The organism is Vibrio sp. E14 (genome assembly GCF_020515785.1).
GTDB lineage: Bacteria > Pseudomonadota > Gammaproteobacteria > Enterobacterales > Vibrionaceae > Vibrio > Vibrio diabolicus.
On sequence record NZ_JAHPJI010000006.1, the window covers coordinates 230,685 to 288,355 of the forward strand.

General features: G+C 44.0%; 50 protein-coding genes and 2 tRNA genes (2 of these 52 cut by a window edge). 32 read left to right on the forward strand and 20 right to left on the reverse strand.

Going from position 1 to position 57,671, the window contains the following annotated elements:
- Nucleotides 1-1,231 carry the 5' portion of an L-cystine transporter gene (locus LIX84_RS17340; protein ID WP_226421831.1) on the reverse strand. The gene continues 143 nt to the left of window position 1, outside the view, so only the first 1,231 of its 1,374 coding nucleotides appear in the window; the start codon lies at nt 1,229-1,231; its stop codon lies off the left edge, out of view.
- A 200-nt stretch (nt 1,232-1,431) separates the two neighbouring features.
- Entirely contained in the window at nt 1,432-2,121 is a 690-nt protein-coding gene (locus LIX84_RS17345) for an NAD(P)H-binding protein (protein ID WP_226421832.1), read from the reverse strand.
- Nucleotides 2,122-2,369: 248 nt separating this feature from the next.
- On the opposite strand from LIX84_RS17345, the gene cobT reads away from it, so the two are divergent.
- The 8 genes from cobT to btuD all read left to right on the forward strand — a co-directional run bounded on the left by cobT (nt 2,370) and on the right by btuD (nt 10,434).
- Complete coding sequence (gene cobT, locus LIX84_RS17350; protein ID WP_226421833.1) at nt 2,370-3,413, forward strand: nicotinate-nucleotide--dimethylbenzimidazole phosphoribosyltransferase; 1,044 nt, start codon at nt 2,370-2,372, stop codon at nt 3,411-3,413.
- Entirely contained in the window at nt 3,413-4,219 is an 807-nt protein-coding gene (locus LIX84_RS17355; RefSeq protein ID WP_226421834.1) for an adenosylcobinamide-GDP ribazoletransferase, read from the forward strand. The genes cobT and LIX84_RS17355 overlap by 1 nt, the downstream gene beginning before the upstream one ends.
- Entirely contained in the window at nt 4,216-4,749 is a 534-nt protein-coding gene (gene cobU, locus LIX84_RS17360) for a bifunctional adenosylcobinamide kinase/adenosylcobinamide-phosphate guanylyltransferase (RefSeq protein WP_005397778.1), read from the forward strand. Before LIX84_RS17355 ends, cobU begins: the two co-directional genes overlap by 4 nt.
- 10 nt (nt 4,750-4,759) lie before the next feature.
- Nucleotides 4,760-5,374 (forward strand): alpha-ribazole phosphatase, encoded by a 615-nt coding sequence (gene cobC / locus LIX84_RS17365; protein WP_226421835.1) that lies wholly within the window; start codon nt 4,760-4,762, stop codon nt 5,372-5,374.
- A gap of 128 nt (nt 5,375-5,502) precedes the next feature.
- The gene (locus tag LIX84_RS17370) at nt 5,503-7,299 is read left to right on the forward strand and encodes a M3 family oligoendopeptidase (RefSeq protein WP_226421836.1); all 1,797 of its coding nucleotides are present in this window, start codon (nt 5,503-5,505) and stop codon (nt 7,297-7,299) included.
- A 274-nt stretch (nt 7,300-7,573) separates the two neighbouring features.
- The gene (locus LIX84_RS17375; protein WP_226421837.1) at nt 7,574-8,602 is read left to right on the forward strand and encodes a succinylglutamate desuccinylase; all 1,029 of its coding nucleotides are present in this window, start codon (nt 7,574-7,576) and stop codon (nt 8,600-8,602) included.
- An 82-nt stretch (nt 8,603-8,684) separates the two neighbouring features.
- A complete protein-coding gene (gene btuC / locus LIX84_RS17380; RefSeq protein ID WP_031780659.1) occupies nt 8,685-9,680 on the forward strand; it encodes a vitamin B12 ABC transporter permease BtuC in 996 nt (331 codons plus the stop codon).
- Nucleotides 9,667-10,434 (forward strand): vitamin B12 ABC transporter ATP-binding protein BtuD, encoded by a 768-nt coding sequence (gene btuD, locus LIX84_RS17385; RefSeq protein WP_084742362.1) that lies wholly within the window; start codon nt 9,667-9,669, stop codon nt 10,432-10,434. Before btuC ends, btuD begins: the two co-directional genes overlap by 14 nt.
- Nucleotides 10,435-10,501: 67 nt before the next feature.
- Here the strand turns inward: btuD and LIX84_RS17390 are convergent, their stop codons facing one another.
- From LIX84_RS17390 to LIX84_RS17400, 3 genes are all read right to left on the reverse strand, one after another.
- Nucleotides 10,502-11,077 carry a nucleoside triphosphate pyrophosphohydrolase family protein gene (locus LIX84_RS17390; protein WP_005397767.1) on the reverse strand — a complete coding sequence of 192 codons (576 nt, stop codon included), beginning with the start codon at nt 11,075-11,077 and terminating at the stop codon, nt 10,502-10,504.
- A 110-nt stretch (nt 11,078-11,187) separates the two neighbouring features.
- Complete coding sequence (locus LIX84_RS17395; RefSeq protein ID WP_226421838.1) at nt 11,188-11,760, reverse strand: DUF1415 domain-containing protein; 573 nt, start codon at nt 11,758-11,760, stop codon at nt 11,188-11,190.
- Between the two features lie 89 nt (nt 11,761-11,849).
- Nucleotides 11,850-13,073, reverse strand: coding sequence for an MFS transporter (locus LIX84_RS17400; protein ID WP_226421839.1), 1,224 nt, complete (start codon nt 13,071-13,073; stop codon nt 11,850-11,852).
- A gap of 106 nt (nt 13,074-13,179) precedes the next feature.
- Here LIX84_RS17400 and LIX84_RS17405 point away from each other — a divergent pair, with 106 nt between their 5' ends.
- Nucleotides 13,180-14,049: a LysR family transcriptional regulator gene (locus tag LIX84_RS17405; protein WP_109168432.1), complete on the forward strand. Its 870-nt coding sequence runs from the start codon at nt 13,180-13,182 to the stop codon at nt 14,047-14,049.
- 27 nt (nt 14,050-14,076) lie between these two features.
- On the opposite strand, the gene LIX84_RS17410 is transcribed toward LIX84_RS17405, so the two are convergent.
- A complete protein-coding gene (locus LIX84_RS17410; RefSeq protein WP_005377871.1) occupies nt 14,077-14,307 on the reverse strand; it encodes a glutaredoxin family protein in 231 nt (76 codons plus the stop codon).
- A gap of 138 nt (nt 14,308-14,445) precedes the next feature.
- On the opposite strand from LIX84_RS17410, the gene LIX84_RS17415 reads away from it, so the two are divergent.
- Nucleotides 14,446-14,961, forward strand: a complete 516-nt coding sequence (locus tag LIX84_RS17415) for a YgjP-like metallopeptidase domain-containing protein (protein WP_226421840.1) — start codon at nt 14,446-14,448, stop codon at nt 14,959-14,961.
- The gene (gene rlmF, locus LIX84_RS17420) at nt 14,948-16,075 is read left to right on the forward strand and encodes a 23S rRNA (adenine(1618)-N(6))-methyltransferase RlmF (protein ID WP_226421841.1); all 1,128 of its coding nucleotides are present in this window, start codon (nt 14,948-14,950) and stop codon (nt 16,073-16,075) included. Before LIX84_RS17415 ends, rlmF begins: the two co-directional genes overlap by 14 nt.
- A gap of 71 nt (nt 16,076-16,146) precedes the next feature.
- On the opposite strand, the gene LIX84_RS17425 is transcribed toward rlmF, so the two are convergent.
- The 6 genes from LIX84_RS17425 to LIX84_RS17450 form a co-directional block, all read right to left on the reverse strand.
- Nucleotides 16,147-16,467 carry a hypothetical protein gene (locus tag LIX84_RS17425; RefSeq protein WP_085343195.1) on the reverse strand — a complete coding sequence of 107 codons (321 nt, stop codon included), beginning with the start codon at nt 16,465-16,467 and terminating at the stop codon, nt 16,147-16,149.
- 70 nt (nt 16,468-16,537) lie between these two features.
- Nucleotides 16,538-18,130 carry a S41 family peptidase gene (locus LIX84_RS17430; RefSeq protein ID WP_226421842.1) on the reverse strand — a complete coding sequence of 531 codons (1,593 nt, stop codon included), beginning with the start codon at nt 18,128-18,130 and terminating at the stop codon, nt 16,538-16,540.
- 364 nt (nt 18,131-18,494) lie between these two features.
- Nucleotides 18,495-19,259, reverse strand: coding sequence for a transcriptional regulator (locus LIX84_RS17435; RefSeq protein ID WP_226421843.1), 765 nt, complete (start codon nt 19,257-19,259; stop codon nt 18,495-18,497).
- Nucleotides 19,260-19,289: 30 nt separating this feature from the next.
- The gene (locus LIX84_RS17440; RefSeq protein ID WP_005393513.1) at nt 19,290-19,964 is read right to left on the reverse strand and encodes a GntR family transcriptional regulator; all 675 of its coding nucleotides are present in this window, start codon (nt 19,962-19,964) and stop codon (nt 19,290-19,292) included.
- 152 nt (nt 19,965-20,116) lie between these two features.
- A complete protein-coding gene (locus LIX84_RS17445) occupies nt 20,117-21,649 on the reverse strand; it encodes an aldehyde dehydrogenase (NADP(+)) (RefSeq protein ID WP_226421876.1) in 1,533 nt (510 codons plus the stop codon).
- A gap of 21 nt (nt 21,650-21,670) precedes the next feature.
- Nucleotides 21,671-22,672, reverse strand: a complete 1,002-nt coding sequence (locus LIX84_RS17450) for a 4-hydroxyproline epimerase (RefSeq protein WP_226421844.1) — start codon at nt 22,670-22,672, stop codon at nt 21,671-21,673.
- A gap of 109 nt (nt 22,673-22,781) precedes the next feature.
- On the opposite strand from LIX84_RS17450, the gene LIX84_RS17455 reads away from it, so the two are divergent.
- The 7 genes from LIX84_RS17455 (at nt 22,782) to LIX84_RS17485 (ending at nt 30,591) form a co-directional block, all read left to right on the forward strand.
- The gene (locus LIX84_RS17455; RefSeq protein WP_226421845.1) at nt 22,782-24,038 is read left to right on the forward strand and encodes an NAD(P)/FAD-dependent oxidoreductase; all 1,257 of its coding nucleotides are present in this window, start codon (nt 22,782-22,784) and stop codon (nt 24,036-24,038) included.
- A 123-nt stretch (nt 24,039-24,161) separates the two neighbouring features.
- Nucleotides 24,162-25,235: a polyamine ABC transporter substrate-binding protein gene (locus LIX84_RS17460; protein ID WP_017633955.1), complete on the forward strand. Its 1,074-nt coding sequence runs from the start codon at nt 24,162-24,164 to the stop codon at nt 25,233-25,235.
- Nucleotides 25,236-25,322: 87 nt separating this feature from the next.
- Nucleotides 25,323-26,297 (forward strand): ornithine cyclodeaminase family protein, encoded by a 975-nt coding sequence (locus tag LIX84_RS17465; RefSeq protein WP_226421877.1) that lies wholly within the window; start codon nt 25,323-25,325, stop codon nt 26,295-26,297.
- A gap of 56 nt (nt 26,298-26,353) precedes the next feature.
- Nucleotides 26,354-27,268, forward strand: coding sequence for a dihydrodipicolinate synthase family protein (locus LIX84_RS17470; RefSeq protein WP_005377851.1), 915 nt, complete (start codon nt 26,354-26,356; stop codon nt 27,266-27,268).
- Nucleotides 27,269-27,341: 73 nt separating this feature from the next.
- On the forward strand, nt 27,342-28,463 hold the full coding sequence (locus LIX84_RS17475; RefSeq protein ID WP_226421846.1) for an ABC transporter ATP-binding protein: 1,122 nt from the start codon (nt 27,342-27,344) through the stop codon (nt 28,461-28,463).
- Nucleotides 28,460-29,740 carry an ABC transporter permease gene (locus LIX84_RS17480; RefSeq protein WP_226421847.1) on the forward strand — a complete coding sequence of 427 codons (1,281 nt, stop codon included), beginning with the start codon at nt 28,460-28,462 and terminating at the stop codon, nt 29,738-29,740. Before LIX84_RS17475 ends, LIX84_RS17480 begins: the two co-directional genes overlap by 4 nt.
- A 2-nt stretch (nt 29,741-29,742) precedes the next feature.
- Nucleotides 29,743-30,591 (forward strand): ABC transporter permease, encoded by an 849-nt coding sequence (locus LIX84_RS17485; protein ID WP_226421848.1) that lies wholly within the window; start codon nt 29,743-29,745, stop codon nt 30,589-30,591.
- Nucleotides 30,592-30,711: 120 nt separating this feature from the next.
- Here the strand turns inward: LIX84_RS17485 and LIX84_RS17490 are convergent, their stop codons facing one another.
- The gene (locus LIX84_RS17490) at nt 30,712-31,146 is read right to left on the reverse strand and encodes a hypothetical protein (RefSeq protein ID WP_226421849.1); all 435 of its coding nucleotides are present in this window, start codon (nt 31,144-31,146) and stop codon (nt 30,712-30,714) included.
- Nucleotides 31,147-31,590: 444 nt separating this feature from the next.
- On the opposite strand from LIX84_RS17490, the gene LIX84_RS17495 reads away from it, so the two are divergent.
- On the forward strand, nt 31,591-32,124 hold the full coding sequence (locus LIX84_RS17495; RefSeq protein WP_170891372.1) for a DNA repair protein: 534 nt from the start codon (nt 31,591-31,593) through the stop codon (nt 32,122-32,124).
- A 350-nt stretch (nt 32,125-32,474) separates the two neighbouring features.
- Nucleotides 32,475-34,919 carry a collagenase gene (locus tag LIX84_RS17500; protein ID WP_226421850.1) on the forward strand — a complete coding sequence of 815 codons (2,445 nt, stop codon included), beginning with the start codon at nt 32,475-32,477 and terminating at the stop codon, nt 34,917-34,919.
- 146 nt (nt 34,920-35,065) lie between these two features.
- Here the strand turns inward: LIX84_RS17500 and LIX84_RS17505 are convergent, their stop codons facing one another.
- From LIX84_RS17505 to LIX84_RS17535, 7 genes are all read right to left on the reverse strand, one after another.
- Complete coding sequence (locus tag LIX84_RS17505) at nt 35,066-36,862, reverse strand: aminopeptidase P family protein (RefSeq protein WP_226421851.1); 1,797 nt, start codon at nt 36,860-36,862, stop codon at nt 35,066-35,068.
- Nucleotides 36,862-37,854 carry an ABC transporter ATP-binding protein gene (locus LIX84_RS17510; protein ID WP_104974192.1) on the reverse strand — a complete coding sequence of 331 codons (993 nt, stop codon included), beginning with the start codon at nt 37,852-37,854 and terminating at the stop codon, nt 36,862-36,864. Before LIX84_RS17510 ends, LIX84_RS17505 begins: the two co-directional genes overlap by 1 nt.
- Nucleotides 37,855-37,863: 9 nt before the next feature.
- The gene (locus tag LIX84_RS17515) at nt 37,864-38,847 is read right to left on the reverse strand and encodes an ABC transporter ATP-binding protein (RefSeq protein WP_226421852.1); all 984 of its coding nucleotides are present in this window, start codon (nt 38,845-38,847) and stop codon (nt 37,864-37,866) included.
- A 10-nt stretch (nt 38,848-38,857) separates the two neighbouring features.
- Complete coding sequence (locus LIX84_RS17520; protein WP_226421853.1) at nt 38,858-39,790, reverse strand: ABC transporter permease subunit; 933 nt, start codon at nt 39,788-39,790, stop codon at nt 38,858-38,860.
- Nucleotides 39,791-39,799: 9 nt separating this feature from the next.
- The gene (oppB, locus tag LIX84_RS17525; RefSeq protein ID WP_005377838.1) at nt 39,800-40,720 is read right to left on the reverse strand and encodes an oligopeptide ABC transporter permease OppB; all 921 of its coding nucleotides are present in this window, start codon (nt 40,718-40,720) and stop codon (nt 39,800-39,802) included.
- 144 nt (nt 40,721-40,864) lie between these two features.
- Nucleotides 40,865-42,475 (reverse strand): peptide ABC transporter substrate-binding protein, encoded by a 1,611-nt coding sequence (locus tag LIX84_RS17530; RefSeq protein ID WP_226421854.1) that lies wholly within the window; start codon nt 42,473-42,475, stop codon nt 40,865-40,867.
- 258 nt (nt 42,476-42,733) lie between these two features.
- Complete coding sequence (locus tag LIX84_RS17535) at nt 42,734-43,840, reverse strand: M20/M25/M40 family metallo-hydrolase (RefSeq protein WP_226421855.1); 1,107 nt, start codon at nt 43,838-43,840, stop codon at nt 42,734-42,736.
- Nucleotides 43,841-44,378: 538 nt separating this feature from the next.
- Here LIX84_RS17535 and hppD point away from each other — a divergent pair.
- The 12 genes from hppD to dptH all read left to right on the forward strand — a co-directional run.
- A complete protein-coding gene (gene hppD / locus LIX84_RS17540) occupies nt 44,379-45,452 on the forward strand; it encodes a 4-hydroxyphenylpyruvate dioxygenase (protein ID WP_005377835.1) in 1,074 nt (357 codons plus the stop codon).
- Nucleotides 45,445-46,575, forward strand: coding sequence for a homogentisate 1,2-dioxygenase (locus LIX84_RS17545; RefSeq protein WP_226421856.1), 1,131 nt, complete (start codon nt 45,445-45,447; stop codon nt 46,573-46,575). Before hppD ends, LIX84_RS17545 begins: the two co-directional genes overlap by 8 nt.
- Nucleotides 46,576-46,584: 9 nt before the next feature.
- Entirely contained in the window at nt 46,585-47,622 is a 1,038-nt protein-coding gene (locus LIX84_RS17550) for a fumarylacetoacetate hydrolase family protein (protein WP_226421857.1), read from the forward strand.
- A 21-nt stretch (nt 47,623-47,643) separates the two neighbouring features.
- Entirely contained in the window at nt 47,644-48,312 is a 669-nt protein-coding gene (gene maiA, locus LIX84_RS17555) for a maleylacetoacetate isomerase (protein WP_226421858.1), read from the forward strand.
- Nucleotides 48,313-48,507: 195 nt separating this feature from the next.
- A complete protein-coding gene (locus LIX84_RS17560) occupies nt 48,508-49,167 on the forward strand; it encodes a DUF2726 domain-containing protein (protein WP_046874874.1) in 660 nt (219 codons plus the stop codon).
- Nucleotides 49,168-49,287: 120 nt separating this feature from the next.
- Nucleotides 49,288-49,626, forward strand: a complete 339-nt coding sequence (locus LIX84_RS17565; RefSeq protein WP_005377830.1) for a hypothetical protein — start codon at nt 49,288-49,290, stop codon at nt 49,624-49,626.
- A gap of 179 nt (nt 49,627-49,805) precedes the next feature.
- A tRNA-Val gene (locus LIX84_RS17570) sits at nt 49,806-49,882 on the forward strand.
- Between the two features lie 32 nt (nt 49,883-49,914).
- Nucleotides 49,915-49,991, forward strand: a tRNA-Val gene (locus tag LIX84_RS17575).
- A 348-nt stretch (nt 49,992-50,339) separates the two neighbouring features.
- On the forward strand, nt 50,340-50,948 hold the full coding sequence (locus tag LIX84_RS17580; protein ID WP_226421859.1) for a peptidase M15: 609 nt from the start codon (nt 50,340-50,342) through the stop codon (nt 50,946-50,948).
- A 435-nt stretch (nt 50,949-51,383) separates the two neighbouring features.
- Nucleotides 51,384-53,003, forward strand: a complete 1,620-nt coding sequence (gene dptF, locus LIX84_RS17585) for a DNA phosphorothioation-dependent restriction protein DptF (RefSeq protein ID WP_226421860.1) — start codon at nt 51,384-51,386, stop codon at nt 53,001-53,003.
- On the forward strand, nt 53,003-54,319 hold the full coding sequence (dptG, locus tag LIX84_RS17590; protein ID WP_226421861.1) for a DNA phosphorothioation-dependent restriction protein DptG: 1,317 nt from the start codon (nt 53,003-53,005) through the stop codon (nt 54,317-54,319). The genes dptF and dptG overlap by 1 nt, the downstream gene beginning before the upstream one ends.
- On the forward strand, nt 54,300-57,671 hold the 5' portion of the coding sequence (gene dptH, locus LIX84_RS17595) for a DNA phosphorothioation-dependent restriction protein DptH (protein ID WP_226421862.1). 1,767 nt of this gene lie beyond the right edge of the window; the window shows 3,372 of its 5,139 coding nt (coding positions 1-3,372); its start codon is at nt 54,300-54,302; its stop codon lies off the right edge, out of view. Before dptG ends, dptH begins: the two co-directional genes overlap by 20 nt.

The window sequence follows — 57,671 nt, forward strand, 5'->3', positions numbered from 1 at the left end:
CCGCGATGGTTACAGGTAAGCCCATTGCGGGAAGAACAATCAATGCTGCAAACGTCGCGCCGCCGCCAACACCTGCAATACCAAATGAGCTGATGGTGATAATCGCAATCAATGACAGGATAAAGTGAAGATCCAGAGGGTTGATACCCATTGTCGGAGCTACCATCACTGCAAGCATTGCAGGATAGATACCCGCACAGCCGTTTTGGCCGATAGTGGCACCAAACGATGCTGATAGGTTTGCAATCGCTGGTGGAACGTTAAGTTTCGTGATTTGCGCTTCTACGTTTAGTGGGATCGTTGCTGCTGAGCTACGAGATGTAAACGCGAAGGTCAGTACAGGCCAGATTTTCTTAAAGTATTCCGCAGGGCTAACGCCGACAAAAGAGACTAATACGCCGTGAACAACAAACATCAGAGCGATAGCAACATAAGACGCCACAATAAAGCCCAGTAGGTTTAGGATGTCGCCTGCGCTTGATGTCGCTACCACTTTTGCCATCAGTGCTGCGATGCCGTATGGCGTTAACGCCATGATCATCTTCACTAATCGCATAACGATTGATTGAGCTGCTTCTACGAAAGTACGAATCGGTGATTCTAACTCTGCTTTTTCCATCATCACTTTGCGAGCGGCGATACCGGTTAATACACCGAAGATAACGACAGCGATAATTGAGGTCGAGCGAGCACCTGTTAGATCAGCAAATGGGTTGGTTGGAATGAAGCTAACTAGCATTTGAGGAATAGTCAGGTCACTTACTGTACCAGCACGGCTTTCTAAAACGGCGATACGAGCGGTTTCACGAGCACCTTCAGTTAACCCTTCTGCTGACAGGCCAAATGTTGTTGTCACCAAGATACCGATAAGTGCAGCAATTGCAGTCGTTACTAGAAGAATAGAGATGGTCAGGCCAGAAATTTTACCTAATGATCCACCTTTCTCTAATTTAACAACTGCAGAGATCATCGACACTAACACCAGTGGCATGATGACCATTTTCAGTAGACCAACGTAGCCACTGCCTACAATGCCTACCCATTCAAGTGTTTGAGCAATAGCACTGTTGCCTTCACCGTGAATGAGTTGCAAAGCAAGACCAAAAAGAGAACCAGTAACAAGACCGATTAAAACGAGACGAGAGAGTGTGTGTTTCTTTTGTTGTTGGTTAAATAGAAAGAACAATATGCCAACAAAGACGGCTAGAGAGGCTATCACTGCAAAATTCATAATCTGACCTTATCAACCTGCCGAAATGGCGGTTGTTTTTTATACGGGGTTTTATACGGATTTGTTTATGGGGCGTAAGATAACGCTCGCGATATAACTTTAAAAATGACAAACGGGTATTAGCTAGATCTAAAATGAATATAAAAACGAGATCTAAGTCGCGTGAGAGTGTGAATTAGCACGTTAAATGTACAAAATGGTTATTCGTAGTGATGCAGTAAGTCACGCATTTCTTGCCTTTGTAAGTAAACCACCGAGTCTTCTTGATAACTGAAAAGTTGATAAATCATCGCTTTGGCGACATCTTCCGCTCGAATAGGTAAAAAGTTGGACAGTTTACCAAGCATGAATGGGCGAATTACCTTAAACAGAGTTTGCACTAACTTCTCGTCCGTTCTTGGGCTTTGACGTTGACCAACAAGCGGGCCTGGGCGAACAAACACTATTTCCTCAAAACCTATAGCTTCGATTCTTTGTTCCATTTGTCCTTTACAGGCTAGGTAATGGGATGGCGATTTACTATTTGCACCAAGGCTAGAAACAACCGCAAGGCGTTTGACTCCGATCGTTTTCATCTGTTGGGCGACTTTACACACCAGATCAACATCTACTCTACGTAAATTATCCTTACTGCCTGCTTGCTTAAGGGTTGTGCCTAAACAGATAAAGCCGATGGTCGGTGTTGGTTGGTTATCATCCCATTGGTGGATAGAAAGGTCGGCATCAATGAGAGGAACAAGCTTATTGTCCGCATCTAGGACGCCATCGAGTGGGCGGCGAGAAAGATAATATAAGGTACCAACACCTGATTGATTTATGAGGTTTGTAATGACTTTTGAACCGACTAAGCCAGTCGCCCCAGCGATGATGGCGCAGGTGTTGTTATCCATGTCCTTTCTCCTATATGGGAATATAGCCTAAGCTATTGTAGCGGATTTCAAGGAGTTACTTATAATCGAATGCTCGAAAGGTGAGACGCTCTGCGAACTCAGTAGACTATCCTGAGATAAACTTGATTAGCGCTGCCCCAATTGGATGCAAGTGTATACAATAGTGGGCGCGAAAAAACTGTCGCTGAACAAGACCTCTTGAACAACAGAACACCTCTCACCCAGACAACATCAAAGGAACGTAAAAAATGGATGACTCTTTTGCAGTGGAGATACAAGCGCGCATAGATAACAAAACCAAACCCGTCGGTTCTTTAGGCTTATTGGAAAAGGTGGCACTACAGCTAGCTCTTATTCAAAGTCAGGATAAACCTCAGCCAGTTGATTCCATCGCTATCTGTAAACCGAGCATGCTGGTATTTGCTGGAGATCACGGCGTTGCAGAGGAGGGCGTAAGCATTGCGCCAAGCGAAGTCACTCAGCAAATGGTGGCTAACTTTCTCGCCGGCGGCGCAGCCATCAACTGCTTTTGCGACATCAATGGCATCCAACTCAAAGTAATAGATTGCGGCATGTTGGCACCTATTGATGTGCTGGTTCCAGAATTTAAGTTTCATCCAAACTTGGTTGAACAACGGTTGGGTAACGGTACGGCTAATTTCTCTAAACAATCAGCTATGTCCCCAGAACAAGTGGCGCTAGGTTTAGAGTATGGTGCGAAGATTGCTGAGCAAACCATTTTGTCTGGCTCAAATCTATTGATGTTCGGTGAGATGGGCATTGGTAACACCAGTTCGGCTTCCGCACTGTTATCGGCGCTGAGCTCATTAGATATTGATTATTGTGTTGGCGTTGGCACTGGAATCAATCAACAGCAGTTGAGCCGCAAATATAAATTGGTAGCACAGGGGGTAAACCGATGTCGAGGTCTTGATACTAAAGCGATTCTCGCACAGGTTGGAGGCTTTGAAATCGTACAAATGGTAGGTGCTTTTTTAGAAGCCAAGCGGCTTAAAACTCCAGTTTTAGTGGATGGGTTTATCGTATCGGTTGCTGCGTATATTGCAACGTTGCTAGACGAAGAAGCACGCGAATACATGTTGTTTGCCCATCGCTCTGAAGAAAATGGACATAAATTTGTATTGGAACATCTAAAAGCAGAACCTCTACTCGATCTTGGTTTACGATTAGGGGAGGGAACCGGAGCCGCTCTTGCCTTACCCTTGTTAAAAGCTGCTGCCCAGTTTTACAACAAGATGGCGAGCTTTGAGAGTGCAGGAGTTACAGTATAGTGTCAGTCCCTGATAATTCTGAGAACGTCACGCCGTCATCGTTAAGATACCAGTGGGAGTTGTTTCTATTAGCTATCAGTTTTTTTAGTCGCTTACCCGTACCCCAAGCGTTGCCATACAGTGAAGAACGCATGAATCAGGCCGGACGTTATTTCGCGTTAGTTGGTCTCGTACTTGGAGCGCTTTGTGCTCTGGTATTTTCGCTCACCTCAATTCTTTTCCCAGAATCGGTTGCCATAGTATTAACAATGGTGTTTAGCTTATTGTTAACAGGGGCATTTCACGAAGACGGCTTGACTGATATGGCGGATGGCATTGGCGGTGGCATGACTGTCGAGCGACGCCTCTCTATTATGAAGGACAGCCTCATTGGCACTTATGGTGCAGCCACTCTCATTATGGCGTTATTGGCTAAGTATGTTTTTTGGAGTGAACTGGCTAACTTGCCGCAGTTTTGGTTGGTCATTGTCGTCGCTTATACCGCAAGCCGAGCACTAGCCGCTACGCTTATTTATGACATGCCTTATGTCAGTGACAGTAATACGTCGAAAAGTAAACCGCTGGCAAATAGCCAGTCTTCTTTAGAAGTCTCCATTTTGTTGTTTACTGGTGGCATAACATTGCTTGTGCTTGGTATCACGCAGGCGATCTTTATATCGCTTGTTCTCGTGGTATTTCGTTTGATGTTCAAACGTTGGTTAACCAAGCGAATTGGCGGCTTTACGGGGGATTGTCTTGGCGCAGCGCAGCAGCTATCGGAACTGCTTGTTTATCTCACTATGATTGGGTTTTATCACATCTCATGAAGCAATTGATACTCGGTGGCGCGCGCTCTGGGAAGTCGCATTTGGCGGAAAAAACAGCCAAGCAATTATCGACCACTTCTCAACACTCATTACATTATGTTGCAACCGCGCTGCCATTTGACCAAGAAATGCGAGAGCGAATAGCGCATCATCAAAAGCAACGCGGGGGCGAGTGGCAAGAGCATGAATGCCCCCTTCATTTATCTGAGTTACTGACAAATTTCGCTAACACCGATGTTGTACTGGTCGATTGTTTAACCTTGTGGCTCAATAATTGGATATTTGAGTTAGGTGATGAATGTTCCAATGAGAAGCTAGAAGCAGAAATTGAAAAGCTTATACAGGTGGTACGTGGTTCAGATGCGACGTTAATATTCGTCTCTAACGAGGTTGGAATGGGCATTGTGCCTTTGGGGGCGGTTAGTCGTTACTTTGTGGATAATGCAGGACGGATGAATCAAAAACTAGCCAGTGTTTGTCATCGCGTTACCTTTGTTGCTGCTGGCTTGCCGTTGGTTCTTAAAGAGTAGGATGGAAGAAATGAAAACACTCAACATCTATCTTGTGCGTCATGGAAAAGTAGACGCTCCACCAGGACTTCATGGCCAAACGGATGTAAAAGTTACGCCTGCTGGCCAAGAAAGCATTGCTCGGGCTTGGATCGAGAGTGGACGAAGTGTGGGTGGAGTGATTTGTTCTCCGCTTTCACGTTGTCAAGAACTGGCAAACATCATTGCTGAACAGCAATTATTACCAGTAATGACGGATGAATCTTTACAAGAAATCGCATTTGGTGATTTTGATGGTGTGCCTTTTGATATGCTCACTGAACAGTGGAAAAAGCTAGATGCTTTTTGGCAATCGCCAGCACAACACACGTTGCCGAATGCTGAGAGCTTAAGCACATTTTCTGAGCGCATATGTCGCGTGTGGTCTCAAATCATCAACGATATCAATGACAATCTACTTATCGTCACGCATGGTGGCGTCATTCGTATGATTCTTGCTCATGTATTGGAGTTAGATTGGCGTAACCCCAAGTGGTACTCGACGTTGTCGATAGGGAATGCGTCTGTCACGCATATAACAATGACCATAGATGAGCAAATTTACGCCTCGGTCCGTTCGATTGGCGTACCTCTTTTAACTCGTTAATTTATAAATATTAAAATGCCCAGAGCGATATTGCTTAAGGGCATAGTCACGGAAGATGTCAGTGGAAGCCCATCTGCTAGGTGCAGGAAGCGAAAATTGACTCAGTTACATAAAAAGGAAATATAGAAATGACAACGCCGAGTTGGGATTTGTCCATCGTTTATAACGACCTTTCTGACCCACGAATTCAAGACGATATTGCTCTTGTGGAACAATGTATTGATCTTTTGAATAAACAATCAGCAGATTGCGGCAACGTAGAGATCATGCAAAATGCGATTTTGACCAATGAAGCCGCGAGTCGTTTAGCGGGCACAGTTGCAAATTTTGCGAGTTGTTATGCTTCTGTTGATGCAACAAACTCCGAAGCGAAATCGTTACTTGGTAAAATGACCCGCATCTTTTCGGAGCTTTCCCAAGCGTTCAGTCCCTTTGATTTGACGCTAACGCATGCCGACGAAGAGTTTATCTTGCGCGTGTTAGACCATGAGAATCCAGATATCAGTGGGCAAGCTTTTTCTATCTTGAATTCTAGAAAGTTGGCGGATACTCGTCTTAGCAACGCAGAAGAACAGTTACTGGCTGCGATGAGTGTGGATGGTAAATCGGCTTGGGGTAACCTATACGATAACCTGACTGGCTCATTGAAAGTGAAGCTTGAGTATGCAGATGGTAAGAGTGAAGAGCTTGGGTTTTCTCAAGCGGCAAGCATCCTTTATGGGGCTGAATTTGAGCGTCAAGAAGCCGCGTGGCGAGGCGTACAAGATGCAATGCAAACGCACCAAGAATCATTCGCTGCGATTTTAAATGCGTTAGCAGGATGGCGCTTAACTGAAAACAAAAAGCGTTCTACGAAGCGTGAAGTTCACTTCCTAGAGCCGAGTTTGCATGGTAGCCGAATCCAAGCTGAAACTTTAAATGCGATGATGACAGTAGCCAAAGATAGTCGAGCTATTGGTCAGAAAGCGGGTTTATTGATGGCGAAAGTACATGGTCTGGATGAGATGAAACCTTGGAATCATCTGGCGGCTATGCCTGCTTTGAGCGGTGAAGCGAAGGTCTACGACTTTGATGAAGCGATTGATGTTATTTGTGAAGCATTTGAAACAGTAAACCCTGAGATGTCGGAGTTTGTCCGTTTGATGGTACAAAACGGATGGATTGATGCTGCGCCAAATGCCAGCAAGCGCCTTGGTGCATACTGCACCAAACTGCCAGCAACGCGAACACCACTTGTGTTTATGACTTGGAGTGGCAGTCGCTCAGACCTGATGACTCTCGCGCATGAACTTGGCCATGCGTTCCATAACTGGGTTATTCGTGATTTGCCACTTTGCCAAACTTACTACCCAATGACGTTAGCAGAAACCGCCTCTATTTTTGCAGAAAACATCGTTCGTGATCATTTGATTTCGAAAGCGGAGAGCGTCGATGAAAAGCTAGAGATGTTGTGGGAAGAGTTGTCATCTGCGCTAGCCTTAATGATCAACATTCCGGTTCGCTACGAATTTGAGAAATCGTTTTATGAACGCCGCCAGGATGGAGAGTTAACCGCAGATGAATTCTGTAAGTTGATGTCTGAAACTTGGAAAGAATGGTATGGCGACGTAATGAGCGGGCCGGATCCGTACTTCTGGGCAAGCAAGCTGCACTTTTCTATCGATAGTGTGAGTTTTTATAACTACCCATACCTGTTTGGTTTCTTATTCAGCAAGGGTATTTATGCACAGCGAGAAACCAAAGGCGAAGCGTTTTATACCGATTACATCAATTTGCTGCGCGACACCGGCTGCATGATGGCGGAAGATGTTGTCGAAAAGCATCTGTCGATGGATTTAACCCAACCAACGTTTTGGTTGCAGAGCGTTGAGCTAGTGCGTGAAAAAGTCGATGAGTTTGAGCGTTTGTTCGCACAGCGCGGCTAAGTTTTTCGCAGTGTTGATGCATAATCTGCTTTATAGCTACAAAAATTTGATCAAATCATAATGATCTTAATCAGGGCTGTGGTAAAGTTCACAGCCCTAACACTTTGTAATTGTTTAAAAATTAAACGCCTCAATGCTTGATTTGAGTGCCTGGCGCGAAAAGGTATCGGATTTTCGAGGGAAATAGTGATTTCTACTCATAAGTGAGATCGCAGCAACAAAAATCCTTTGTACAATTTATTAACATACCCGCCGTGCTATTAAGGAGTAACGCATGACGAAGTCTCTCTTTCGCCAATCGTTTTTAACTGACACGTTAGATGTTCATATCGATGTTGCACCAGCGGAGCAGGTGCTTTCTAACGGTGTAAAACTTAAACTCTATCAGCGTGGTGTACTAGAAGTGATCCCTGAGAACTATACTCAGGATACGAAGAACGTCATCATCTCTTGTGGGGTTCACGGAGATGAAACGGCACCGATGGAGCTGGTGGATTCCATTATTCAAGACATAGAATCTGGGTTCCAGACGGTCGATACCCGTTGTCTATTCATTATCGCTCATCCAGAATCCACTCTGGCGCACACGCGATTCCTTGAAGAAAACCTCAACCGTCTTTTTGACGAAAAAGAACACAAGCAGACAAAAGAGCTTGTCATCGCTGATACACTAAAGTTGCTCGTTCGCGATTTCTATCAGGATACCGACCCGACAACACGCTGGCATCTTGATTTACACTGCGCGATTAGAGGTTCGAAGCACTATACGTTTGCAGTAAGTCCTAAGACTCGCCATCCTGTGCGAAGCAAGGCATTAATCGATTTCTTGGACAGTGCACACATTGAAGCTGTGCTCTTATCAAACTCACCATCGAGTACGTTTAGCTGGTACAGTGCCGAGAACTTTGGTGCGCAAGCTCTCACAATGGAGCTTGGTCGTGTGGCTCGTATTGGTGAAAATGACCTCGATAAATTGACTGCGTTTGATTTGTCTTTACGTAATTTGATTGCGGAAACGAAGCCAGAACACCTACCAAAACCATGCATTAAATATCACGTAAGTCGCACAATCGTTCGCCTGAACGAAGACTTTGACTTTATGTTCGACGACAATGTTGAAAACTTCACTTCATTTGTTCACGGCGAAGTGTTTGGTCATGATGGCGACAAACCATTAATGGCGAAGAACGAAAACGAAGCGATTGTCTTCCCGAACCGTCATGTCGCAATAGGTCAACGTGCAGCTCTGATGGTTTGTGAAGTGAAAACCCGTTTTGAAGAGGGCGAGTTGGTTTACGATTAATCCAACATTGCTTTGAGAAGTTAATTGCAATTTACCGAGGCTTAACTGTAAGGTTAAGCCTCGTTTGTTTTTATCGGCCGCTATGGATTTTCAACAACTTATCCTGAACAAGGAACGACGCTGGCAACGTAACCTGATGGTTATGTCGATCGTGCTCGCTGTACTCTCTGCCATCCACTTGATGGTCGGAGAAATTTTCCTTTCTCCTTTTCAATCTTTATCTGCATTTGAACATAAGCTACTGGTGGACTTGCGTTTACCGAGGTTGGTGTCTGCGGCAATTATTGGTGCTGCGTTAGCGGTATCTGGCGCGACGTTACAAGTGTTGCTTGGGAACGTTTTGGCTGAACCCGGCGTGCTTGGTATATCTGGTGGTGCAAGCTTAGCAATGGTCTTAATCATGTTCGCGTCACCTGTTCTTCCCACCCCGATTGTTTTTATGTTGGCAGCGATTGCAGGCTCGATGGTATTCACGTTTGTTTTGGTGGCGATAGCAAGGGCAATGCATCTGACGACGGCTCGATTGCTTTTGGTTGGTGTCGCATTGGGTATTTTATCGAGCGCGATTGTGACGTGGGCATTTTACTTCAGTGATGATCTTAGCCTACGCCAACTGATGTATTGGTTAATGGGCAGCATTGGTGGCGCAAGTTGGTATCAACATACCGTTACCTTGGTGATGTTACCAGTGCTTATCTGGTTATGTTGTAAAGGCAAGTCGCTTGATAAATTGATGCTTGGTGAGATTCATGCGACCCAATTGGGAGTCGATGTACATCAAATGCGTTGGAAACTGATCCTCGCCATTTCTGTTTTGGTGGGGAGTTCAGTCGCTTTGGGTGGCATCATCAGCTTTGTTGGCTTAGTGGTACCGCACTTGTTGCGTTTGGCTTTTGGTACAGAAAACCGTTATTTATTGCCACTTTCTGCAATATCTGGCGCTGCGTTACTTGTATTTGCGGATATCGGCGCAAGGCTGTTATTGGACGCCGCAGAGCTACCTTTAGGTGTCATGACAACATCGATTGGCGCACCTATTTTCATCTGGATGCTGGTGAAGAGTCATGATGCACGTTAAACATATGTCGGTTGGTAGTCGATTATTGCCTCTTTCTTTTGAATGCAAAGCAGGCGAAATCGTACATGTCGTTGGGCCTAATGGTTCAGGTAAGAGTACTTTATTGGCTGCGATTTCTGGTACGTTAAGCTACCGAGAGGGTATGAGTGGTGAAGTGTACGTTGGCGACAAAAACTTGCTTACTTTACCGTTGTCAGAGCAAGCTCATGTTCGAGGTTATTTGTGTCAGCAATCACGCCCAGCGTTTAATGTTGATGTGTTTCAGTATCTCGCTTTATCTCTGCCAAGTGGTGCTGAGATTGCGGATATCAAAGTGCGTGATGCCGTCAATATGGTGGTGGAGCTGGTACAGCTGCAAGATAAGCTTCATCGCAGTATTCAAACATTATCCGGCGGTGAGTGGCAACGTGTCCGATTAGCAGGTGTATGTTTGCAGGTGTGGCGTACCATTAATCCTTTTTCGCAGTTTTTAATTTTGGATGAGCCAGCAGCACCGTTAGATATTGCGCAAGAGGGTCTGCTCTATCAATTGATTAACGCTATGGCGGCGCAGGGAATTGGAGTATTGGTTGCTAATCACGATCTCAACCGCACATTAAAGCACGCAGATAAAGTATTGCTGCTTAACAACGGTGTGCTGCACTCATCAGGAAATGCCGATACTGTGCTAACGGAAGAAGCCCTCGGGGAAGTATTCAATACTCAAGTCAAAAAGGTCATCGTAGATGAGCAACCTTATTTAATCTTTGATTAGTATTTAAGAGACAATAAAACGACCTACTTGAGGTCGTTTTTTTAATCGAGATAGCCAAACTCAACGCTTACTGAGTTAGCGGTTTTAGATCTGCTGGGCGGTAGTAAACTGATTTGAGTACTTTGCCTTTACGAATGGTTTTACCTTCCGATACGAAATCTTCGGCGCATTTTGCGATGATGTATTCACCTTTCTGCACCGCCATCAACTTGATGCCTTGTTCCGCGTAGAATGCTTCTGTTTCTGAGTACTCTTGCTCGTTACGGCATACTTTGCTCATGTTGCTTGAGTGTACTTCATCCCAGCAAGGAATAAATTCGATACCACGGTTTACTGCAACGTTTAATAGAAGATCAATTAAGTAGCTGATCGCTAGGTTATCTTCTACTTTGCTGTGGCCAAGATGAACAAGACGGCCCATTAATACATACACGCTGTCTACGATGGCGTCCGCTTGCTCGGTTTTACAATCTGCTTCTGCTAGCTCTGTTAGCTCTTCGATCGCCAAAGAGGTGTGTAGTGTATCTGCTTGTGCATCAAGGCTTGCAGCGTCTGCGACTGGTAAGTCGAACGTACTACGGAACTCGGTGATATCACGGTATAAGTGATCAAAAATCTCTTGGGTTAGCTTTGACAGTTGCATTCTAATTTCCATTAAATCGATTGAAGCGGCAATGATACCAAACCGCACTTTGAACCCCAAGGGCATTGAATCCAACTGGTGATAAATCTGCCTTTGGGTAATGGTGGAGCTTAATGAAATAGGTAAGGAAACAGCTTTTTACGTTCTTCCTCTGAAAGGGCGGAAACACGAGCGATGTTCGTATCGGGAATGGATTCAGGATCAGGATAGTGTTTTAGTACCTTTTCCATACTCTCTTCGCGAATCAAATGGAAGATTGGGTAAGGAGAACGATTGGTCAGGTTTTCGTCGTCTTCAGGCCTTGCGCCGCCAAAACAGTAATCAGGATGGAAAGTCGCCACTTGGAAAATGCCTTCCCAGTTTTGTTGCTTAATTAATCCTTCAACCCAATCGATACAAAAGTTGTAGTCCCAGAAATCTTGTAGCATGTTGGGAACCACAACCAACGTGGTCTCAAGTTGTTCGGGTTCTGTGTTACTCATCTCAATCAGCTGCAATAAAATATCTTCAAGAAACGCTTCTTCTTGAGTCGCTTCACTAACAAAGATTTTGATTTGTTTATTACGTTGCGGTTTGGCAGCAAACGGACAAAGGTTGAGTCCGATTACCACATCGTTGAGCCATTGATCGACCTGTTGAGTGATCGCTTCGATATCTGTGTTTTGTGTTGAACGCGTTGACATACGACTTTCTGGTTTTTATTAAAGTAGCTCAAGCATAGCAGAGTTGGTTATCCAAGTAACCAGAGAGGTATTACGCAAATGAGCGTACCTTAGCTACTCTTTAAACTCGCAGCGTCAGGTGTTTGGTCAGTATGCTTTCTTTCGGCAATGTGTTTCAAATACGCAATCGCAGCAAACATCGCTAGGTAGACTGCGCTTCCTCCCATAAGAACACTCGACCAACCACCATGTTGCCAACAATAAAGAAGTAAGAATCCTCCCAAACTGCCGCCTACATAGTAGTGTACTAAGTAGAGCGCTGTCGCGGTGGCTTTGGCGCGAGTGGCATTCTGACCGACCCAACCGTAGGCGAGGGTATGAGTAAAGAAGGCACCAAAACTTATCAGCAACAACCCAACTAGCATTGCAGTCAAGCTTTCAACCGCAGCAATCCACATCCCCGTCATGCTCACTATCGCGCCTAAGAACATACCGAGGATTGATGAATAACGTTTACTCCAGTGGCCTGCACAACGAGAGGAGAAAGTCCCTCCCAAGTAACAAATAAAGATCAATGAGGCCAACCCGACGGGCACATTGTGAGGTTCACTCACCAGACGGAAACCCATGACGGAGTAAAGGTTGACGAACAAAGCAAAGTTGAGTCCTCCTATCAGCATCGCGAACCACACGCGTTGGTTTTTAAAATGACCAATAAGCGCACGATTTTGATGGCGCAAACTGCTTGATGACGGGGTGAAGTTGCGCTGTGTTGGCAATAAATAGTGAACGCCAATGACACCAATAAGAGTGAACACCATCATAACTTCAATGGCGACATCAACACTGAAATTGTCCGCCAATAAGCCGCCGCTAATACGCCCTGCAATACCACCTAATGAGTTAGCCGCAATGTACGTTCCAATTGCCATCGAGAAAGCGTGCTTGTCGAGTTCTTCTGCCATGTAAGCCACGGCGACCGCAGCAAAAGCGGCGAGCGCGACACCGATCAATGCTCGACATACCACCAAAAACAGGAATGAGTCACCAAACAGCATCAAAGCGGAAAGGGTAGGAATCGAAAACAGACCGGCCATCATGACTGGCTTTCTTCCCACTGACTCTGACAACACAGCCATTGGAACGAGGCTAGAAGAGAGAGCAAGTGTTGAGGCCGCAAATAACCAGTTCACTTGCGTTTCTGAGATCGTGAAAATTTGGGCAAAAGTGGGCAGCATTGGCTGTAGTAGGTATAAATTTGAAAAAACCAAGAAGGAACCAAGCGCTAGCGAGAGCGTAATGCGTTTGTATTCCGGTGTGCCAAAACTGACCATGAATCCTGCCTAATGTGAGCAAATGGAGAGACTGTGATCAATCTATCAGTTCATTGTAAATTAAAAAAATATATTAAAAATATGGACACCATATATTTTTGATCTGATGGAATCGAAACAACTTAAACATTTTCTGGCGGTCGCTGAACATGGAAACATTACCCATGCGGCTAAAGCCCTGCATATTGCCCAGCCCGCATTAAGCATTTCTATCAAAAAGTTTGAGCAGTCTTTGGGCGTTACCCTATTTCGCCGTGATGATAAAAAAATCAGCTTAACGAAAGAGGGCGAAACGCTACTTGTACATGCCAAGCGGGTGATTCAACAGTTGCACGACGCGCAGCTCGCGATTGATGAGTTGAAAGGTTTAGCGAAAGGCGAAGTACGACTCGGAACGCCATCAATGATGGGCAGTTATTTCTTTCCACGAATTGTGATGGCGTTTAAAAGCCAGTTCCCGGAGTTAAAATTGACCTTGGTTGAAGCTGGGACTCAATCGATTCGTCGTATGCTGCTCAATGGTCAACTCGATATCGGTGTGATCAGTTGTGATAACGTGCCTGATGACCTAGAAACTGACCATTTGTTTACTAGCCAAATGGTCGCCGTTGTTTCACCTGAGCATGAGTTAGCCCAGCGACACGCTCTTACTTTTGATGAGTTCTTTGAACACGATTTGGTTATGTTTCAGCATGGCTATTTTCACCGTGAATTTTTGGATCAGGTGAGTGAGGAGCATGGGTTTACCATGAAGTCATCATTCGAGACCAACTTACTGCCTTTGATTTTGAGTATTGTGAAACAAGAGTTTGCGATTACCGCGTTACTGGAATTGGTGACTCAACATGAGTCGGGCGTTGTTGGCCTACCGTTTGAACCACCCGTTACGCTAGATCTGGCACTTGCTTGGCGCAAGCAGGGGTATTTATCAATAGCAGATCGAACGTTTATCGACTTTATCAAGCGCTACGTTTAAACGCAGCGCAGATTCATTGTTCGAGCACTAGTCGCCTTTGTACATCTTCTCGAAGTTCTTTGGGTTCCAGCCAATCATTACCCGATCACCAATTTTTAAAACTGGCACTGAACGAGCACCAAGCGCATCAAGTTCTTTGCGACCGCGTTGCATCTTAGCATTGCACAAACGATAGTTAATATTTTTCGAATCCAGATAACGTTGAGCATCTTTGCAGTGAGGGCATTTGTCTTTGACATAAAGAACGACACGTTTCATTGAATTTCTCTCCATTATCATTGGGAGGCGAAGTTTAACGGCCTTTCGTCATAAATGAAAGGCGAAAGCTAAGGTGAAACTGTCCTTTATCTCAGGTATATTGAGCGCCTTTATTTTGTCATAACAGACGTTAATTCTATGCATCCGTCACTTCGATACATTCAAGGCTACCCACAAAACATCGTAGAGCAGGTGAGCTCATTGATAGCGAGTGGCAAGTTTGTTCCTTGGTTCGAAAAGCGTTATCCCGATAGGCACCAAATCAAAAGCGAAAGGGCGCTCTATGAGTACGCCATGGCAATCAAAAACCGCTACATGAAGAAAGCCGCGCCAATCAGTAAAGTTGTCTACGATAAGAAAATTCACGCGGTAAACAATGCGCTTGGTTTGCACAGTGTTATCAGTAGAAACCATGGCGGTAAGCTGAAGTCGAAAAACGAGATTCGCATTGCCAATGTATTTAAGGATGCGCCCGAGCCACTATTAAGAATGCTGGTGGTACATGAGTTGGCGCATACTCGTGAGAAAAGCCACGACAAGGCGTTCTATCAGCTATGTTGCTACATGGAGCCTGAGTATCACCAACTCGAATTTGATGCTCGTTTGTTTATGATTTACCTCGATTTAAAAGCGAATTTGAATGAAGAACAATAATCACAACGCGAAGCAAGCAAAGCCAAAGACTTCAAAGGCGGCTCAGAATAAAGACGCGAATAAAGCCAAGCCGAAGCGTGTTAAAGACAAAGTTGCGCGCAAATCCCCGCAGCCTGCAGGAAAGAGCGAAGTCGAGTTCATAAAAATAGCGAAGAATGGTTTGCATGAGCGTAATGTTCATCGAGGTCGTTACGATTTTAAAAAACTCGTGGAAAGTGAACCACAGTTAAAGCCATTCGTTATCAAAAATCCGAAAGGGGAAGACTCCATAAACTTCTCTGATCCTAACGCTGTTAAAATGCTCAATAAAGCATTGCTTGCTGCGTATTATGGTATCGAGTTCTGGGACATTCCCGACACCTACCTTTGCCCACCGATTCCGGGCCGCGCTGATTACATTCACCGAGTGGCAGAACTACTTGATGGTGAAGCAAAAGGTCAGTACGCGCACCAAAAAGTGAAAGCGTTGGACATTGGCGTGGGAGCAAACTGTATTTATCCGATTGTTGGTGTAACAAAATACGGTTGGCACTATACGGGCAGCGATGTCGATCCAAAATCCATCCAATCGGCTCAAACGATCGTAGAGCACAATCGTGTTTTGACGGGAAAAATTGCACTAATACAGCAACACAATGATGCCAATATTTATCGAGGTATCATTCAACCGAATGATCGTTATGATGTGACGACATGTAATCCGCCATTCCATCGTTCGGCGGAAGATGCCGCTATGGGCAGCCAGCGTAAAATCGATAATCTAAAAGCAAACCAGCGTAAGAAAGGGTTAAAACCTCAAACCGCAAAAGTAAAGACAAGTAAGCCTGCGTTGAATTTTGGCGGTCAAAACGCTGAATTGTGGTGTGAAGGTGGAGAAGCGGCGTTTATCCGAAAAATGGCGAATGAAAGCCAAGCTTTTGCCGCGCAGGTCTTGTGGTTTACAACACTTATATCCAAAAAAGACAACGTTCGCCCGATGCGCAAGCAGCTTGAAAAATTGGGTGTGAAAGCCATTCGTGTGGTTGAAATGAGCCAAGGACAGAAATTGAGCCGTTTTGTAGCTTGGTCATACATGGATAAACAACAGCGTAAAGCATGGATTGAATTAAAGTAACGTTGACCGTTTCACACTGAACAATAAAGTAGGAAGCCCGCTGATATCAGCGGGCTTCTATTTTGGGAGATCTAAAACTTAATGATGGGCTCACAATCTAGTGAACTGAGAGAGACAAAAGTATCTGTTTTGGCATAGTACAAGCCACAGGTTTCACCTCTTATCTGCAACGTATATTGGTCTGGAAGATCCGTATAGCTGCCATCCAACAGTTGATTGTTGTTCCCTTTTACTCGTCCTTTTTCAATCAACAAATGCGGTGAGGATTCAAATACGTTATTTGCGATTCTAGGTGCTGGTGTCCCTTGGATTTCTGCGATCGCGTTTTGAATCTCTATGACTGTTTCCGGAGAGTTCTCTTTACTCAATGCTTCAACGGGTTCTTGTGACATAGCTTGGCATCCTATCAAAGAAATCGAAGTGCCTAAGAAAAGCGCAACCCGAATCAGCATTCGTAAAAAGTTAGTTGATCTCAACATGAATTGCCTCTGTTCGTAGCGGAGAGCGAAGATCGCTTAACTCCGGAGATGAAATGTTACGCGGCATGGCATTGAAACTTGAAGAGGAGACTGGCGGACAGGTTCCAGTTTCCATGTAGTTTAGTGCCGCAGAAAGCATATCTTCAGACGGATCGCCTAATGGTTTTGTTAGGTCGTCATTGACCCAGCAACCTTCCACTCTATTGTTTAAGCCTAGCTCGGTATTGATTTGGCTCTTTGGAGTAGGAATAAAACCATCAGAGAAGTCGCCAAATTTTTTCTCGTTCGCTGACTTGAACTGAATAGTGTAGTACATAGTGCCGCAGTTTTGTTCTGGTGAGAACCCATACGGTTTACCTGTGGTTGTTGAGCCTATTTGGATAACCTCCACATCAATGCCGCGCAAAGCGTTGATTAGCAGTTCACTTGAGGAAGCCGTGCCTCCTGAAGTCAGCACATATACGCGCTTTTTGTTCAGTGTCGGAAGCACTTGATCCGAATATTTCTGTGCTGCCCAGTCTATTGCTAGATTCGTAAAGCGATAGATGTTATCTCCATCTTTAATGGTACGCATCACTTTGTCATTATGAATCAACTCACTGAAGACTCGGTTCTGACCAGCACCGCTTAGCATGTAGCCTACTTGCGAGGACTGAAGGACTAAGCCACCGCCGTTGTAACGCAAATCAACGACGATCTCGTCAACATTCTCTGCCGAGAGCGTACTGAACGCCTCAATAAGTGGGGCTTGAGCGCTTGGTTCAAATGAGTTGTATTGTAGATAGCCGATTTGCATACCATTGTGTGCGATCACTTTGGCATTTTTAACTGGAGAAGTCATGACATCAGAGGCGGTAAGCGTCACGGTTTTCTCTAGGCCGTCAACACTCTCAAATGTGAAGGTGTAATCTTGATTGATGTCAGGGTTAAATAGAGTTTTATTAATAAAATCAATGTCGGACTGACTACCGGTGTTAACAACATCAATATTATTGATTTTTAGAAGCTTATCACCACGAGCAATGCCGCTTCTATCAGCTGGAGAGGCTTCTTCAGTATAGGAGATACGAACGTCTCTAGGTTGTACGCCACGTAGGAATGCCCAGTTAAAACCAAACCCAGCGACTAAACCAGATTGCGATGATTTCATATCATCTTCATAAGGGACGGTAAAATGGAAGCGATCTTTCGGTTTACCCGTCGCGGTAGTAGCAGAGGTGACCAGCGTATTGAAGTAATCAGTAACAGTTTTGTAGTTTGCTGGATTGTTATCAGGAACCTCGTCATACCATAGATACGTTTCGTTAGTAAAAGCTCTTAAAAAGAGTTTTTCGTGTAATACAGAGCCCAATTTATCTGGGTAGGCGGCATAATTGTTATATGGGTCTCGACCCACTCGTGGGGTTTCACATTGGTTGACAAACGAGCTTGATGGTTGGCTAAAATCACCGGCTTTCCATGTTGGTCCAGTTGCGCTGCTAGTTGACGGAGTAGATGAGCCATCACCGCCGCCACCGCCACAACCTTGTAATAATGCGAGAGTGACTGCCGTTGCTAAAGAATACTTAAATTTCACTTTTCTATGTCCTTATAAATAATAGAATTGTAATTATCTGTTTTACTTTTGTTTTTATTAGCTAGGTGAATGTATTAATTTAATTCGTTCGTCTGCAAATTTATAGTTAAATAGTGTGAGGTAAATAACGTAAAAATGGTTATCTTTTATTCTTAAAAATCCATTAGTTATTCCTTAAGTTCCTTAGCAGTTTCAACGTAATAATAAGGAAAAAAACAAAGATGAAATGGAGGGTTCTCTTAGTCGACTAATTGTTGTTTGCTAAATAGAAAGTAAATTTTTGGCTGGGAAATTCTATTTATTAGAGATTTAGCAGGAATAAATGATGCATTCTAGGTTTGGAGTGAATTTTTAATCTGATGTTTTAATTTATTTTAGTCAATTGGGCGACGTGCTTTAACAGCCTTCCATCAATATCAGGCAAGTAATCTGCGAAAAATATCTGAGCGCCAGGAGTGCAGCGCATTAATATATTTGTTAGTTCACCTTCGTTGTTGGAAGTGTTAACTGCGTTGAGTTTCGCTAATTTATTACAAAGCTCGTCCTCTATTTGCACTTTTTGCTCTTCGGTGAGCCTAATACGACCCACACACACACCTGGGTTGATGCTATGAGAAAGCGACTCTTGTTGAAATCGCTCTTTGAATAAGGTGTCCAATGCGGTACCTTCTTCCATAATAAATCGACGACCAGAACGGTAAAATAAGCCGTCTCCGAAGTTCTCCACATACCCTAGAATTTCCGCGATACGCAAATAGAATCGTAAGCTTGTATCAGAAAGTCCGTAAGTTTGGGCTATCTCTTGGGGTTTAATATCGCGAGAAGTCAGCATATAAATAAAATCAAGTAAATAGGGATGCTCAACGAAAAGGGCGCTCTCTTCATCTGTTAGCATTTGCTCGTTTTGGTGCTGAAGCTCGTTGGCTAAGGTTGCGAGTTCGATGAGATCGGTGTTCAGGTAGTTCAGATAAATAAGTACTTTATCCAAACCTAAAGCTGGATTATGTAGGTGGCGTTTTATACTAGATAAAGGGATGCCACTTTTCTCTGACAAGGAATTATAGCAAAGCCCTTCTTCTTTAATCTTTTTTCGTAGCGCTGCGAGTAAAAACTTTGGTCCAACATTCATCCTTGAATATCACCTTATTCGTTATTCCGTTTACTGGCTGATATTTTGCCTTTCAAGCAGCAGGTTTCGAATCGCAGTGCCTGCTTCTAGAATGTGTTTTTTCAGCAGGTACTTGGCGCCTTCTATATCGCGATTTTGGCACATTTCAAACAAGCTTAAGTGCTCTTCTTCTGCCTTTTTAATGCCTGTTGTAAACAATAGCTGCATGCGTATGTATCGGTCACACTTTGTGTTCAGGCTGTAAATGACGTCCATAGTTTCAGGCATGTTGGCTGGCGCATATAGGGCTTTATGGAATTCGTAGTTGTAGTTGCTCCATTCTTCTACTTCGTCGCCACTGTTCACTACAGACTCGAAACGTTCGCGAACTTCGCGCGCGCGTTCAAGGTCAGCGTCTGTCATATTTTGAATCGCACGCTCTAAAATGTGGCATTCCACGACAGCGCGCAGTTCAAATAGCTCATTGATTTTCTCTGGAGATAGCTCAGTGACCGTCGCACCTTTGTGAGGTTCAAAGCTAACGAGTCCTTGTGCTTCCAATTGAACTAACGCTTCACGCACAGGAATGCGGCTAACATTAAACTCTTTTGCTAACGCATCTTGACGTAAAGGTTGACCAGTTTTTAACTCGCCCTTCAAGATCTGAGTTCGAATTGCTTCCTCAACGAGCTGAGTGCGCGTTTTAAAAACAGGTTTCTGTGACATTGAAGTCTCCCGTTAAATTAATATTGTATCCAATCCATTTTACTTTAGTAGTTTATTGTTTTTCTGGCACAAACCAACTAGGAAAGAAGGTTTTGAGAAGTAGAGTGAAATAAAAGGCATCAGTTGATGCCTTTTTGAGCCATTTGGTGGGCTTATTGGGACACTCTGCCGTCTATGGCGCGTTGAATACCCAGTGGGTTTGACGCTTTTAATGAATCTGGTAATAAAGATTCTGGCAAAGCTTGATAAGCTACGGGGCGCAACCAACGATGAATAGCCTCCGCTCCAACAGATGTTGAGGCAGAATTGGTTGAAGCAGGATATGGTCCACCATGAACCATAGCGTAACCAACCTCGACGCCAGTTGGCCAACCGTTGAATACAAGGCGTCCGGCGATTTCTTCCAAACTTGGAAGCAGTTGTTTCGCTTGTTCTTCGTCTTCAGCGGTAGCGTGAAGGGTCGCGGTGAGCGAGCCAGTCAGTGAATCACTCAGTTTCAACATGTCATCGAAATCTTCACAGGTTACGATTAACGATTGAGGACCAAATATTTCTTCCTCCCATTGCGGGTTTTTACGCCAGTTTTTACTGTCCGTCACGAACAGTGCTGGTGAGACATTGGTCGCTTCTGCTTGTTCAGAACGAGTGGTGTTAATGCCTGTCTCGGAAGCTCGTTTATCCACTTCGGATTCATACGTTTCTCGGATTCCTTGCGTTAGCAAAGTGGCCGTTGATTGTTGTCGAATTAACCCTTGAGCAGTTTCGATAAAGGCTTGCGTTTCTGGGCTATTCAAGACAAATACAACGCCTGGTTTTGTACAAAATTGTCCACAGCCCAAAGTCATAGAAGCCACAAATTCTTCAGCCAATGATGCGTTTGCCCGTATGGCTGAAGGGAGAATAAATGTTGGGTTAATCGCCCCTAGTTCGCCATAGAAGGGGATTGGCTCTGGTCTTTGCTGAGCTAGATTAAACAGCGCACGGCCACCACCGACTGAGCCTGTAAACCCGACCCCTTTAATTTTTGGATGGGTAACGAGTGCTTGGCCAAGTGCGCGTTTGTTACCTTGCAATAGCGTGAAGATGGCTTGCGGTAAGCACTCTTTCTCAAGTGCAGCCTCAACACACTCTGCAACAAGTTGACTAGTGCCTGGGTGGGCTGTATGGCCTTTTACAATCACAGGACAGCCAGCAGCCAGTGCCGAAGCCGTATCGCCACCTGCAGTAGAAAATGCGAGCGGAAAATTAGACGCACCAAACACGGCGACAGGGCCAATTGCGATTTGCTGACGGCGAATATCTGGTTTTGGCAGTGGTTGACGGTTTGGGTTTGGCGTATCGAAAATTGCTTGATGGTGATTACCCGATCTCACAACCTCGGCAAATAGTCGTAATTGGCTCGCGGTACGTCCTATTTCACCGCTTAAACGTGCTTCGGGAAGGGCAGTTTCTAAATGAGCACGAGCAACGATTTCTTTACTCTTCACTTCCAATTCAGAGGCGATAGAGCAAAGTAAGCTCGCTCGCTTTGCATTGCTTAGTTGGCGAAACTCACGCGCAACGTTTTGGGCGGCTGAGGCGGCTTGATTAACTTCTTGCTCTCCATGTACCGGAAACGCTATAGGTAGAGGCTCACCAATAAAGGCGTTGACTGCGTAAAAAGTGGTTGGTTCTTGTGAGTTCATCATTCTTCCTTACTATCCTTATTACTTCACTTCAAATCCGTACGCGTATGGATCTTCATCGTCTACCCATATCGTATTGTGACCGTATACTTGTGCCCATCCTTCAATACTTGGCAAAATAGCGGCTTTGCCATTCACTTCGGTAATGCTTTCTATACGTCCTTGAAATAGGCTGCCGATGATACTTTCGTGAACAAAGTCTTCCCCTTGATTGAGTTTGCCTCTTGCATGCCATTGCGCCATACGTGCACTTGTTCCCGTACCACATGGCGAACGATCCAACGCTTTGTCGCCGTAAAACACAGCATTTCGAGCGGTGGCGTTTTCTTGAGTGGGCTCTCCGGTCCATAGCACATGAGAAACACTGCATACTGTTGGATCTTCTGGATGTACGCACTCAACCGCTCGAGATACCGCTTCGCGAACTTTTGGAGAAAGCATCAAAATTTCATCTGGAGAGTAGTGTTCAAGTCCGGCGTAGTTTTCTTGAGGATCGACGATTACGTAATAGTTTCCGCCATAAGCAACATCGACAGTGAGCTCACCTAAGCCCTCTATGTCCACGGTTACGTCTTGGTGGGCAAGGTAAGCTGGTACGTTAAATATCTTTACCGACGTGACCTTGTCACCTTTTGTTTGGTAGTGCACTTCGATTTGTCCTGCTGGGACATCAAGTATCAAACGACCTTCTTTTTTGGGAGTGATAAGGCGATTCTCGATAGCGGTAGTGACGGTTCCGATGGTGCCGTGGCCACACATTGGTAAGCAGCCACTGGTTTCAATAAACAGAATTGAAGCGTCTGCGTTATCGCTGCAAGGAGGCAAGACAACTGACCCCGACATCATTGAGTGTCCGCGAGGCTCAAACATGAGTGCCTGACGAATCCAATCATAATGCTCAAGAAAGTATTGGCGCTTTTCGCTCATGGTATTGCCTTCGAGTGGAGGCACACCGCCTGCTACCAGCCTAACTGGGTTGCCGCAGGTGTGGGCATCAATACAGAAAAAAGTTCCTTGTCTCATTTTTCGCTCCTTGCTGAAAAAATGGTTGAATTAAACAATAGTGATGTTAACGTAATGTAAAATATATTGTATACAATCTACGTTTTCAAGTGTGACTCGGAGCATATTTATGTTGGTCAAGGATGAAACCAAAAAGGAAAAGATCGCCGTGATAGGTGCGGGGATTATTGGCTTATCAATTGGATTGAAGTTGCAGCAGCAAGGTTATCAAGTCACGATTTTTGATCCCAATGGCGTGGGGAATGGATGCTCTAAAGGAAATGCAGGTCATATCGCGACTGAGCAAATCTTCCCTCTTGCAACGCCAGCGCTGCTTCCACAATTACCTAAAATGCTGCTAGATTCCAAAAGTCCGGTTTCGATCCGTTGGCAAGATATTCCAAACACAATCGGGTGGATGATTCGTTTTCTATTACAAACAAAGCCATCAGCCGCGGAGCGGGCAAAAAACGCGATTAAGAGTCTTAACGAGCGGTCAGTGGCAAGTTGGCGTGACGTGCTTGATTCAATCGGAAAAGCACATCTAATAAAAATGAATGGTTCATTGCTCACTTTTGAAAACGAGAAACTGTTTCAGAATTATCAAAGCACGCTTAACTCACTGGTTAAAAACGGTGTGACGTATCAAGTTTGGACACAAGAGGAGATTCGAGAGCGGATACCTGATCTCAGCCATAAGGTTCGTGTCGGAGTCTTTTTTCCCGAAACAGGTCATACGCTAGACCCTTATCAGCTCTGTGCTGAGCTAAGTGAAGCCTTTGAAGTTCTTGGCGGTAAGGTTTTACAAAAAGGTGTATCTGCGTTGGCGAAAAATGGCGATGTGCTGGTTGAGTCTCAAACTCATTCATTTGACCGAATCATTGTTGCCGCTGGTGTACATTCTAAGCCTTTGATACGGCAACTAACCGGAGTCAAAGTGCCTATTCAAGCCGAGCGTGGTTATCACCTAATGGTGGATGACAAGCGTGATGTATTGCCATTTCCTATTAGCTCTGCCGATAGAAAATTCATCATGACTCCGATGTCTGGTGGGTTACGCTTGGCAGGCACTGTTGAGTATGCCGATGTAGAGTCACCACCCAATATGAAACGTTCAGAAATGCTTTTTCAGTTAGGTGATGAGATGTTTGAATCGGGGTTACATCCACTCAAGCAAGGAGAAAAGTGGATGGGGAATCGGCCTTCAACAGTCGACTCGTTACCGGTTATTGATAGCATTTGGGATGGAAATGTATTACTGGCATTTGGCCACCAACACCTTGGATTAACTCAAGCGGCGATTACGGCAGATCTCCTTTTAGAGCTTATCGAAGGAAAGCCGACATCGATTGATCTTTCACCTTTTTCACTACAACGATTTGCCTGAAAAATTTAATATTAAATATTGTATAAAATATATTAAATGCTAATGTTAACTTAATTTTAACAAAACTGGTGTCCAACAGCCGTACTCGGATGCCTCCAGAAAAACAACCAAAAGGAGTAAAACATGTCACGAATGACCAAAGCACCATTGGCGCTGTTGATTTCAGGAATGCTGTTGGGGACCTCTGCTTATGCTGAAGACAAATTGACGGTCGTATCTTGGGGTGGTGCATTCACCAAGAGCCAAGTGGAGGCATATCACAAGCCTTTCATTAAAAAAACAGGTGTAGAGATCGTATCCGAGGATTTCAGCGGCGGATTAGCCGAAATTAAAGCGCAGGTGGAAGCGAACAACGTGCGCTGGGATTTGGTTTCTCTCGACAAGCCGGACATTGTTCGTGGTTGTGCAGAAGGGCTATTAGAACCAGTGAGCCCAAGTATTTTGCCTCCGGGCGCAGATGGAACACCAGCACAAGAGGATTTCATTGATGGTGCGATTCACGAGTGCGCAATCAATACCATCGTTGTGTCCACAGTATTAGCGGTGAACGAAGACGCGTTTAAAGGTAAGGCTTTGCCTAGCAAGTTGACCGATCTCTTTGACCTAAAAACTTTTCCAGGTCGACGTGCATTGCAAAAACAACCTCAGGGCAATCTTGAGTGGGCACTATTGGCTGATGGTGTAAAGCCAGAAGAGGTCTACAGCCTGCTCGAAACCGAAGCGGGGCGCGAGCGTGCTTTTGCTAAGTTGGATACGATCAAATCAGAAGTACTGTGGTGGACAACCGGTGCCCAACCACCTCAAATGCTTGCAGACAAAGAAGTGGTGATCGCCTCGGCGTTTAACGGCCGAATTCACAATGCCCGTAAAGATGAAGGTCAACCATTTCGGATTATATGGGACCGTCAAATGGGTTACATGAATGGATGGGCAATACCTAAAGGTAGTGAGAACACAAAGCTTGCATTGGACTTCATCGCTTTTTCTTCAGGAACAAAACCATTAGCTGATCAAGCTAAGTACGTTGCCTATGGGCCTACGCGTAAATCGTCTTCGGCGGAGGTGAACCCAGACATTTTAGCGAACCTTCCTACCGCACCTCAAAACTTCCAAACCGCCTTCCTGATTAACGATGAATGGTGGTCAGACTACGCGGATGAACTAAATGAAGAGTTCAATACCTGGCTGCTTAACTAGGCGTTAATTTATGTGTGGGGCCGAGTTTTCATCCATAAGCGAGGTTCCATACTTTTCCTCAACTGTATTTATGTTTTCGGAGAAATGATGAAAGTCATCGAAGCACAGCAAGTCGCGCAATGTTTAACAATGGAGTCTCTTATTGAAACGATGCGTGAAATGTACTCGCGGCCAGCAACAATACCTCAACGCCGAGTCATGCCCTTAGAAGAGGGAGAATACGAGGCGTTTGCGCTACTTCCAGCTTGGAACCAGGAGTTGATTGCGGTGAAAGCCTTTACGTATTTCCCGCATAACCCTGAGCACGGCAAAGATACGCTTGCATCTAAGCTGCTTGTTTTTAGACGAAACGATGGTGAGCCGATCGCACTCGTAGACGGTAAAGTTTTAACGTTTTGGCGCACCGCCGCAGCTTCTGCGTTGGCAGCGGACTATTTAGCGCGCCCCAATGCTGATCGTCTGTTGATCTGCGGAACGGGCAATCTTGCGCCTTATTTTGCGTGGGCATACGCTGCGGTTCGCCCACTTAAGCAGGTTTACATTTGGGGGCGCAACTCAGACAAAGCCGAGGCGACGGTAGATGCCATTGTGTCATCTTCAGAGTATCAGTCGCTTCCTGATGAGCGTCGGTTTCGCGTTTCAGTCGTAGAAAATGTGGACCACGTTATCAAACACGTTGATATCATCAGCTGTATTACCGCATCAGCTGAGCCTTTGTTTAATGGCGCGGACGTGCAGCCGGGCACCCATATTGATTTGGTCGGTAATCATGACTTGGATAAGCGTGAATGCGACTCCGAAGCAGTGCAACGAGCACAGGTGTATGTTGATAGCCGCATTAACGTATTAGCCGAAGCGGGCGATCTTCTCATTCCAATTCAAGAGGGCGTGTTCACGTCAGACGATATCAAAGGGGAATTACCGCAGCTTTGCGCCCAACAAATCTCAGGACGTCAAAACGATGAGGTCATTACTTTATACAAATCAGTTGGCAGTGCTTTGGCTGATTTGGCCGCTGTAAAGGCGGTGTTGTTAGAAAATGGCATAGATAGCCAGGTCTGAGCATTTTCGCTCGTTCATTTAAATTGCATACAATATACATATAAGGAAAGTAGTTCATGAAAATTGATTGGAAAGGTGTTTATCCGGCGGTCAGTACGCAATTTCGTCAAGATCAGTCAATCGACTTAGACGCAACGCAAACTGTTATAGATAACCAAATTAAAGATGGTGTGAATGGCATTATCTGCTTGGGTACTGTCGGTGAGAACTGCGCGTTGTACCCGGAGGAGAAACGCCAGGTCTTGCAAGCGGCAAAAGAAGTCGTAAATGGCCGTGTGCCTTTGATTGCTGGTACAGCAGAGTCTATTACCACAGCAGCTGTTGATTACATGCAGGATGCGTACAAAATTGGTATCGATGGTTGTATGGTGATGCCTGCCATGGTTTACCGCACGTCTGAGAGCGAAACGTTCGAATATTACCGCACGCTAGCAGAAGCAACGCCAGAAATGCCAATCATGATTTACAACAACCCGGTTGCTTATGGTGTCGATGTAAACCTCGATATCATGGCGAAACTGGCTGAGTTTGAAAGTATTGTAGCTATCAAAGAGTCGACCACTGATACTCGTCGTATCACCGAGCTTTACAATAAATTTGATGACCGCTTTACCGTGTTCAGTGGTGTTGATGACATCGCTCTTGAATCACTGATGCTAGGTGCGACCGGCTGGATTTCTGGTTTAACCAACGCATTCCCAGAAGAGTCCGTCGCGATTTATAAACTGGCAAGCCAAGGTCGTTATGCTGAAGCGTTAGAAATCTACCGTTGGTTCTTACCGCTACTGCGTTTAGACACCATTCCTACGCTGGTTCAGTGCATAAAATTGGCCGAGCAAGTCTGCGGACGTGGATCTGAACAAGTTCGTGCGCCACGCCAACTTTTACAAGGTGAAGAGCGTCAACAAGTCATTCAAATGGTTGAACATGCGTTAGAAACCCGCTTAGACCTATCCAAATACAATCTGTAATTGTGCGGTTTAGTAGAGCGTTAACTGACGCTCTACTCATTCGTAATATTCAAAAAATGAGAAGAGGGAAGTCATGAGCACGGAAAACAAGGACTATGTCAGCTTTCAACACGTTAAGAAAACCTACGATGGCACGAATTTGGTGGTAAAAGACTTCAACTTAGATATTGCTCCTGGAGAGTTTGTTACTATGTTGGGGCCGTCAGGATCGGGCAAGACCACTTGCTTGATGATGCTAGCAGGCTTTGAAACTGCGACCGGTGGAGACATTTATATCGATGGCGTTCCTGTCAATCATCTCGCGCCGCACAAGCGCGATATTGGTATGGTGTTTCAAAACTATGCGTTGTTTCCACATATGACCATTGCTGAGAATCTTGCGTTTCCTTTAAAGGTGCGAAAACTCGACAGTGACACGATTCAAAGCAAAGTTCAGAGTGTATTAGAGATGGTCGAGCTTGAGCATGTTGCGACTCGATACCCAAAGCAGTTATCAGGTGGTCAACAACAGCGTGTCGCGTTAGCGCGAGCATTAGTGTTTGAGCCTAAACTCGTTTTGATGGATGAACCACTAGGCGCGTTAGATAAGCAGCTGCGTGAGAAAATGCAGATGGAAATTAAACATTTGCATGAAAAGCTTGGCATCACCATTTTGTATGTGACGCACGATCAAGACGAAGCTCTCACTATGTCCGACCGTATTGCGGTTTTTAATCACGGCGAAGTGCAACAACTCGCGACACCAACCGAGCTTTATGAATCTCCGAGTAATACGTTTGTTGCGCAGTTTATCGGAGAAAACAACCAACTCTCAGGTTTAGTCAAAGAGTGGAACGGAAAGTATTGCCAAGTGCTCGTTGGGAAAGAGCTATTTACTGCGAAACCTGTCAGAGTCTCTGAGCAAGGGCAGAGAACAACACTTTCCATTCGACCAGAAAAGATTGTTATTCAACCAGAAAAAGCGTCTTGTGAGAACCAAGTATCGGGCGTCCTACGAGAATTGATTTATCACGGTGATCATTATCGTTTGGTCGTCGAAGTAGAGAGCGTTGGTCACTTCATCGTTAAAGTACCTAACGATAATCGTAAACACTTGCAGTTAACGCCTGGCTCAATTTGTCGTATTGGTTGGCAAAGTGACGATTGCCATGCTCTTGATGGGACACAAACTCAAAGTAGCGAGGTAGCAGCATGAGTCGAGAGCTAACCGCATTAGATTCTGTATTGGAAGTCGAACGTCAAGTTCATCAGCAAGAAACCAATCTGAAAGCGCAGCTGCAAAAGGCGGAGCGCCGAATAAAGCTTCGCTCCATTATGCTCACAACGCCATTGGTGTGTTTTATTCTGCTTACGTTTGCTTTTCCTATCCTCGATATGCTTTATCGAAGCGTGGATAACCGAGAAATATCCCTGTCACTACCACAAACTATTCAAGCCTTAGAAAGTTGGGATTATCAAGGTCAGCCTCATCAAGAAGTCATTGAGGCATTCTCTGTTGAAGTACTTGCGCTTTATCAAAGCAAAGAGCTACCGAAAATAGCCAGCCGAATGAATATTGAAGTGTCTGGTATGCGCAGCTTATTGATGAAAACAGGTAGAAAGTTGTCTCGTTTGGCGTCGCTGCCGAGCTCGGTGACACAGCTGGTTAAGCTGGATAAGCGATGGGCTAATCCTAAATATTGGGCGGCGTTTAAGAATCTTAGTGGCGCATTAACATTCAGTCATTATCTTGCTGCTCTAGACTGGCAAGTGAATGAGTTTGGAGACATTGAGCCCCAACCAGAAAAACGCCAAATATACGTCGACCTTTTCTTTAAAACTTTTTGGATGTCTATTTCAATCACCTTAATTTGTTTGGTGATGGCCTACCCCGTTGCTTACCTGCTTGCCAATTTACCTGATAAGCGCGCGAACTTACTTTTAATCATTGTGCTGCTGCCATTTTGGACGTCATTATTAGTCAGAACCACGTCTTGGATTGTTCTGCTGCAAAACCAAGGGGTCATTAATGATCTCCTTATTTGGTCGGGTTTTACTTCCGAGCGAATTCAGATGATTCACAATACCTTCGGAACGGTGGTGTCTATGGTTCACATTCTGTTGCCGTTTATGATCCTGCCTCTGTATAGCGTAATGAAAGGAATTAGCCCAACTTATTTCCGTGCTGCTCGTTCTCTAGGCGCGACGCCTTTCATTGCGTTCATCAAAGTTTATATGCCGCTTACGTTACCGGGGATAGGTGCGGGGGCCTTGCTCACTTTCATTCTTTCTATTGGTTTCTACATTACGCCCGCTTTGGTTGGTGGAAGAAGCGGACAGGTGATATCCAATATGATTGCCTATCATATGCAGACATCACTGAACTGGGGGATGGCTGGCGCATTGGGTGGACTGCTTTTGTTCGTTGTACTGGTTCTGTTTTATATGTTCAACCGTGTGGTTGGCATTAATAACCTTAAGGTAGGGGGATAACCATGGCATTACCAAACTATGCATCAAAAGTAGAGCGAGTCGCTTACGCAGGTTACTTAGTTTTTTGTGGGTTGGTGCTGTTCTTTTTAATCGCTCCAATTCTGACCATCATCCCGTTATCGTTTAATGCAACTCCTTACTTTACTTTTACCGAGGGGATGCTAAACCTTGATTCGACAGCGTATTCTACTCGCTGGTATCAAGAAATGTTTACTAGTGAACAGTGGCTGTTGGCGCTGAAAAACAGCACGTTCATTGCTTTTATGGCGACACTCGTTGCAACAGGGCTAGGAACTCTGGCGGCGTTAGGTTTAGCCAGTAGTAATTTGCCTTTTCGCAATACGATTATGGCGCTGTTGATCTCACCCATGATCGTACCAGTCATTATCTCTGCTGCTGCGATGTACTTTTTCTACACACGCCTTGGCTTGTCACAAACTTATTTAGGCGTCATTTTGGCACACGCTGCGTTAGGTACGCCTTTTGTCGTCATTACCGTTACTGCGACGTTAAGCGGCTTTGACCATAGCTTGGTAAAAGCGGCGGCTAGCTTAGGCGCAAACCCTGTTTATACTTTCAGACACATTACCTTTCCGCTGATTCGTCCAGGGATGGTATCTGGCGGCTTGTTTGCTTTTGGCACCTCGTTCGACGAGGTTGTAGTGGCGTTATTCCTGACTGGGGCAGAACAAAAAACCGTTCCGAGGCAGATGTGGTCAGGAATTCGAGAGCAAATTAGTCCGACCATATTGGCGGTCGCTACGTTGTTGATTTTTATGTCGGTGTGTTTGCTCGTGACATTAGAAGTTTTGCGTAGACGTAATATACGCATTCGGGGCATTCAAGAATAACCAGACTTTTTCTTTGTTGGTCACTATGCACTTTTGTTTAGGGGCACCTCAATTTTTGACCAAAGGCGCCTTATTGTAGGCGCTTTTCTTTTGTGTTTGTCGTCAGCGATGACTGACATATCACTCTTGTAGCTCAATGCCAGCTTGCTCGAAACGTGCCAAAGGCGACTTGTTCGATTGCTGATACCAACTAGCTGGCATGTTTGATTTAAGTTGCGCTTTTTCTTCCTTGCTAATCACAACATAGTGCAAAAACGTACTAAGTGTGGTTACCATCACGTCAAACGTCATTTCCCCATCTTTGCTGATGGTTTTCAATAACCCAACGACGGTTTTCTCAGGGACTAACGGTTCAACCACCGCCTTTTTTCGCTCTTTTATTGATGTTGAAGCGGGCAGGTTTGCACGTGCCGTCTCCCAGCAAACTTTGTTGGTTTTACTGACAAGGTTGTGCTTGTAGCAGTAGTAACTGAATAAAAAGCGTGGCAGGCTTTGCCAGCGTTCGGCTTGGACTTCTAACCAAAGGTGTTGTAGCTCAATATCAGCGTCGGTCATAAATATTATTGAAGATTATTAAAGTAGTGGCATTCTAACGTTTCATCAGTAACCCCGTCTATGATCAGCATAGTCCGATGTAGTATGTTGAAATTTTGGTTCTCAATGAAATAGTGGCTTTTCATTACTGTAAATAGTGAGTGTTTTGTCCAATCTCTGACATTGATATTTGACTTTGGTAGTAGAGTGTGGGCGTTTTGTTTTTATAGTGTCAATTTTATACCGTTACATACTTGGGATTGCCTTTTCTAAAATAAATACTTTTATCAAAGTAACTGTGTGATTTTCATTCAAATAGTTGGTGGTTCTAAGTGATGAAAATTCTGTTTATTACGTTACAATCGAGATTAGGTAGTAATGTGTAGCGTGCTGACGAAAACCTCGCGTCTTCTATCTTGCTTTTTGTGTGCTACTTTTTAGTAAGTATCTTTTGGGTGGATTTTTATGTTTGGAGTTAAAAGAAATGCTGCTATATCTGGCTTGTATCAAGCAAGTGAGTTAAAAGCAAAGCTGTTCTCCAAGGAGTTGGAAATCTTAAGACTTAGGGCTGAGTCTGAGTTTAATAAAGTGCTCGATGAGTTACTAAGAATTAAAGATAACAATACCAGACTACGTGAAAGTGGACTTATTGATAAGCTCGAGCAAGAAAAGTCTAAGTGGAACAGCGGTCAGCTTAAAGATATCGAACAGCGCATAAGTAACGTTGAGCTCTTTATCAAGGATTGTGCTTTATATATCAGCAACATTGAGTCCCAATTCGCTGAGGATAGCGATTTAGGATATGGTGAATTGAGCAGTCGTTCCCTTGAAGACGAGTTGGAAACACTATCTTTTAGTAAGATCCTTAACGCATCTGCACATGAGTACTTTTATAACTCTAAAGAGTATGAAATGTACCTTGAAAACACACCAAATACCGAATTTTTGCACGCGTTAAAAGAGCAAATTACCGCACTCTTCGACCACAAAGCAGCCTAGAACCTACAAAGTATTAACCCATTGTCCGATTCCTTCTTTAGGGGCTTTGATTAGCGAATTTTTACCGACCCGCTTTGGAGTATACCTAGCCATTTAACGTGCTGGGTATACCCGTTTAACTACACGTTTCTTCTCTAGCTCATCTCTATTTTTTAACAAATACGAATTTTTAAAGCTCACTCCGTGTTCCCTCTGGTACCAAAAACTGATACCGCCATATTTAGTTGTTAACAAAATGTTTCTTCTTGTCTTGCGAGTAGATTATATGGAGATGCTCTTGCAGTAATAAGGGCAGTGGCGATGCAAAAGATGTAATGCATCTAAGGAAAACTCAATATAGAAGAAATTAGATGGAACTGAAGATTTTGAGTGTCGCGATTGCGACAACATTAACCAGCACTGGCGTATTTGCGTTAAGCGAGCCAGTTTCTCAAGTTACAGAGCAACATGCACATTCGGCTCATACACACGGTGTTGAATCCAATCGAGTTGAATACCAACCAACCGCAACTCTCCCTATTCAGCCCTCCAAGGTAACTCGAGTACAGTCACTTGAAAGCCTTGATGAGTCGAGCACAGCTTGTGATTTGGAGGCATTGGTTACCGAAAGCAGTAACCAATTGATCAGCGAAATTTTAAGTCAGGGCGCGACGTGTGTGAACCAGTTATTCTCTGCTGAAAGTCGGATTCAAGAGTCGGTATTTAGCTCCGATCATATGTACAACATCGCTAAGCACACTACGACATTGGCGAAGGGGTATACGGGTGGCGGGAGCGATGAACTAGAAACGTTGTTCTTATACTTACGCGCGGGTTATTACGCCGAGTTTTACAATGACAACATCTCATTTATTGAATGGGTCACCCCTGCGGTGAAAGAGTCCGTGGATGCGTTTGTTAACAACGCAAACTTCTACGAGAACAGCGATCGTCATGGCAAAGTGCTTAGTGAAGTTATCATCACTATGGATAGTGCGGGCTTGCAGCACGCGTACTTACCGCAAGTGACCCAGTGGCTTACACGTTGGAATGATCAATACGCCCAGCACTGGTATATGCGCAATGCAGTTAACGGTGTTTTCACTATTTTGTTTGGTGGGCAGTGGAACGAGCAATTTGTGCAAGTAATTGGTAACCAAACAGACCTTGCCAAAGCTTTAGGCGATTTTGCTCTAAGGGCGTCATCAATCGGTGCTGAAGATGAGTTTATGGCCGCGAATGCAGGGCGAGAGCTCGGGCGTCTGACCAAGTATACGGGTAACGCGAGTTCTGTGGTGAAGAGTCAGCTGAGTCGAATCTTTGAACAGTATGAAATGTATGGTCGGGGTGACGCGGTTTGGCTTGCGGCGGCGGACACCGCCTCATATTACGCAGATTGTAGTGAGTTCGGAATTTGTAATTTCGAAACTGAGCTAAAAGGCTTGGTGCTATCGCAAACTTATACTTGTAGCCCGACAATCCGAATTTTGTCTCAGAATATGACGCAAGAGCAACACGCGGCCGCATGTTCTAAAATGGGCTACGAAGAGGGTTACTTTCATCAGTCATTAGAAACTGGTGAACAGCCAGTAAAAGATGACTACAACACTCAGCTCCAAGTCAATATCTTCGATTCAAGCACTGATTATGGTAAGTACGCAGGGCCAATTTTCGATATTAGTACTGACAATGGCGGTATGTACTTGGAGGGCGACCCTTCCCAGTCGGGGAATATTCCCAACTTTATTGCTTATGAAGCCTCTTATGCGAACGCGGATCACTTTGTCTGGAACTTAGAGCACGAATACGTGCATTACTTAGATGGTCGATTTGATCTCTATGGAGGGTTTAGTCATCCAACTGAAAAAATAGTGTGGTGGAGTGAAGGCATTGCAGAGTATGTCGCTCAAGAAAATGACAACCAAGCAGCACTTGAGACGATTCTAGACGGTTCGACATATACCTTAAGTGAGATTTTCGAGACTACTTATGATGGGTTTGATGTCGATCGAATTTATCGTTGGGGGTACTTAGCTGTACGTTTTATGTTTGAAAATCATAAAGATGACGTAAACCAAATGCTGGTGGAAACACGCCAAGGGAATTGGAGCAATTACAAGGCCACGATCACCCAATGGGCGAATTTGTATCAAAGTGAGTTTGAGCAGTGGCAGCAAGCCCTTGTCTCAAATGGTGCACCTAATGCAGTCATAACCGCAAACAGTAAGGGGAAAGTCGGTGAAAGCATTACATTTAGCAGTGAAAACAGTACAGACCCAAACGGGAAGATCGTCAGCGTCTTATGGGACTTCGGTGATGGCTCGACAAGTACACAAACCAAGCCGACGCACCAATATGGGAGTGAAGGGGAGTATTCGGTCAGTCTAAGTGTTACAGACAGTGAAGGCTTGACGGCAACCGCCACTCATAGTGTTGTTATCTCAACGTTGGGCGGTAATGACACATTGCCACAAGACTGCGCGGTGCAAAGTAAAGTAAGCGGTGGACGCCTAACAGCAGGAGAGCCTGTTTGCTTGGCAAATCAACAAACCATTTGGCTGAGCGTGCCAGCGGTGAATGAGAGCTCAAATCTGGCGATAACGACGGGAAACGGTACGGGCAACCTAAAGCTTGAATACAGTAACTCTGGTTGGCCGGATGGTACTAATCTTCACGGGTGGTCAGATAATATTGGTAATGGAGAGTGTATTACGTTGTCAAATCAGAGTAACTACTGGGGCTACGTTAAAGTATCTGGTGACTTTGAGAATGCCGCCATCGTCGTTGATTTTGATGCTCAGAAGTGTCGTCAGTAGGGCATTTAAACTAAGTGGAGCGCCTCGCTAACATCGCGGGGCGTTTTTGTTTTTACGCCGTTATCTCTATAAAAAAAACCAGCCCGAAGGCTGGCAAACAAGGAGTTTGAGATGAAAATGAAAACGTTATAAAACTTGCTGATATCCTATTTCTCAATAAGTTGGGTTGTGCTTTGCAGCCAGTTTTTATCTTGCGCATCAAGAAAAGGGCTAAGCGCCTGATAGACACGTGAATGGTAATGATTAAGCCAGTCTAGCTCTGCTTGATCTAGCATTGATAAATCAAGGGCGTTGGTCGCAATGGGAGCAAGAGTGATGGTCTCAAAACCGTAGAACGTGCCGAACTCATTTTGTTCTACTTCTACAACTTTAAGAATGTTCTCTATTCTTACCCCGTACTCACCTTCGCGATAAACGCCTGGTTCATTAGTAATGACCATACCTGGTTTTAGCTCAACCTCGTGGTGGCTTTGCGAGAAATTTTGTGGGCCTTCGTGAACATTCAAGCAAATGCCTACGCCGTGTCCAGTGCCGCACTTGTAATCAATACCATGTTGCCATAAGACGCCACGCGCCATGATATCAAGATTGGCACCCGTAGAGCCTTTCATGAATCGAGTCTGAGTCAGTCGGATGACCGCTTTGAGCACCAAGGTATAATCTTTGCGCTGCTTAACGGTCGGTGACCCGAAGTGGAAAGTACGGGTGATGTCTGTTGTCCCGCCAAGGTATTGACCACCAGAATCGACGAGAAAGAAGTTGCTTTCATTGACTACTGCATTGCTTTCTTCATCGGCGGCATAATGCATTTTTGCCCCGTGAGCTGCGAAGCCTGCAATAGTGCGGAAACTGTCACTTACATAATGTCGGGTTTGACGGCGATAGTGATTCAGTTGTGCCTCAGCAGACAATTCTGTAACGAGTCCGCTTGGAACTTGCTCTTCTAGCCAGTTCATAAACCTTACTATTGCCACACCATCATCCGTTAATGTCTGCTCTAGGCTAGTTAGTTCGGTCGCATTTTTTATGGCCTTCATTGCCGTTACAGGGCAAGCCATTGGTTTTAGATTCACATTCTGTTCAATCGAACTTACCAATAAGCTGTCTGTGTGGGTCGGGCTAAAAGCGATCGATAATCCCTCACATTGCTGATTCAAATACTGACTTACGTAGTTGTAATGGCGAATGTGTACACTCTGCTCGGTCAACGACTTTTCAACGTCTTGAGGCAGTTTGGCTTTATCAATAAACAGTGTCGCAAGTGATTGCTCTACGATTAGATAAGCTTCAGAAACTGGGCAATAATTCGTATCACCACCTCGAATATTCATTGTCCACATAACAGCATCTAGCGTTGACACTAATAAGCTATCTACTTGGTTCTCGGTTAACCAAGAACGGATTCTCGCTAACTTATTTTCTGTGTCAACGCCAGCAAAAGCGGTGGGATGCTCGAATACGGGTGCACTTGGGCGAGGTGGTCTTTCAAGCCAAATCGGTGCGAGTAAATCCAGGTCGAGAATGATCTTAATGTTTTTCGCTTCAAAGGCTTGTTTGAGGCCTTGATAATAAGCGTAACTGATGGCGCGCCCGTCAACCGCGATAATACTGTTTTCAGGGAGCGTGGTAGCTAGCCATTTGGCAATTGTCGGCGTTTCTGGTTGTTTGGCTTTAAACAGTTCAAGTCCTGTGCCGTGTAACTGTTCTTCAGCTTGAATATAGTAACGACCATCAGTCCACAGGCCACCACCTTGTTGGGTAATGACGACATCGCCTGCTGAGCCGGTAAAACCTGAAATCCAGCTTCGCGCTAACCAATGATCCGCTGAGTATTCACTGTTATGTGGGTCATTGTTGGTTACGATATATGCAGACACGTTGTGAAAGGACATTGCCTCACGCAATAACGTAAGGCGTTGGTTTACTGAGTTAGTATTGTTCATTAAATGGTTCCTAAAGTCATATTTGAGCAATAGATATGATGCTGCTCCGAGCCTGTTTTTATTGGGTTCTGTTGCCCGCATACTTCTGTGGCTTCTGGGCATCGAGTACGAAAAACGCAACCGCTCGGTGGGTTAAGTGGAGAAGGAAGATCGCCGGGCAATAGTTGTATTTCACGGTCACGTGCTAATTGCGGATTAGCTATCGGGACAGCAGATAACAGTGCTTTGGTGTAGGGGTGTTGAGCATCATCAAATACTTGATCGTAACGTCCTACTTCCATAGGTTTACCAAGATACATCACCATAACGCGGTCGCTGATATGGCGCACCACGCTTAAGTCGTGCGCAATCATCACCAGTGTTAACCCCATTTCTTGTTTAAGATCGTCTAGAAGATTGATGACCTGAGCTTGTATGGAGACATCTAGCGCACTAACAGGTTCATCACACACGACCAAATCTGGATTAAGAATTAACGCTCTGGCAATGCCCACACGCTGGCATTGACCTCCGGAAAATTCATGTGGATAGCGGTTTCGCTGGCTCGCCAAGAGACCCACTTTATCCATCATAGCGATGACACGCTTTTCTACCTCTGCCCGTTTAAGTTGTGGCTCGTGGGTGAGCAGTGGTTCGGCGATGCATTCTGAGATGGTTAATCTCGGATTCAAACAAGCGGATGGGTCTTGAAACACCATCTGAAATTCTCTACGTCGAGAGGAAAGTTCTTTCTTACTAAACCCGCGCATGTCTTGACCTTTCCAAGTCAACTCGCCATGTGTAGGTTCAATTAAGCGAAGTAAGGCGCGTGCAAGCGTTGATTTTCCGCAGCCTGATTCCCCCACAATGCCAAGTGTTTCACCTCGATAAACATCTAAGTCGATACCATTGACCGCTTTCACGATTTTACGTCGACTTGGAATAAGGTGACGCGACACAGGAAAGTGGACGTTTAAATCACGAGCAGACATGAGGACTTCTTTTTTATTCATAACGCCTCCTTAAGCTTTTATTTGAATAGGAGTGATAACACTGGGTGCGTTAACGTGACAGGCAATGGACTGGCTCGTGTTTAATGGAGAAAACCGTGGGGTTTCGTATTGGCAACGCGTCTCTCGATGCTCGCACCGCTCTCTAAACGGACACCCTTTATGGTTAATCAACGCACTTGGTGGGTTACCTGGGATGGTTGGTAAACGTGGCATATCTTCAGTGATAGAAGGAATAGCCTTTAGCAGGCCTTGAGTATAGGGGTGCTCAGGTTGAGCGAACAATGTCTCGGTATCTGATTGCTCCATTTTTTGACCACCATACATGACCAATACGCGATCACACATCTCGGCGACGACGCCCATGTCGTGAGTGATCAGTAAAATAGCCGTATTGAACTCACGTTGTAAGTCTCGTAATAGCGTCAAAATTTGAGCCTGAACGGTCACATCCAGCGCGGTAGTTGGTTCGTCTGCAATTAACAACTCGGGCTTACACAACAATGCCATCGCTATCATGATTCGCTGACGCATTCCGCCAGATAATTCGTGAGGGTATTGGTTCATCCGAGTTTCGGGAGAGGGAATACGCACCGCATCCAACATGTGAATCGATTCAATTTTTGCTTGTTTTCGGCTCATTCCTTTATGAATCATGAGAACTTCACAAAGCTGTTTGCCAATTTTCATAAATGGATTGAGTGACGTCATCGGATCTTGAAAGATCATTCCGATTTTCTCTGCACGGATGCGGTTGAGCTGCTTTTTCGACATCGCGAGTAAATCATCATCGTGGAACATCGCGCTGCCAGACACAGCGCCGTTATCCGCGGTTAACCCCATTAACGCGAAGACAGACTGGCTTTTTCCCGAACCTGACTCTCCAACAATTCCAAGAGTTTCGCCTGCTTTAATCGAGTAGGAGAGATTACTGACCGCTTGCACTTGCCCATCTGGCGTATCGAAGCGCACGTTCATGTTTTCAATAGATAGCATGGGTTTGTCCTTATCGGTCTTTCGGGTCAAGAGCATCACGCAAGCCATCGCCGATGAAGTTAAAACAAAAGAGGGTGGCAACTAAAAACAGAGAGGGAAAAAGCAGCATCCACAATGCAACGTCAATCGTTTTTGCTCCTTCAGAAATTAGGATTCCCCAGCTCGTATCTGGTGGTTGAACACCAAGCCCTAAGAAGCTTAAAAACGACTCGAACATAATGAATCCTGGTACCATTAAGGAGGAATAAACCATCACGATACCAAGCACATTAGGCAGAACATGGCGTCGGACAATTGTCAATTTAGAAACCCCAATAGAGTGTGCGGCTTCGATGAACTCTCGCTTTTTTAGACCGAAGGTGACACCACGTACAACACGGGCAATGCCCAGCCAAGATACCATTCCGATCACGATAAAAATCAGGTAGATGTTGTTGCCAAAAAGGGTAACAAACAGGATAACCATAAACATAAATGGCACCGAATCGAGCACCTCAATAATGCGCATCATTACGCTATCGACAACGCCGCCAAGATAGCCGGAAATACTTCCCCAAATCGTACCAATAACAACGGCGACTAAGGCTCCAACAAAACCCACCAAAATAGAGAGCCTGCCGCCTTGCATCGTGCGAGCAAAGACATCTTGCCCGAGGTCATCAGTACCAAAGTAATGGCCACTGTTCAGTGAAGGTTTCCCTAACTCGTATGGATCGATGAGCACTTCCCAGTCAATTTCATCATGGCCAAAAGCGGCAAGAGAGGGGCCGAAAGTGATGCATAAGGTAATGAACGCCAAAACATACACTGATGTCATCGCGGCTCTGTTTTTACGAAATCGAGTCCATGCATCCTGCCAAAGACTGCGACCTTCGACGGCTTCAATATTGTCGACGACTTGATCTTGAAGAGCTTGTTTATCCAGTTTTTTTATCGTTAACATGCCGGACTCCTAAACGCGTATACGAGGGTCGATAATCGTATATAGCAAGTCGACCACAAGGTTAAAGAAGATAGTGAGTGAAGCGACAATCAGAGTAATGCCCATTACTAGGCCGTAGTCGCGGTTGAGAGCCCCAGACACAAAGTGTTGTCCCATGCCACCTGTACCAAAGAAAATGTCGATAATCACCGAGCCTGTCACGACAGACACAAACGCAGGGCCGAGCATCGCAACGACGGGAATCAGGGATGGTCGCAAAGCGTGATGGAATAAAATGTAGGTTGTGGACAAACCTTTGGCTTTTGCCGTTCGAATGTATGGTTGGTTGAGCGTTTCAATCATTGCGCCACGCATGACGCGTGCAATACTCGCAATGGAGCCAATCGCCAGGCTGAGCACGGGAAGAACAAGAAAAGCCAGCTTTCCTCCTTCCCAACCACCAGCAGGGAACCAGCCGAGCTGAATAGCGAAGATCATGACTAAAACCGGAGCAAGCACGAAAGCCGGAACCACAACTCCAGTCATCGAGAGTGTCATCAGGCCGTAATCTAGGCGGCTATTTCGGTTCAATGCCGCAATGGTGCCAAGCAACATGCCAAGTGGAACGGAAATACAAAAGGAGAGTACGCCTAATACTGCTGAAACTGGCCATGATTGTGCGACGAGCTGTGTAACACTGAAGTCTTGATAAACGAAGCTCGGACCGAGATCTCCTTGTATGAAATTACCAATGTAAATCCAAAACTGAGTAAGGAAGGGCTGGTCCAAATGGAATTTTGCTTCGATATTCGCACGTACCACTTCTGGCATAGGCCGTTCCATATCAAATGGCCCCCCTGGTGCAATGTGCATCAGCCAAAATGATACGAGTGCGATGAATAGAAGCGTGGGGATAGCGATAGCTAATCGCTTAACAATGTACCAAATCATGATCCATCATCCTTTGGTCATCCGAAATCACTTCGAACGGTTATGAATAAAAAATGGTCTGAGCTCAGGTTGCCTTCTCCACCGAGAGATATGAGGAACGGCAAGTAAACATTGAACTTGCCGACTCAGACCGAAAACATGCTTTTAGTGGGCTTTTACATAGACATTCTTGCGGTAGTACGACGACTCAGGGTTTGTCAGTTCGTAGCCGCCCACGTAAGGCTTGATGAGGTATTGATCGTTACCCGGACGATAAATAGGAATAATGGCCATGTCTTCAATCAGCATGCTTTCTGCTTGTAGATACAGTTCTGATGGGTTGCTCATGGTCTTTGAGCGAGCCATTAACTCGTCGTATTGCAGGTTGTTATAACGAGAATCGTTGTACTCGCCACTAGAAACAAAGATATCTAACCACGTAGAGGCTTCATTGTAGTCGGCCGTCCAGCCGCCGCGAGTAATGTCGGTCGGCTCTTTAAGTGCGTAGAACACTTTAGGTTCTATCTGTTTTATCGTGACTTGCGCACCCAATCGGCTTTTCCACATGCCTGCCATGGTTGTTGCCATTTTTACGTCCATCGAGAAAGTTGGTACGGTAAACGTTAACTTAAGCGGATTGCTTTTATCGTATCCAGCTTCTGACAGTAATTGCTGCGCTTTTTCGATACGTTTATGGCGGTTCCAAGTTGCGAACTCAGGAGTGTGAGATTTAAAACCATCTGTTTGAGGGGGCACAAGGGTATACATTGGAACCCCACCGTTTCTCAAGATAGCACTCGTTAACAGTTGACGGTCAATGGCATATGAGAGGGCTTTACGGACCCGCACGTCTTTTGTTGGTCCTTGTTGAGTGTTGAGGTAATAGAATGTGGAGCCAAGAGATGCACTGGTGCTTGCCACTTCTTGTGGGCGTTGTTGAATTAACTTTTTCTTCTGAGCGGCAGGAATGGAAACCGCTTGGTCTATCTCACCAGCTAGGTAGCGGTTTAGCACTACGTTTGCATCACCAATTGGTAGCCAGGTGACTTTTTCCAGCACTACATTGCTTGCGTCCCAGTAATGTGGGTTTTTAACCATCACCATTTTTTCGTTAACTTTCCATTCAGAGACAGTAAACGCCCCATTTGTAACGATATGTTCTGGCTGGGTCCAACGGTTGCCATGTTTTTCAACGGTCGCTTTGTGAACGGGGGCAAGCACTGGATGACTTAATAGTTTCGTAAAGAAGGGAATAGGCTCTTCGAGTGTTACCTGGAATGTTTTTTCATCCAGCGCTTTCACGCCCAAGGACTCGGGTTCGGCTTCGCCCTTCATAATCGCTTGTGAGTTTTCGATATTTGGAATGGCCGCAAACCAAGCGTATGGTGAAGCAGTGCTTGGATTCAGTAAGCGTTGCCAGCTGTAGACAAAATCTTGCGCAGTGACCGTTTCGCCATTTGACCATTTTGCATCACGTAAGTGGAAAGTATAAACCGTATTGTTGTCATTGACAGACCAAGACTCAGCAACACCAGGAATGGTTTTACCTTGCTTATCTTGAATGACCAAACCTTCAAACAGGTCTCGGCCGAGATTAAATGCGGGTTCTGCGGCTTGCTTGGCTGGGTCAATAGAAGTAACTTCAGCCCCATTGTTTAGCGTAATTTCTTGTGTCTCATCGAGGGTCACACCTGCGGGATGCGGCGCGGCATAGCTTGGTGTTGCCAGTATTGGACTCATCATCGACGCTAACAAAAGCAACTTAGGTAATTTCATCCTTGTCTCACTCTTTTCATCCTGAAAGATGCTAAAAATGTATATTGTATAAATTGTCTGCACAATCGAGTTTTAACATTGTTGTAACAGGGTGCCAGATGTTGGGCTATTTGGTATCAAAAAGTGAGCTGGGGGATTGATATGGAGCCAGTACTAAGTCTGCATTACGGGGTAGGCTTTGTTTCGCGCAAATAAAAAATCCCCTTCAAGCGCGCTAAAAGGGGAGGGTTGTTCGTCTGTTCTTCAAAAGGTACGACGTTAACTGACTAGGAAATGTTTTACGAACTCAGTGATTTTGACCATATCGCTTACCGCGATAAACTCTTCTGTCGTGTGTACTTTTGCCATGCCAGTTGAAAGGTTGACCGTTGTGAGACCTTTCTTGTTAAAGTTGTTAGCATCGCTACCGCCGCCAGTGCCTTTTGTGAAAGCCTCAATTCCCAACTCTGCAAACGCCGCTTTTATAGCGCTAACGTGTGGGTGTTTTTCTTCAATAACAAAAGCGTCGTAGGCTCGGCTAGATTCAATGTCGACTTCTGCACCGTGTTTTTCACAGACAGACTCTAATGTTGAGATCATATGATTGACCTGAGCATCTAGTTTATCGCCATTCAGGGAGCGTGCTTCTGCCACGATTTTTAATTCAGGCATGACAATGTTTGTGGCCTGACCGCCATTCACTACACCGATGTTGGCTGTCGTTTCTTCGTCGATGCGAAGCAGCTTCATTTGGTTGATGGCATCTGCCGCCACCATGATCGCACTGATGCCTTCTTCTGGCGCAAGCCCTGCATGTGCTGGTCGACCTTTGATTGTTGCCACGATTTTTTGCTGGCCTGGGGCTGCGGTCACAATAGTGCCAATAGGACCACCCGTATCTAACACGATTGCTTCCGTTGAAGTGACGTGCGACATATCGAAGTATTGTGAACCGAATAAACCGCCTTCTTCATACACGGTGAAAGCAAGTTCTAACGTTTTGTGCTCACGGTTTTCCGCTTGAATACAACGAACGGCTTCCATGATGGCAGCAATACCAGATTTATCATCGCCACCAAGAATCGTATTGCCTTTTGAACGGATAATGCCGTCTTCGATGATTGGCTCAATGCCAATACCTGGAGTGACCGTATCCATATGACAGCTCATTAGGATAGAGCCGCCTTTTTTGCCGTCTAAACGGGCGTACACGTTAAAACCGTTAGAAATGTGCTCAGGCACTGGAAGCTTGTGCACGGTAAAGCCTAGCTCGCCTAGCTGTTCTGCCAGTGTTTCTGCAATTTGTTTTTCGTTTTTTGATTCGCTGTCGATACGTACTAGTTGGCAAAAGTGTTCAACTAGGCGTTCTTGATTGATGTGTGTCATTAGATGTCTCTTTTTCTGATCGAGCGTGAAGCACTGTGGCTAGGGCTCGATAGGGAACAGAGCACCACTTATGGCACAGTTACTTTTGAATAAAACTGAGGTGAATCAATAAAGGGGTATCCATGACACGATTCTGACCGATGAGTCTTTCGAACTGTATGAAGCGTCACGAAACATTACTTTTGATGTTTTACAGGAGCAAATGAATAAATCGGATAGAGATAGGGTGCAATAGATTTTCAATCCCCTTTTACTTTTGAGCTACGTTGCCAAGATAAAATGCCAAAGTAACAACTTATTTACATTTCATATGTTTGCGTAAAGCCGAAAATATCAATCTAAAATATTGAAAATAAGTAGTTTATTTGATGTTTACGAAAGTGGGTTCGATGGGTTTTCTGTGTGTAACATATATTTTACAATTATGCGTAAAAATCGCCAAGGTAAAGATTTCTCCCAACGTATTCCAATTTCTCAAGACCTGCGCCAAGTTAGAAAAATAAGTCCAAACAAAAGCTACTGAGACAAGGAGAAAGTCATGGTTGATGCATATAACCCACTAGGAACAGACGGATTTGAGTTTGTTGAATATACCGCTGCTGACAACAAAGGCATTCAACAGCTTAAAGATCTGTTTATATCGTTAGGTTTTGCGGAAATCGCAAAGCATCGCTCAAAAGAAGCGTGGTTATATCGACAAGGTGACATTAGCTTTATTGTGAATGCGCAGCCGCATAGCCAAGCTGAGGGATTCGCCAAAGTTCACGGTCCGTCGGTTTGTGGCATGGCATTTCGTGTGAAAGACGCCACCGTTGCTCTGGCGCATGCGTTAGAGAATGGCGGTAAAGAATATAAAACGGAAATTGGGCCGATGGAGCTTAGCATTCCTGCTATTTATGGCATCGGTGAAAGCTTGCTTTATTTTGTCGATCGTTATGGAAAGCAGAGCATCTATGATGTCGATTTTCGTTTTTATGATGATGCTGATGAGCGTTTATCAAAAGCGAATGTTGGTCTTTACGAAATCGACCACTTAACGCACAACGTTAAGCAAGGCAACATGGATGTCTGGTCTGGTTTCTATGAGCGCATTGGTAACTTCCGCGAAATTCGTTATTTCGATATCGAAGGTAAGTTGACTGGTCTTGTCAGCCGTGCGATGACCGCACCTTGCGGCAAAATCCGAATTCCTATCAATGAGTCGTCAGATGATAAATCACAGATTGAAGAGTTTATCCGTGAATACAATGGCGAAGGCATTCAACATATCGCATTGACCACAGACGACATCTACGAAACGGTCAAAACATTGCGTGAGCGAGGCATGGACTTTATGCCAACGCCAGATACTTATTACGAGAAAGTTGATCAGCGTGTTGAAGGCCACGGTGAAGATGTAAGCAAGCTTCGTGATTTGCAGATTCTTATTGATGGTGCGCCAACGAAAGATGGCATCTTGCTACAAATCTTTACTCAAACCGTTATCGGCCCTGTGTTCTTCGAAATCATCCAACGTAAGGGCAATGAAGGCTTTGGCGAGGGTAACTTCAAAGCGTTGTTTGAATCGATAGAAGAAGACCAAATTCGCCGAGGAGTATTGAGCGATGCATAAATGGATCACATTCCCTCACCGGGAGGGAGTGTGCTCTAAACAAGCGCATGCTGACTTCCCGGAAGAGGCAATTTATGAACGTGAGGCAGGTCGAAGTGGTTTTTTTGGCCCCGCAACACATTTTCATCATCAACATGCCCCAACGGGATGGTCTGAGTGGGAGGGCGAGCTACGTCCACGAGCGTTCGATTTTAATTTAGTCGAGAAAGCCAGCCATATTACCCCTTGGGCAGTCCCGCATCTATTACACAACGCAAATTGTAAAGTTCGTGTCTGGCGTATGGATGAAAAAATGGACTTCTTGGTGAGAAACGCTGATGGCGACGAACTGCTATTCATCCACCAAGGTACGGCAGATCTGTATTGTGATTATGGTCATTTGAAAGTGAGCGAAGGGGATTATGTCATGATCCCACGCTCAACGAGCTGGCGTTTTGAGCCAAGCGAGCCGATGTTCATTTTGATGATCGAAAACACCGATGCGGCCTATACATTGCCCGAAAAAGGCATGGTTGGAAACCACGCGGTGTTTGATCCGGCGGTTTTAGAAACGCCGTCGATCAACGATCAGTTCCGTGCTCAATATTCTGAGAATCAAACACAGGTTCAGGTGAAACGCCACGATAAAGTCAGTGTTATCACTTACCCATTCAACCCGTTGGATGCGATTGGCTGGCATGGTGATTTGGCGGTGGTAAAAGTGAATTGGCGTGATATTCGTCCACTTATGTCACATCGTTACCACTTACCGCCTTCTGCACATACTACATTTGTAGGAGCAGGATTTGTGGTGTGTACCTTCGTTCCTCGTCCAATTGAAAGTGATCCTGGAGCGCTCAAGGTACCGTTCTATCACAACAATGACGATTATGACGAAGTCTTGTTCTACCATGCAGGTGATTTCTTCAGCCGTGACAACATTGAAGCAGGCATGGTGACATTCCATCCAGCAGGATTTACGCATGGTCCTCACCCGAAAGCATTCAAAGCAGGGCGAGAGCACAAGAAGACTTTTACCGACGAAGTAGCGGTCATGATCGATACACGTCACGCACTTCAGTTTTCGGATGAGCTGGAAAAAGTAGAAAACAAAGAATACGTCTATAGCTGGCAAGAGAAGTAAGAGGCAAGGATGAAATTAGCAACCAAGAAAAATGGCACTCGTGACGGTTTGTTGATGGTCGTGAGCAAAGACTTAACGCGCTGCGTACCTGCGACAGAAATTTTCCACCCCATGAACTTAGCACCGACGATGCAGGTGGCGCTTGATAACTGGGATACGCTAGCACCGCAATTGGAAGAGCTATACGTTGCACTGAACAATGGCACGGTTGCAGGGTATGAAGAGTTTGAAGCGCACTACTGTGAGTCGCCGCTTCCTCGCGCTTATCAGTGGGCTGATGGCAGTGCTTACGTAAACCACGTTGAGTTGGTTCGAAAAGCTCGCGGCGCTGAAATGCCAGAGAGTTTTTGGATGGATCCGTTGATGTACCAAGGAGGCTCTGATGCCTTTATTGGTCCTTGTGACAACATCGAGTTTGCCAGTGATGAATGGGGTATTGATTTCGAAGGCGAAGTTGCTGTGGTAATTGGTGACGTACCAATGGGCGCAAGTGTTGCAGAGGCTCAGGAGTCGATTCGTTTGATCATGCTGGTGAATGATGTGTCGCTGCGTGGACTAATTCCCGCAGAATTAGCTAAAGGGTTTGGTTTTTTCCAATCTAAACCTTCCTCTGCGTTTTCTCCTGTGGCAGTAACACCTGACGAACTAGGCGATGCGTGGTACGAAAACAAAGTGCATTTACCATTGGTCTCGACATACAACCACAAGCCGTTTGGTCGCCCAAATGCGGGTATCGATATGACGTTTGATTTTGCAGACTTAATTGTTCATGCGACTAAAACGCGCCCGCTATCTGCTGGGGCGATTATTGGTTCTGGCACGGTATCTAATAAGCAAGGCACCGAACATGGCACTTCGATTGAGGAGGGTGGCGTTGGCTATTCATGTATCGCGGAAGTTCGTATGATTGAAACCATTCGTGATGGTAAACCGTCGACTAACTTCATGTCGTTTGGCGACTCAATCAAACTGGAAATGTTCGATGCGGATGGCAACAACATCTTTGGTTCGATTGACCAACAAGTTAGCCAATATCTCAAGCATTAAGAGCGCCAGTTGGGAGACGATATGAGCGATAGCATGGTTTTGTACGGATATTGGCGGTCTTCAGCGGCGTATCGTGTGCGTATTTGTTTGAATCTTAAAGAGTTATCGTATGATTCAAAATCGGTACACTTGGTGCGCAATGGTGGCGAACAACACAGTGACGAGTACCATGAGTTAAACGCTTCTGAACTGGTTCCTGTGCTGGTGGATGGGGAGGTTCAGTTAACCCAGTCACTGGCCATCATTCAATACTTAGAAGAACACTATCCGGATGTCACTGTGATCCCCGAGCAAACGCCGCTTCGATATCAAGCACTAGCTTTGGCTCAGGATATTGCAATAGAGATTCATCCCCTGAATAACTTGAGAGTTCTACAGTATTTAGAGGGGGAGTTAGCTTGCGAGCCAGAGCGCAAAGTCGATTGGATTCATCACTGGATCCACAAAGGTTTTACGGCATTAGAAGAGAAACTTCAGAAGCATCGTAAACTAAATGGTGATTGTAAGTTTAGCCTGACAAGCTCGCCATCTATTGTCGATATTTGTCTGGTACCACAATTTTATAATGCACAACGCTTTGGTGTAGATACTTCTCTTTATCCAACCATTAACGCGGTTGTGCAGTCATGCAATCAAATGCCTGCTTTTATTGATGCGATGCCAGAGAATCAGCCAGACGCTAATAGTTGATTCTTAGTATCATAATGTATTAACAAAAATTTAAACGAGCCAATCCAAGTGTGTGATTGGCTCGTTTTTATTGGGGAGTCAAATTTTCTGTATCACGCTATAGTAGTGGCTCCTCAAAATTGCGAGGTTTTGTTGCTCTGCATAGCATTTCCATTTACGCTTTGAGCAACGAGTTGTTTTGGATGCACTTTATTTATGACCAACATTTTTATCATTGTTGTTCTTCTGGTTTTATTCTTCTTTGTTATTCAAAAGTACGTGATTAAGCACGACGACACGCGTGATTATCCTTATCGCTCGAAAGGTCCTCTGCTCAGAGGTCAAGAGGGTGCGTTCTATAATGCGTTAAGAGCGGCGGTAGGGGAGCATGCCGTAGTATTCGCGAAAGTAAACATGTCCAGTTTGGTTACGCCAAAAGAAATCAAAAATAAGAAGCAGTTTTTTGTCGCGAACAATCGCATATCTCGAAGTTATTTTGATTACGTTATTTGTGATCCTAGGACGCTAGAGCCGCGTGTGATCGTTGAATTGGATAACGGGCAAGAGTTAAGCAAGGGCAAGGTAGAAAGACAAAAGTTACTGATCCATGTTTGTAAGACGGCAAACCTACCTTTAATCGGCGCTTCGATAAAGCACAGTTATCAAGTTGGGCGATTACGTCGTTTGCTTGCAGCACACATTGATTTGATTGAGCCCGATAAAGAAGTGCGCTTTTGTAAAAAATGTGGCAGTCCGATGATCATTAAAACCGCAAGCCAAGGTGAATTCAAAGGTCGACGCTTCTTTACTTGCAGCCGCCAACCAAATTGTACTTACACCGAGAATTACAATGTGGTGTTTGAGTCGGACGACTAAAGACGACAGTTGAACAGCAAAACTGATGAGGCTTTGATTCGAGACAATCAAAGCCTTTTTTGTATCAGTCCTCAAGGCAAGACCTATACTTTGAAAAAGAGTGCAGAATAGGGAAGCCATATGCGATACGGATGGATTTTGTCAGCGTTGTTCATCGCATCTAATGTTAGTGCGATACCTAATTTGAAACCACTGGAGTGTGAGTTAACGGAGACACCCCAAGATCATTTCTTGTTTTACCGAGAGCAAATGGTTTACCACAGTGAGCAGTTTGTCATATTTCAAAACTTCAAAGGCAGGGTGAGCACTCAAGTGGATGTTAAAACAGGAGAGTTGATCCGTACAACCTATATCGGCGAACCATTTAAACCTAAATATCAGATTTTGTTCGGCACTTGCCCTAAGGTATCGCAAACCTTACAGATTTGGATGCTCAGTGAAGTGCCTTACGACAATTAAGTGAGATAATAAAAGTTATATAGATCACACTTTTAAACCCTGCAGGCTCAGTCCTTGTCGATAAAATCATCTGAAAACGCGTGTTGAGTTTACATTTTCGCCAAACGGTTCAAAGTTGGTAAATTTGTGCTTGCACCGTCGTTCGCTTATAGCTAATATCCTCGTCGTTCCAGAGAAATGCGTCCGTAGCTCAGCTGGTTAGAGTATCGCCTTGACATGGCGGGGGTCGGTGGTTCGAGTCCACTCGGACGCACCATTCTGAATTGAATGGTTAGGAATACAAAATTTGGGTCCGTAGCTCAGTTGGTTAGAGTACTACCTTGACATGGTAGGGGTCGGCGATTCGAGTTCGCCCGGACCCACCAAATTTTATGCAAAGCCCGCATTCGTGCGGGCTTTGTCGTATCTAGGGTTTATCTAATCCAGCCCAAATTTTTCCATCTGAACATTGCATATTTATGTGAATAATATGCACTGAGTCATACCTTGTTGGGCACGGATGGGCACAATTGTGACCATCTGGTGACCACGCTCTATGCAGTTTTAGGCCGAATTCAATGCTATCTGGTTCAATTTAAGCGGTATTAGCTAAAGCAATTAGGTCTCAATTTTAGCGCGCAATCAGGGCAATTCTTTAATTTCCATCTATCCTAAATCAGTATCGAAGCAAGTGGTTGGTGTACAACTTGGTTAATAATGATGGGTGATTAGTTATGAAAAAACCAACAACAGTGAAGTCATTAGAAGAACTAGGGCGAGTAAGGTTATCAACGAATTTTTTCATGCGTGATTTTTTGCATTCAGAGATATCCCAAATGGAAGGGATCCCAAATATTCCTGATTTCCCTGGCATAGCTATCCAAGCTGGAACTGAACTTTGTGAAAAAGTCTTAGAACCGATTCAAAGTAAGTTTGGGCGTATTTCTATCCGGTCTGCATATCGTTCACCAGCTGTAAATGCAGAAGGAGCAGAAAATAAGAACCAGTATAACTGCTCACGTAATGAAGCCAACTACGCTGGTCATATATGGGATTATCGCGACGGTGAAGGGTACTTGGGAGCCACAGCTTGTATTGTTGTTAATTCATTTTTGCCGTATTACGAAAGAACTGGAAATTGGCAAGCTCTTGCTTGGTGGATTCACGATAATGCTCAGGGATACTCATCCATGTACTTTTTTCCTAAACTCGCTGCTTTTAATATTTCGTGGTATGAAAAGCCGGTAAAAACCATCAAGAGTTATATCGCGAATTCCAAAGGTATATTGACTAAGCTTGGGATGGATAACTTTGGCGGTTCTCACGAGAATAAAATACATTGATATGCTAAATGAAATAGCCGAACTGATTTGATTGCATGAATAATATCTTTTTCTCTACGTATAGGTATCTAAGACTATGTTCGACCGAAATGCACTTAACAGCTGGTGCCCACTTTAGTTTATGTGTATTAACTTGACGAAGATCATGTAACTTCAACCTAAAAGCTTACAAATTCGTCACCCCTAAAGATTGAACCTACCAAATTGGTCCAATTTGTGATTGTATATGTGACTAATGACATAAAGGTCAGGTTCGATTCCAGAAACAGCTATACATATAGGTAAAACATGGGGTTTATTAGGGTATTGAGTTTACTTTCTAAGTATTCTCCCTTCACTGTGAGTATTGAAAGCTCCGAGCACAACAATACTTTGGCAGCATATAAAATTTTTCTCCTAGCATAAGAACGTGTAAAAATATATAGGTATGGTAACGTGAGTGATATTACGCTTCGAATGGCTTTAGGGACGTTAGCTAAGTCTTCCTCTTTTTCAGTGGCAACAGAAACTAAGCATACAGATGATCCTCTTAATAAATATAAAAAATATCTGTATGTCGAGCCAGATATTGAGCATGATTTTGTAAATTGTCTTGATTCAATTCAGCAAAATGAAATCGTATTTCTATGTGGGAGTAGTGGTGATGGTAAGTCTGAAATACTGACGCGTTATATCGATAAGTATAAGCACAAATGTAGGTTTCATCTTGATGCTACTCACAGCTTTGCTCCCAGTGAAACGGCAATTGATGCACTTAATAACCTGTTTGATAAACAAAATATTGATGGCAAGCCTCTAGTCATTGGTATTAACATCGGTATGTTGGCTAACTTTTCCAAAGAGGGCGCTGAGCGACACGAAGAGTTGCGTGAATCATTAGAACGTTTTTTAGCGACAGGTAACCGAACCGATGGTTGCTATCACTTTTTGGATTTTGAAGCTTATCCAAAGTTTGTTTTTAAAGATGGGTTTTGCCATGCACCTTTTATTCGAAAAGTGCTTCAGCAACTATCTAACCTTAGTGATAAAAATCCTTATTATAAATTGCTACTCCAAACGGAACATACTGGTTGCGAATCAATACTTGCAAGTAACTTTCGATTGTTAGCAAGAGCTTCGGTCCAACAAGCTATTATCACTAGTTTGTTTAAAGTTCGTTTAAGTAAAAACCAGTTTATTACTACAAGAGCATTACTAGACTTTTTGCATGATCTACTCACTCGCGATAAATATCTTTTTGATGGTTTATTCACCAGTGAACGTAGTGAATTAAGCCATAAACTTACCGAATTTGATCCCGCATTGATTCATACACAGAAGCTTGATCAATTCGCACTTCAATACGAGCTTGGTTTAATAGGGGATCACTTAGATATTTTCCTTAACGCATTGAGTAATGAAACAGGAATTAAGATTCAACTTCAGCCAGATGCTAAGGGGCAGGCTGCCTCATTAATTCGCTTATTATACGTGTTACAGGGCGAATCTTTGGCTAATGATTATCATCGACAATTTACTGCAGATTTTAATGAGAATGCTCTTTCTCATTATGCGCATATATGGGCATTACACAGTCAATCAGAAGATGAAATCCAGGATAAAACAGCACTTCGAAACTTTTATACAAGAGAGTTTATTCCAGCGATTGTCAGTTATGCGAATCGTAACGCTCCTCGATTAGGTAAGCGCGAATTATTTCTCGGTGAATTTGGTACAACGCTTGTGTCTTCACCAATTGAATTAAAGCAAGATCTTACTGCAGTTCAAAATTGTTCTAACGAAAGTGTTTCTCACTTTATGGCGTTTATTAAACTTGGTGAAAAAACACTAAGAGGTATTGAGGTTAATCTTAACCTTTTTGGACTAATTCATAAAATTAATAACGGTTATTGCCCCAATAAATATGATAAGAATGCGGTGTTGTTGCTAGACGATATTTGCGATCAACTCGCTGATATAGCGAGAGACAGTTCTCAGCTAAAAATTTATGACAGGCATGATGAGTATCTGCTTCGTCAAGAAGACGACTTGATTTACGTAGAGGTTGATTTTTAATGTTTCCTATACCTGATAATTTTATTCCAGCAGATATAAACAGACTAAAAAGTTACTGGCCAATACGTAATAAAGGTAATGATTATAAATGGGAGAATGTTACTGAACTGGTGCTAGGACAAGCACTTAATAAGCAGGTTTCACAGTTGTCTCTGGAACAGTATCGAGATAAATGTCAACAACATTTTGTAAATATTCTTGATAATAGTGAGTTCTGGACAGTACTGGATAAAACCTATTTTACGAATGAGTCATTGTTTAAAATATCACCATTGTTTCTGCTGTTTAAGGTCAATTATAGTGAAGATGGAAAACTGAAAGTTAGTGTCGCCGACTCACGAATGAGTACGTTGTTTTTTGGGTTGATGGATAATTATAAAATTTCAGAAGCATTAAATCATCAACTTAACTTTGTCGAGAAGGAATTACTCGAAGTTTTATTTGATCATTTGACTGATAAAAAGTCATTAGAGGTTGATGAGCTTCCTTATCTACCTTTTCTCAATCAAACATTTCAAGCTGATATGAACTTTTTGGCTATTTATCCTCAATATTTGTTAACGCAATTAGCCAACCTGCTAAAGTTGTATGCCTTTAGTTATTGCAGCCAGTTAGTCATGAATGTTGATAAATTTAAGAAAGGTGAGCCTGAGAGTGCAAAAATTTATTTCATTTTGGATTCTGAAAAGGCTAGTTCAGAACGTTCCGCACTGAAAAATTTTGGTTACAAGACGCTTAAACTTACTTCGGAGCGTGTATTTCCCCTACTGTCTGCGCTAGAGCAAATGCAGATTAAAGGTCAGATAAAACGCCCTTTGTGGAAGGTATATCAAGATGTACAAAACTATGCTGATCCACAAAAAGTGCTTGATAAATTTAATGAATATTTAGCTACATTTGCAGAGTTGAGAAGGTTAGCTCCCAGGCCAGAAGCGCAAGGACTTGAACAAGCATTCGATATTTGGCGTGAGCTAGCGATAGAGCAATTCAAAGATATCAAATCAGAACGTAGTGGTGTAAATAATAAGTATGTTAATCAGCTTGAATCGCAAATATTTGCAGAATTTGTACAGTCCCGTGGTCCAGCGGGTAAAACCTTAGTGCTTAATCAAGACCAGCTTATACTGCTTACCAATTTGGCGATTGGACAGCGAGAAAGGCTTCGCCTCCATGAGTTGATAAAAGAGTTTGAATCAAGAGGCTTTTACCTTGATAACCAATCCCAGCAGGCATTAATAGAGTTTTTCGAAAGAATGGGCAATGTGGAAAGAATGAGCGACAGCGGAGATGCGGTATATGTGCGTAAAACCCTATGAGCAATTTTTGATTGATTGTTTGATTGATGACTTAAGGGGAAAGCTGGCTCCCGGAGCTCGTTATCAATTTAAATGCCCAGATCAGAAGAATGCTGTAAGACTATATCAGGCAGCCCTAGCGGCAAAAACTAATCAAGCAGGAGAGTCCATTTCTTTTGATAATCAACAGTTCAATTATATAGAATGTCAAGGTGTTAAGTTAGTTCCAGTCCTTCAAAGAGCCGATGATTCTGAAAGCTCTGAAAGCTGTACTTATACATTTACTGAGAACTACATTTCGCGTTTGCGTGATTTTACTGCAGGACGAGAGGGAAATTTTAACGATGTAGCACTACTGATTATTCATAATAGTATGCTTGATACATTGATAAATAGTGCATTAGACCTATCTGCTGAAGGTGGTGTTTGGCATCCTCAATCTATTGCTAAGAAGCTAGAAGAGTCGATTGCGAAAGATAGTTCTCATAAAGATGTATCTAAGTGCCTTTTAGAAGATCAATTGGCTCTCATTCTCGATGAGGAAGCTACGGTTTTTGGTTTTTCTGCATTATATGATGTAGTCGCAGATGATGGGTCTTTAGAGTTCAGTGAGCTTGGGCTGTTTAACGATCCCAACTTGTTGACAATGCAAAACTCTAAAGCGCAAATCCGAAGACGAATTAATGATAATCGTAAACTAAGATCTGAAATTCAAGATGTTGTTGATAGCTGTGATGTTGAGCAACTTGAGTATTCGCTTACAGATTTGGGTTCTAAATTCATTAATAAACACTTCAAGGAAGACAATGACTGGCAATCTGTCACTTATGAACAATATATCTCTGAAATGGATGCCAATAAAGAGCAGAGTTTGATTTTTGAAGAAGTTGAGGCGTTTGAATCAAGTTGCTATGCACGTACCAAGAGTCAAACTAAAGCCGGTGAGCGCGATATTAGTTTGCTTATTGAATACTCACAAGAGGACGAGCAAATATCATTAGAGATATCTTTTTTGGGGAGCGATTTAAGTACTAAACAAATCAAGTTGATGCACAACCCTCACTTCACTTCAGGTATCACGAGTGATGTCAAACGGACTGGGGGTAAGCGTAGCCGCGCCACATTTGAGATTCCTGTACCGCAAAAACCAACTTTTTTTAGCATCGAACTTAAACGACCTACTCGGGCTGAAGAATATAAGTTTCGCATTTTGCTTTTGGAAAAAGGAATACTGACCGTTGATGAAATTGCTCATCGCTTTCGAGTTGAACCTCGTAAGGGGCAGCTTACTCTTCAGATGGAAGAAAATGCGCTTACATTCAATCACAACCACACTGAAACATGTGTGTTGTCGCCTGAAGATACTCGTGTTGATTGCAGCCGATATGGGGTTGTTGATTTTGAAGCTTTGGCGGAGCAAAGTGAAACTACATTGTTTGAGTTGTGGTTTGATAAAGGTTGTTTACCAATAAATGTTGAAGGGCCTGCAGCTGATGAAGCAATGGTTATTCCATTGTTATTCGATAGAGAGCGATTCGATAAGTTATTAAAAAATGGGCGTGATGCGGAATATCAAGTTGCTCGTAGCAAAGTTATCTTTAACCATGCAGAAACAAACTTAGTTGGTGTACGTCAACAACTGCTTGCTATTGAATATGAAATGATAGAGCAAAAGTTAGTCTACCACTCACAAAATCCAACTAATTTAGATTCTTTAGCCCAAGATTATCCTGATTTACACAGTGCTTATTCACAGTTATTTAATTATTACAATCAGTATAAAACCTTACCAAGTTTGGTAGCTTGGGGACCGGATTATCTTGCATATGTAGAGGCCGTGGTCAGTGCATTTGAAACTGCTCTAGATGCTGTGCCTATAAATGATGTGTTGAAAAAAAAACACAGACAATTGATGCGTATAGGCTTGTTCAAGGCAGAGGCGAATACGAAAATTACTCCTTTGCATCCATTGATATTGGCTTATCATCTTCAATTAGTACGAGCAATTGAGAAGGATAAGTTTGAGCATAATGGTGAATCTAGTTTCACAAGTCTTCCTGAAGTTACCCTTGAACGTTTGAATGCTGCCGGTTTATTGCCATATGTATATGATAATGAGTTTACATATGCACACTTGAGCCCAGTAAACGAAAACAGTTTTTGGCTTGCTATTGTTCCGCAAAAAAAAGAGAGCTTTAGTTATATAAAGCGCTTAGTCAAAGAGAAATTATCAGAATTTACACAAGCATATTCACGTTTGTTTATTCCAGGAAAAAACAGTACGTTAATTGTTAATGCTATTAACCAAAGGCAGGCCACAGAGCTATTTTTAGGGCTTGTAGAACACTTCAAACTGAACCGTGACTCTGCCTACTCAATTCATGTTAACTGCTACGACGAATCTTTATTGTTTAACGATTTTGATAAATTTGCACAGACTAGCGCATATAGTGATTTAAAAAAATGGCTAGGCTTGAACGGTGCTGCTTATAAAAATGATGCTGAGTCGATAGTAGATCTTATCAGATACAGGCTTACTTATAGTAAGTTTGTTTTGCCTAAGTCAAACGAATCCTTTAAATATGCACATTTGGCATTTTTTAGAAATACAGAGCCTGTAGAGTGTCACCAAATCAATATTGATAATGCGCTAAGTGGTGTGCTTTGTGATGGGTTGATATCTGGTGATGCTTCAGAAACAAAAGCTGAAGGTAGCTCTTATTTCACCGCATTTGGTTTAAAAAATGTGGATGTTGAAAAGCATCAGAGCCTGCGTATCGCTAAACGTATCGCTAATTTGTGGCAACCAGCACAACAATTGAATGCTCCTAATTTACAAAATAGTATCGGTCTCGCGGTAAGTTCCAATTTCAAACAGTTGTTAATGCAGTCCTACGATAGTGCTCTTTGGACCACATTGATTGATCCTAAAGTGACATTGGATTTCTTCGGTAGTCAAAAAGATGTGGTGCTTATTCACTATTCTGATCAATACACCAGTTCATCAGGTTATGACGCAATTACTGTAACCAAACAAATTGATTTGTTTGAGCGCTTACTTGAAAAAGATAATCCGCAAGCGGCAGATGGTTTGTTATCTGAATTCAATTCCTTTAACGGTGAATGGTTGTTAAAAATGCTAACGGAGCGCGAAACCAACCGTAAGGAGAAGCACGGCATAATTGGTGCGTATAAATTTGTTAGTGCCCTGTTGAATGGTTCAGATATTTGTTGGATACCGTTATCAGTAGCTGAGATGGTACGGGTATCTGGCAATATTGGCCTAAAAATGAGTGATAGTGAATTTGCTCCTAAAGTCCATGGGTACAAAAAAGGTGCATTTTCAGATGATGTCTTATTTGTTGGTTTTAAA

Bases quoted from the DNA above. Each gene is read 5' to 3' on its own strand.
- cobC (WP_226421835.1), top strand. From the start codon at position 4,760: ATGAAAACACTCAACATCTATCTTGTGCGTCATGGAAAAGTAGACGCT.
- LIX84_RS17495 (WP_170891372.1), top strand. From the start codon at position 31,591: ATGTTTGGAGTTAAAAGAAATGCTGCTATATCTGGCTTGTATCAAGCA.
- LIX84_RS17345 (WP_226421832.1), bottom strand. From the start codon at position 2,121: ATGGATAACAACACCTGCGCCATCATCGCTGGGGCGACTGGCTTAGTC.
- LIX84_RS17475 (WP_226421846.1), top strand. From the start codon at position 27,342: ATGAGCACGGAAAACAAGGACTATGTCAGCTTTCAACACGTTAAGAAA.
- cobT (WP_226421833.1), top strand. From the start codon at position 2,370: ATGGATGACTCTTTTGCAGTGGAGATACAAGCGCGCATAGATAACAAA.
- LIX84_RS17370 (WP_226421836.1), top strand. From the start codon at position 5,503: ATGACAACGCCGAGTTGGGATTTGTCCATCGTTTATAACGACCTTTCT.
- LIX84_RS17450 (WP_226421844.1), bottom strand. From the start codon at position 22,672: ATGAGACAAGGAACTTTTTTCTGTATTGATGCCCACACCTGCGGCAAC.
- LIX84_RS17505 (WP_226421851.1), bottom strand. From the start codon at position 36,862: ATGAACAATACTAACTCAGTAAACCAACGCCTTACGTTATTGCGTGAG.
- LIX84_RS17530 (WP_226421854.1), bottom strand. From the start codon at position 42,475: ATGAAATTACCTAAGTTGCTTTTGTTAGCGTCGATGATGAGTCCAATA.
- LIX84_RS17545 (WP_226421856.1), top strand. From the start codon at position 45,445: ATGCATAAATGGATCACATTCCCTCACCGGGAGGGAGTGTGCTCTAAA.
- btuC (WP_031780659.1), top strand. From the start codon at position 8,685: ATGGATTTTCAACAACTTATCCTGAACAAGGAACGACGCTGGCAACGT.
- LIX84_RS17390 (WP_005397767.1), bottom strand. From the start codon at position 11,077: ATGCAACTGTCAAAGCTAACCCAAGAGATTTTTGATCACTTATACCGT.
- LIX84_RS17445 (WP_226421876.1), bottom strand. From the start codon at position 21,649: ATGAACTCACAAGAACCAACCACTTTTTACGCAGTCAACGCCTTTATT.
- btuD (WP_084742362.1), top strand. From the start codon at position 9,667: ATGATGCACGTTAAACATATGTCGGTTGGTAGTCGATTATTGCCTCTT.
- LIX84_RS17415 (WP_226421840.1), top strand. From the start codon at position 14,446: ATGCATCCGTCACTTCGATACATTCAAGGCTACCCACAAAACATCGTA.
- LIX84_RS17410 (WP_005377871.1), bottom strand. From the start codon at position 14,307: ATGAAACGTGTCGTTCTTTATGTCAAAGACAAATGCCCTCACTGCAAA.
- cobU (WP_005397778.1), top strand. From the start codon at position 4,216: ATGAAGCAATTGATACTCGGTGGCGCGCGCTCTGGGAAGTCGCATTTG.
- maiA (WP_226421858.1), top strand. From the start codon at position 47,644: ATGAGCGATAGCATGGTTTTGTACGGATATTGGCGGTCTTCAGCGGCG.
- LIX84_RS17550 (WP_226421857.1), top strand. From the start codon at position 46,585: ATGAAATTAGCAACCAAGAAAAATGGCACTCGTGACGGTTTGTTGATG.
- LIX84_RS17500 (WP_226421850.1), top strand. From the start codon at position 32,475: ATGGAACTGAAGATTTTGAGTGTCGCGATTGCGACAACATTAACCAGC.
- rlmF (WP_226421841.1), top strand. From the start codon at position 14,948: ATGAAGAACAATAATCACAACGCGAAGCAAGCAAAGCCAAAGACTTCA.
- LIX84_RS17400 (WP_226421839.1), bottom strand. From the start codon at position 13,073: ATGGTCAGTTTTGGCACACCGGAATACAAACGCATTACGCTCTCGCTA.
- LIX84_RS17395 (WP_226421838.1), bottom strand. From the start codon at position 11,760: ATGTCAACGCGTTCAACACAAAACACAGATATCGAAGCGATCACTCAA.
- LIX84_RS17435 (WP_226421843.1), bottom strand. From the start codon at position 19,259: ATGAATGTTGGACCAAAGTTTTTACTCGCAGCGCTACGAAAAAAGATT.
- LIX84_RS17405 (WP_109168432.1), top strand. From the start codon at position 13,180: ATGGAATCGAAACAACTTAAACATTTTCTGGCGGTCGCTGAACATGGA.
- hppD (WP_005377835.1), top strand. From the start codon at position 44,379: ATGGTTGATGCATATAACCCACTAGGAACAGACGGATTTGAGTTTGTT.
- LIX84_RS17485 (WP_226421848.1), top strand. From the start codon at position 29,743: ATGGCATTACCAAACTATGCATCAAAAGTAGAGCGAGTCGCTTACGCA.
- LIX84_RS17515 (WP_226421852.1), bottom strand. From the start codon at position 38,847: ATGCTATCTATTGAAAACATGAACGTGCGCTTCGATACGCCAGATGGG.
- LIX84_RS17425 (WP_085343195.1), bottom strand. From the start codon at position 16,467: ATGTCACAAGAACCCGTTGAAGCATTGAGTAAAGAGAACTCTCCGGAA.
- LIX84_RS17440 (WP_005393513.1), bottom strand. From the start codon at position 19,964: ATGTCACAGAAACCTGTTTTTAAAACGCGCACTCAGCTCGTTGAGGAA.
- LIX84_RS17510 (WP_104974192.1), bottom strand. From the start codon at position 37,854: ATGAATAAAAAAGAAGTCCTCATGTCTGCTCGTGATTTAAACGTCCAC.
- LIX84_RS17490 (WP_226421849.1), bottom strand. From the start codon at position 31,146: ATGACCGACGCTGATATTGAGCTACAACACCTTTGGTTAGAAGTCCAA.
- LIX84_RS17460 (WP_017633955.1), top strand. From the start codon at position 24,162: ATGTCACGAATGACCAAAGCACCATTGGCGCTGTTGATTTCAGGAATG.
- LIX84_RS17465 (WP_226421877.1), top strand. From the start codon at position 25,323: ATGAAAGTCATCGAAGCACAGCAAGTCGCGCAATGTTTAACAATGGAG.
- LIX84_RS17535 (WP_226421855.1), bottom strand. From the start codon at position 43,840: ATGACACACATCAATCAAGAACGCCTAGTTGAACACTTTTGCCAACTA.
- dptG (WP_226421861.1), top strand. From the start codon at position 53,003: ATGTTTCCTATACCTGATAATTTTATTCCAGCAGATATAAACAGACTA.
- LIX84_RS17520 (WP_226421853.1), bottom strand. From the start codon at position 39,790: ATGTTAACGATAAAAAAACTGGATAAACAAGCTCTTCAAGATCAAGTC.
- LIX84_RS17580 (WP_226421859.1), top strand. From the start codon at position 50,340: ATGAAAAAACCAACAACAGTGAAGTCATTAGAAGAACTAGGGCGAGTA.
- LIX84_RS17375 (WP_226421837.1), top strand. From the start codon at position 7,574: ATGACGAAGTCTCTCTTTCGCCAATCGTTTTTAACTGACACGTTAGAT.
- LIX84_RS17560 (WP_046874874.1), top strand. From the start codon at position 48,508: ATGACCAACATTTTTATCATTGTTGTTCTTCTGGTTTTATTCTTCTTT.
- LIX84_RS17455 (WP_226421845.1), top strand. From the start codon at position 22,782: ATGTTGGTCAAGGATGAAACCAAAAAGGAAAAGATCGCCGTGATAGGT.
- oppB (WP_005377838.1), bottom strand. From the start codon at position 40,720: ATGATTTGGTACATTGTTAAGCGATTAGCTATCGCTATCCCCACGCTT.
- LIX84_RS17470 (WP_005377851.1), top strand. From the start codon at position 26,354: ATGAAAATTGATTGGAAAGGTGTTTATCCGGCGGTCAGTACGCAATTT.
- LIX84_RS17565 (WP_005377830.1), top strand. From the start codon at position 49,288: ATGCGATACGGATGGATTTTGTCAGCGTTGTTCATCGCATCTAATGTT.
- LIX84_RS17480 (WP_226421847.1), top strand. From the start codon at position 28,460: ATGAGTCGAGAGCTAACCGCATTAGATTCTGTATTGGAAGTCGAACGT.